General features: G+C 29.2%; 52 protein-coding genes. 43 read left to right on the forward strand and 9 right to left on the reverse strand.

Annotated features, from left to right (window positions below; genetic code table 11):
- Nucleotides 1-190 precede the first annotated feature (190 nt).
- A complete protein-coding gene (locus tag KGF50_RS04680; RefSeq protein WP_227847017.1) occupies nucleotides 191-931 on the reverse strand; it encodes an ATP-binding protein in 741 nt (246 codons plus the stop codon).
- Nucleotides 932-1,055: 124 nt separating this feature from the next.
- On the opposite strand from KGF50_RS04680, the gene KGF50_RS04685 reads away from it, so the two are divergent.
- From KGF50_RS04685 to KGF50_RS04710, 6 genes are all read left to right on the forward strand, one after another.
- Complete coding sequence (locus KGF50_RS04685) at nucleotides 1,056-1,772, forward strand: M15 family metallopeptidase (protein ID WP_227847018.1); 717 nt, start codon at nucleotides 1,056-1,058, stop codon at nucleotides 1,770-1,772.
- Between the two features lie 133 nt (nucleotides 1,773-1,905).
- The gene (locus KGF50_RS04690; protein ID WP_227847020.1) at nucleotides 1,906-2,598 is read left to right on the forward strand and encodes a response regulator transcription factor; all 693 of its coding nucleotides are present in this window, start codon (nucleotides 1,906-1,908) and stop codon (nucleotides 2,596-2,598) included.
- A 139-nt stretch (nucleotides 2,599-2,737) separates the two neighbouring features.
- A complete protein-coding gene (locus KGF50_RS04695; protein WP_413926789.1) occupies nucleotides 2,738-3,772 on the forward strand; it encodes a sensor histidine kinase in 1,035 nt (344 codons plus the stop codon).
- Nucleotides 3,773-4,052: 280 nt separating this feature from the next.
- Complete coding sequence (locus KGF50_RS04700; protein WP_227847023.1) at nucleotides 4,053-4,508, forward strand: S-ribosylhomocysteine lyase; 456 nt, start codon at nucleotides 4,053-4,055, stop codon at nucleotides 4,506-4,508.
- 1 nt (nucleotide 4,509) lies between these two features.
- On the forward strand, nucleotides 4,510-5,223 hold the full coding sequence (locus tag KGF50_RS04705) for a vitamin B12 dependent-methionine synthase activation domain-containing protein (RefSeq protein ID WP_413926790.1): 714 nt from the start codon (nucleotides 4,510-4,512) through the stop codon (nucleotides 5,221-5,223).
- Nucleotides 5,195-7,576, forward strand: a complete 2,382-nt coding sequence (locus KGF50_RS04710; protein ID WP_227847029.1) for a homocysteine S-methyltransferase family protein — start codon at nucleotides 5,195-5,197, stop codon at nucleotides 7,574-7,576. Before KGF50_RS04705 ends, KGF50_RS04710 begins: the two co-directional genes overlap by 29 nt.
- A gap of 204 nt (nucleotides 7,577-7,780) precedes the next feature.
- On the opposite strand, the gene KGF50_RS04715 is transcribed toward KGF50_RS04710, so the two are convergent.
- Nucleotides 7,781-9,010 (reverse strand): aminopeptidase, encoded by a 1,230-nt coding sequence (locus KGF50_RS04715; protein ID WP_227847030.1) that lies wholly within the window; start codon nucleotides 9,008-9,010, stop codon nucleotides 7,781-7,783.
- Nucleotides 9,011-9,379: 369 nt separating this feature from the next.
- On the opposite strand from KGF50_RS04715, the gene KGF50_RS04720 reads away from it, so the two are divergent.
- The 7 genes from KGF50_RS04720 to carB (KGF50_RS04750) all read left to right on the forward strand — a co-directional run bounded on the left by KGF50_RS04720 (nucleotide 9,380) and on the right by carB (KGF50_RS04750) (nucleotide 21,073).
- Nucleotides 9,380-10,297 (forward strand): nitroreductase family protein, encoded by a 918-nt coding sequence (locus KGF50_RS04720; protein WP_227847031.1) that lies wholly within the window; start codon nucleotides 9,380-9,382, stop codon nucleotides 10,295-10,297.
- 23 nt (nucleotides 10,298-10,320) lie between these two features.
- Nucleotides 10,321-10,956: a DUF1847 domain-containing protein gene (locus KGF50_RS04725; RefSeq protein ID WP_227847032.1), complete on the forward strand. Its 636-nt coding sequence runs from the start codon at nucleotides 10,321-10,323 to the stop codon at nucleotides 10,954-10,956.
- Nucleotides 10,957-11,336: 380 nt separating this feature from the next.
- Nucleotides 11,337-12,053, forward strand: coding sequence for an orotidine-5'-phosphate decarboxylase (gene pyrF, locus KGF50_RS04730; RefSeq protein ID WP_227847033.1), 717 nt, complete (start codon nucleotides 11,337-11,339; stop codon nucleotides 12,051-12,053).
- 25 nt (nucleotides 12,054-12,078) lie between these two features.
- On the forward strand, nucleotides 12,079-13,122 hold the full coding sequence (carA, locus tag KGF50_RS04735) for a glutamine-hydrolyzing carbamoyl-phosphate synthase small subunit (RefSeq protein ID WP_227847034.1): 1,044 nt from the start codon (nucleotides 12,079-12,081) through the stop codon (nucleotides 13,120-13,122).
- Between the two features lie 52 nt (nucleotides 13,123-13,174).
- Nucleotides 13,175-16,381: a carbamoyl-phosphate synthase large subunit gene (gene carB / locus KGF50_RS04740; protein ID WP_227847035.1), complete on the forward strand. Its 3,207-nt coding sequence runs from the start codon at nucleotides 13,175-13,177 to the stop codon at nucleotides 16,379-16,381.
- A gap of 257 nt (nucleotides 16,382-16,638) precedes the next feature.
- A complete protein-coding gene (gene carA, locus KGF50_RS04745) occupies nucleotides 16,639-17,688 on the forward strand; it encodes a glutamine-hydrolyzing carbamoyl-phosphate synthase small subunit (protein WP_227847036.1) in 1,050 nt (349 codons plus the stop codon).
- 178 nt (nucleotides 17,689-17,866) lie between these two features.
- Entirely contained in the window at nucleotides 17,867-21,073 is a 3,207-nt protein-coding gene (gene carB, locus KGF50_RS04750; protein ID WP_227847037.1) for a carbamoyl-phosphate synthase large subunit, read from the forward strand.
- A 131-nt stretch (nucleotides 21,074-21,204) separates the two neighbouring features.
- On the opposite strand, the gene KGF50_RS04755 is transcribed toward carB (KGF50_RS04750), so the two are convergent.
- The 6 genes from KGF50_RS04755 to KGF50_RS04780 form a co-directional block, all read right to left on the reverse strand.
- Nucleotides 21,205-21,582 carry a DNA polymerase III subunit delta gene (locus KGF50_RS04755; RefSeq protein ID WP_227847038.1) on the reverse strand — a complete coding sequence of 126 codons (378 nt, stop codon included), beginning with the start codon at nucleotides 21,580-21,582 and terminating at the stop codon, nucleotides 21,205-21,207.
- An 83-nt stretch (nucleotides 21,583-21,665) separates the two neighbouring features.
- A complete protein-coding gene (locus KGF50_RS04760) occupies nucleotides 21,666-22,115 on the reverse strand; it encodes a permease prefix domain 1-containing protein (RefSeq protein WP_227847039.1) in 450 nt (149 codons plus the stop codon).
- Nucleotides 22,116-22,119: 4 nt separating this feature from the next.
- Nucleotides 22,120-22,449: a PadR family transcriptional regulator gene (locus KGF50_RS04765; RefSeq protein WP_227828652.1), complete on the reverse strand. Its 330-nt coding sequence runs from the start codon at nucleotides 22,447-22,449 to the stop codon at nucleotides 22,120-22,122.
- A 176-nt stretch (nucleotides 22,450-22,625) separates the two neighbouring features.
- On the reverse strand, nucleotides 22,626-23,483 hold the full coding sequence (locus KGF50_RS04770) for a MerR family transcriptional regulator (RefSeq protein WP_227847040.1): 858 nt from the start codon (nucleotides 23,481-23,483) through the stop codon (nucleotides 22,626-22,628).
- 20 nt (nucleotides 23,484-23,503) lie between these two features.
- Nucleotides 23,504-24,169 carry an RluA family pseudouridine synthase gene (locus tag KGF50_RS04775; RefSeq protein ID WP_227847041.1) on the reverse strand — a complete coding sequence of 222 codons (666 nt, stop codon included), beginning with the start codon at nucleotides 24,167-24,169 and terminating at the stop codon, nucleotides 23,504-23,506.
- Nucleotides 24,169-25,041, reverse strand: a complete 873-nt coding sequence (locus KGF50_RS04780) for a class I SAM-dependent methyltransferase (protein ID WP_227847042.1) — start codon at nucleotides 25,039-25,041, stop codon at nucleotides 24,169-24,171. Before KGF50_RS04780 ends, KGF50_RS04775 begins: the two co-directional genes overlap by 1 nt.
- A 168-nt stretch (nucleotides 25,042-25,209) precedes the next feature.
- Here KGF50_RS04780 and KGF50_RS04785 point away from each other — a divergent pair, with 168 nt between their 5' ends.
- A complete protein-coding gene (locus KGF50_RS04785) occupies nucleotides 25,210-25,953 on the forward strand; it encodes an RsiV family protein (RefSeq protein ID WP_227847043.1) in 744 nt (247 codons plus the stop codon).
- Nucleotides 25,954-26,178: 225 nt separating this feature from the next.
- On the opposite strand, the gene KGF50_RS04790 is transcribed toward KGF50_RS04785, so the two are convergent.
- Nucleotides 26,179-26,406, reverse strand: coding sequence for a single-stranded DNA-binding protein (locus KGF50_RS04790; RefSeq protein WP_227847044.1), 228 nt, complete (start codon nucleotides 26,404-26,406; stop codon nucleotides 26,179-26,181).
- Nucleotides 26,407-26,607: 201 nt separating this feature from the next.
- On the opposite strand from KGF50_RS04790, the gene KGF50_RS04795 reads away from it, so the two are divergent.
- From KGF50_RS04795 to KGF50_RS04935, 29 genes are all read left to right on the forward strand, one after another.
- Nucleotides 26,608-27,177 (forward strand): recombinase family protein, encoded by a 570-nt coding sequence (locus tag KGF50_RS04795; protein ID WP_227847065.1) that lies wholly within the window; start codon nucleotides 26,608-26,610, stop codon nucleotides 27,175-27,177.
- A gap of 566 nt (nucleotides 27,178-27,743) precedes the next feature.
- Nucleotides 27,744-28,898 (forward strand): trans-sulfuration enzyme family protein, encoded by a 1,155-nt coding sequence (locus KGF50_RS04800; RefSeq protein ID WP_227437567.1) that lies wholly within the window; start codon nucleotides 27,744-27,746, stop codon nucleotides 28,896-28,898.
- Between the two features lie 48 nt (nucleotides 28,899-28,946).
- Nucleotides 28,947-30,200: an MFS transporter gene (locus KGF50_RS04805; RefSeq protein WP_227842928.1), complete on the forward strand. Its 1,254-nt coding sequence runs from the start codon at nucleotides 28,947-28,949 to the stop codon at nucleotides 30,198-30,200.
- Between the two features lie 213 nt (nucleotides 30,201-30,413).
- Entirely contained in the window at nucleotides 30,414-31,808 is a 1,395-nt protein-coding gene (locus tag KGF50_RS04810; protein WP_227847045.1) for a sodium:solute symporter family protein, read from the forward strand.
- Nucleotides 31,809-31,824: 16 nt separating this feature from the next.
- Nucleotides 31,825-32,067, forward strand: coding sequence for a hypothetical protein (locus KGF50_RS04815; RefSeq protein WP_227847046.1), 243 nt, complete (start codon nucleotides 31,825-31,827; stop codon nucleotides 32,065-32,067).
- Nucleotides 32,068-32,071: 4 nt separating this feature from the next.
- Nucleotides 32,072-32,602 carry a hypothetical protein gene (locus tag KGF50_RS04820; RefSeq protein WP_227847047.1) on the forward strand — a complete coding sequence of 177 codons (531 nt, stop codon included), beginning with the start codon at nucleotides 32,072-32,074 and terminating at the stop codon, nucleotides 32,600-32,602.
- 160 nt (nucleotides 32,603-32,762) lie between these two features.
- Nucleotides 32,763-33,473 (forward strand): UPF0489 family protein, encoded by a 711-nt coding sequence (locus tag KGF50_RS04825; RefSeq protein WP_227847048.1) that lies wholly within the window; start codon nucleotides 32,763-32,765, stop codon nucleotides 33,471-33,473.
- A gap of 117 nt (nucleotides 33,474-33,590) precedes the next feature.
- Nucleotides 33,591-34,088, forward strand: coding sequence for an SEC-C metal-binding domain-containing protein (locus KGF50_RS04830; RefSeq protein WP_227847049.1), 498 nt, complete (start codon nucleotides 33,591-33,593; stop codon nucleotides 34,086-34,088).
- 9 nt (nucleotides 34,089-34,097) lie between these two features.
- The gene (locus KGF50_RS04835; RefSeq protein ID WP_227437552.1) at nucleotides 34,098-34,259 is read left to right on the forward strand and encodes a hypothetical protein; all 162 of its coding nucleotides are present in this window, start codon (nucleotides 34,098-34,100) and stop codon (nucleotides 34,257-34,259) included.
- A gap of 109 nt (nucleotides 34,260-34,368) precedes the next feature.
- Nucleotides 34,369-35,307 carry a dipeptidase gene (locus KGF50_RS04840; protein WP_227847050.1) on the forward strand — a complete coding sequence of 313 codons (939 nt, stop codon included), beginning with the start codon at nucleotides 34,369-34,371 and terminating at the stop codon, nucleotides 35,305-35,307.
- A gap of 83 nt (nucleotides 35,308-35,390) precedes the next feature.
- On the forward strand, nucleotides 35,391-36,251 hold the full coding sequence (gene yabG, locus KGF50_RS04845; RefSeq protein WP_227839242.1) for a sporulation peptidase YabG: 861 nt from the start codon (nucleotides 35,391-35,393) through the stop codon (nucleotides 36,249-36,251).
- Nucleotides 36,252-36,398: 147 nt separating this feature from the next.
- Complete coding sequence (locus tag KGF50_RS04850) at nucleotides 36,399-36,665, forward strand: Veg family protein (protein ID WP_009892135.1); 267 nt, start codon at nucleotides 36,399-36,401, stop codon at nucleotides 36,663-36,665.
- A gap of 92 nt (nucleotides 36,666-36,757) precedes the next feature.
- Nucleotides 36,758-38,308: a DUF3794 and LysM peptidoglycan-binding domain-containing protein gene (locus KGF50_RS04855; protein ID WP_227847051.1), complete on the forward strand. Its 1,551-nt coding sequence runs from the start codon at nucleotides 36,758-36,760 to the stop codon at nucleotides 38,306-38,308.
- Nucleotides 38,309-38,425: 117 nt separating this feature from the next.
- Nucleotides 38,426-39,316: a 4-(cytidine 5'-diphospho)-2-C-methyl-D-erythritol kinase gene (gene ispE / locus KGF50_RS04860; protein WP_227847052.1), complete on the forward strand. Its 891-nt coding sequence runs from the start codon at nucleotides 38,426-38,428 to the stop codon at nucleotides 39,314-39,316.
- Nucleotides 39,300-39,980, forward strand: a complete 681-nt coding sequence (locus tag KGF50_RS04865; RefSeq protein ID WP_227437541.1) for a GntR family transcriptional regulator — start codon at nucleotides 39,300-39,302, stop codon at nucleotides 39,978-39,980. The genes ispE and KGF50_RS04865 overlap by 17 nt, the downstream gene beginning before the upstream one ends.
- Before the next feature lie 135 nt (nucleotides 39,981-40,115).
- Nucleotides 40,116-40,775, forward strand: coding sequence for a stage II sporulation protein R (gene spoIIR, locus KGF50_RS04870; protein ID WP_227847053.1), 660 nt, complete (start codon nucleotides 40,116-40,118; stop codon nucleotides 40,773-40,775).
- Between the two features lie 31 nt (nucleotides 40,776-40,806).
- Nucleotides 40,807-41,313: a cell wall hydrolase gene (locus KGF50_RS04875; RefSeq protein ID WP_227847054.1), complete on the forward strand. Its 507-nt coding sequence runs from the start codon at nucleotides 40,807-40,809 to the stop codon at nucleotides 41,311-41,313.
- 201 nt (nucleotides 41,314-41,514) lie between these two features.
- A complete protein-coding gene (gene murI, locus KGF50_RS04880) occupies nucleotides 41,515-42,321 on the forward strand; it encodes a glutamate racemase (protein WP_227847055.1) in 807 nt (268 codons plus the stop codon).
- A gap of 17 nt (nucleotides 42,322-42,338) precedes the next feature.
- The gene (locus KGF50_RS04885; RefSeq protein ID WP_413926791.1) at nucleotides 42,339-42,767 is read left to right on the forward strand and encodes a DUF1934 domain-containing protein; all 429 of its coding nucleotides are present in this window, start codon (nucleotides 42,339-42,341) and stop codon (nucleotides 42,765-42,767) included.
- Between the two features lie 182 nt (nucleotides 42,768-42,949).
- A complete protein-coding gene (gene tilS / locus KGF50_RS04890; RefSeq protein WP_227847057.1) occupies nucleotides 42,950-44,338 on the forward strand; it encodes a tRNA lysidine(34) synthetase TilS in 1,389 nt (462 codons plus the stop codon).
- Nucleotides 44,339-44,371: 33 nt separating this feature from the next.
- The gene (ftsH, locus tag KGF50_RS04895; RefSeq protein ID WP_227847058.1) at nucleotides 44,372-46,342 is read left to right on the forward strand and encodes an ATP-dependent zinc metalloprotease FtsH; all 1,971 of its coding nucleotides are present in this window, start codon (nucleotides 44,372-44,374) and stop codon (nucleotides 46,340-46,342) included.
- A 317-nt stretch (nucleotides 46,343-46,659) separates the two neighbouring features.
- Nucleotides 46,660-47,637: a biotin--[acetyl-CoA-carboxylase] ligase gene (locus KGF50_RS04900; RefSeq protein WP_227847059.1), complete on the forward strand. Its 978-nt coding sequence runs from the start codon at nucleotides 46,660-46,662 to the stop codon at nucleotides 47,635-47,637.
- A complete protein-coding gene (locus tag KGF50_RS04905) occupies nucleotides 47,630-48,589 on the forward strand; it encodes a P1 family peptidase (protein ID WP_227847060.1) in 960 nt (319 codons plus the stop codon). Before KGF50_RS04900 ends, KGF50_RS04905 begins: the two co-directional genes overlap by 8 nt.
- Nucleotides 48,590-48,785: 196 nt before the next feature.
- Complete coding sequence (locus KGF50_RS04910; protein WP_227847061.1) at nucleotides 48,786-49,376, forward strand: ECF transporter S component; 591 nt, start codon at nucleotides 48,786-48,788, stop codon at nucleotides 49,374-49,376.
- Between the two features lie 18 nt (nucleotides 49,377-49,394).
- On the forward strand, nucleotides 49,395-50,165 hold the full coding sequence (locus KGF50_RS04915) for a type III pantothenate kinase (RefSeq protein WP_227847062.1): 771 nt from the start codon (nucleotides 49,395-49,397) through the stop codon (nucleotides 50,163-50,165).
- 136 nt (nucleotides 50,166-50,301) lie between these two features.
- Complete coding sequence (gene dusB / locus KGF50_RS04920; protein WP_227847063.1) at nucleotides 50,302-51,270, forward strand: tRNA dihydrouridine synthase DusB; 969 nt, start codon at nucleotides 50,302-50,304, stop codon at nucleotides 51,268-51,270.
- A gap of 108 nt (nucleotides 51,271-51,378) precedes the next feature.
- Nucleotides 51,379-51,858: a transcription elongation factor GreA gene (gene greA / locus KGF50_RS04925; RefSeq protein WP_227828676.1), complete on the forward strand. Its 480-nt coding sequence runs from the start codon at nucleotides 51,379-51,381 to the stop codon at nucleotides 51,856-51,858.
- Between the two features lie 14 nt (nucleotides 51,859-51,872).
- Nucleotides 51,873-53,405 carry a lysine--tRNA ligase gene (lysS, locus tag KGF50_RS04930; RefSeq protein WP_227847064.1) on the forward strand — a complete coding sequence of 511 codons (1,533 nt, stop codon included), beginning with the start codon at nucleotides 51,873-51,875 and terminating at the stop codon, nucleotides 53,403-53,405.
- Nucleotides 53,406-53,713: 308 nt separating this feature from the next.
- Nucleotides 53,714-53,908, forward strand: a complete 195-nt coding sequence (locus KGF50_RS04935; RefSeq protein ID WP_227483267.1) for a hypothetical protein — start codon at nucleotides 53,714-53,716, stop codon at nucleotides 53,906-53,908.
- Nucleotides 53,909-54,212: the final 304 nt, after the last annotated feature.

Raw genomic sequence — 54,212 nt, forward strand, 5'->3', positions numbered from 1 at the left:
ATCAATAATAATATTAATAACTATTAAAATATAGATATAAAAAATAATAAAAATATAAAAAATTATAATATAGCAAGATTGTGTCAGTTATAGATAGAGAGTATTTATAATTAATGCAATCTTGCATTTCTTTATATAAATATATTAATTTTTATACAATGTATGAAAGTAATTTAATACTATATTTAAATTACTTTAAATAAATATTTTTTATCTTTTCCTTATCCCATATAAAAAGTTTTTCTGAATTATTTAAAGCACCAAATACATTCCTTTTAAAATCTGGCATTTCTTTATTTAAATTAGCAATAAGATTTTTTATGTATTCTCTCCTAGTATGACCATTTGCAGGACATGGATTTGCTATGATAGGATAGTTACACTCCTTTGAAATCTTCTTAGTCATATATTCTTCTATGTAAATCATAGGTCTTATAACAGTTAAATCTTGTCTATCTAAATATGTCTTTGGCGAAAAACAATTAACTCTTCCTTCATAAAACATAGACATTAAAAATGTTTCAATAGCATCATCCTTGTGATGTCCAAGAGCTACTTTATTACATCCAAGCTTCTTTGCATTGTCATTTAGAGCACCTCTTCTTAAATTAGCACATAGTGCACAAGGATTTTTTTCTTTTCTTATATCAAATACGATTTCTTTTATATTAGTTTGAAATTCATAAAAAGGTACATTTATTTCCTCACATAATTTATTTAATGGTGAGTTATCAATACCACCAGTATTTAGTGTTACAGCTATTAGTTCAAACTTTTGTGGAGAAAATCTTTGATAATTTTTAAGTATATTAAGTAATGTCAAACTATCTTTTCCACCAGAAAGACCAACTGCAATTTTATCATTTTCTTGTATCATATCAAAGTCTTGTATAGCCTTACGGGCTTTACTAAGAAGTTTTTGCATAGACATTTTTAGCACCATCCTTTATTTAAAAATATAAACTTAAGAATAACTTAAGGTTTATTTATAAAATACTTAAAACTTATACTCTAAAATTAACATTAACAAACATAACAAAGGAGACGATTTAACCATGAAAAAATTAAAATTTATGTTAGCCATTATAGTAGTAGTATTTATAAGTATGTTTATAGCTAAAGACAAAATTCTGAAAAATGAAGAGCCAACTGGAACTGCTCAATTTGCTTCACCACAAGATGTTGAAGCAAATTCTCAGAAAAAAAATCACTCAAATAGTATAGCAGATAATATATTATTGGTAAACAAGACAAATGAACTTAGTAAAGATTATATGCCAAAAGATATTACTAAAGTAAATATAGAGTTTGTTCCAGAAGCTACTGAAGAGGAAAAACAAATGGCAGGAGAACCAGCAAAAGCAGTAGAAGACTTAGTTAGACAAGCTAATGAAGAGGGAATACAGTTTTTAGGGTCTTCAGCATATAGGTCTTATGATACTCAACAAGACACTTATACAAAGAGAGTAAATTCTCAAGGTCAGGAAAAAGCCGATGCATATGTAGCAAAACCTGGACATAGTGAACATCAATCTGGACTATGTATTGACTTGACAAATCCAGAGAGATGGTTTGTTGGAAGTACAAAAGAAGCTATATGGTTGGCAGAAAATGCTCATAAATTTGGATTTATAATAAGATATCCTAAAGGTAAAGAAGATATAACAGGTACAGCTTATGAGCCATGGCATATTAGATATGTGGGTAAGGATGTCGCTGAGGAAATTTATTCAAAAGGATTAACTTTAGAAGAATATTTACAAAACAAATAATAAAACAACATAACATAAATTGTATGATATTACTAAATGTAATATAAATAAATTTGATAGATTAGACTACTTTAAGTATAGTATAATTTTAGATGAGTAAAAACTATATTAAAGTAAGTTGGGATGTGAAAAAGTGAAAGATACAATTCTTGTTGTGGATGATGAAAAGGAAATAAGAGACCTTGTAGAGATATATCTTTTAAATGATGGATATAATGTAATTAAAGCTAAAGATGGACAAGAAGCTTTAGACATTTTAAAAAAAGAAAATATTCATCTGATAGTATTGGATATAATGATGCCAAAGATGGATGGGATAGAAGTTTGTAGAAGAGTTAGAGAAAGTTTAAATATACCAATACTTATGCTGAGTGCAAAATCAGAGGATATGGACAAGATACAAGGAATAATGACAGGTGCAGATGACTATCTAACAAAGCCATTTAATCCACTTGAACTTACTGTGAGAGTAAAAGCATTACTTAGAAGAACATATTATTTTAGTGGAGCTAACAAGGAAAATAAAGATGTCATAGAAGTTGGAGCAGTTTTAATAGACAAAGAAAAACATAGTGTAACAGTAGATGGGAAGGATGTATTTTTGACATCAAGAGAATTTGATATATTGTATTTACTAGCAAATAATAAAGGTAGAGTATATAGTACAGAAGAAATATTTGAAAAAGTGTGGAAAGAGCAATATTATCAATCTAATAATACTGTAATGGTTCATATGAGTAGGATAAGAGATAAAATTGAAAAGTATACAGATGGAGAAAAAATAATTCATACTGTCTGGGGGGTAGGGTACAAAATTGAAAAATAAAAGTGTATTAAATTATATGTTTCGTCCTATAGTAGACTTTATAATAAGTTGTATTATAACCCTAATTATTATGTTAACAAGTGTATATATAATAAAGATATTATATATGAGAACTACTCTATCTACGATTAATTACCTTATGCGTAGTTTAAGGGACATTAGATCTGTTATAGGAGACAGTACATTATATTCAGTTTTATTTCTGACAGCATCAATATCAATTTATTCATTAATGTCATACAAGAGAAATAAAAAACTTGTAAATTTTCTAAAAGATACTGATGACAAAAACAAAAAGCTAGAAATTATTATGGATGCTGTAAACTCAATGGAGGAAGGCAATTTAGAAAAAAGTATAGATATTGAGTATGAGTCAAATGGATTAAGTGATAAAAAAATTGATGAGATTGATGAACTTGCAAATAAAATCAATAGTATAGTTTATCAACTTAGAAATATAACTGTTGAAGAAAGACAAGCTCAACAAACTAAGACGGATTTAATAACAAATGTTTCACATGACTTAAGAACTCCTTTAACCTCAATAATGGGTTATCTGGGATTGATAGAAGATGGTAAGTATAAAGATGAAGTTCAGTTGATGTATTATGTTAATATTGCATATGAGAAATCAAAAAGTTTAAATATACTTATAAATGATTTATTTGAACTTACTAAAATGCAAAATAATACAATAAGATTAAAAAAAATAGACATAAACTTGGTAGAACTATTAAGTCAAATAGTATCTCAACTTGGATTTTATTTTAAAAAAGAATTTATGGTTAGTAGAGTTAATTTCAATGAAGAAAAGTTAATTATAAATGCTGACCCAAATAAATTGGTGAGAGCTTTTGAAAATCTTATAACCAATGCTATGAAATATGGAAAAGAAGGAATTTATGTAGATATAGTAACAGCAAAAAAAGGAAATATGGCGATTGCAAAAGTTATAAATTATGGAGAACCCATTCCAGTATTAGATTTACCAAATATCTTTGATAGATTCTATAGAGTTGAAAAATCAAGAAATAGCAATGATGGAGGTTCTGGATTAGGTCTTGCAATTACAAAAAATATTGTGAATTTACATGGTGGGGAAATTACGGTTTCAAGTAATATACATCAAACTGTATTTGAGGTACAGCTACCAATAATACAAGAAACTGTGTAATAAGATAAAAGTATGATTTAGATGCACAAATATTTATAACATAAAGTGTTTACAAAAATAAAAAAGTAATATATAATTTAAGTCAGTTTAATAAGATACTTATCAAGAATTAGGGGAGAGAGTTAGCTCAGTGATCCTATACCAACCTTTTATTAGGTGGTCCTGCTAACAACGATGAGATGATTGGAAATAATATACTCTTCTTATCAATAGTGGATAGGGGGAGTTTTTTTATAGATTTAAAGTAATAAATTTTTAAGTGATGATGGAGGATTCAAAAATGGAAAAAGTAGAAAGTTTTAAATTAGACCATACAAAAGTTAAAGCTCCTTTTGTGAGAAAGTGCAGTGTGCTTGATGGAGTTAAAGGAGATAAAATAACTAAATTTGACTTGAGATTTTTACAACCAAATGTAGAAAGTTTTGGAACTGCTGCTATGCATGGTTTAGAACATTTATTAGCAACTTATTTAAGAGAGACATTAGATGGTGTGATAGACTTATCCCCAATGGGATGCAGAACAGGATTTTATTTAATATTATGGGGAGATGTAGATGCTAAGACAGTTAAAGATGGTTTAGAAAAGGCATTAAAGAAAGTAATTGAATCTGATAAAATGCCAGCTGCTACAGCTCTAGAATGTGGAAATTATAGAGACTTATCTTTATTTGGAGCAAAAGAATATGCAAAAGATGTTTTAGATAAAGGATTTTCTCTTAATATATATGGAGAATAATTTGATTGAAAGAGAAAGTATAAGCATAAGTCAAAGTGAGGTTTTAAGGTATTTACAATATAAAGGGCAAGAAATAGATAAAGAACTTAAAGAAACTATTGATGAATGTATAGAAACAGCCAAAAACAAGATAAATCCTAGATATATATCTAGGATTTATCCTATCAAAATAAATAAAGATAAGATTGTAGAACTAGAGGGAACAAATTTAACCTTAAAGAGTAAGGACATATATGAACTTCTAAAAGACTGTGATGAATGTGTAATTATGGCAGCGACTTTGGGAATAGAGGTAGAAAAGGAAATAAAAAGATACTCTTACTCAGATTTAACAAAAGGACTAATAATTGATTCATGTGGAACAACAGCGATAGAAGAAGTATGCGATATTGTTCAAAATGATATAGAAAAGGTTTTCTTAGAACAAAACAAATTTATAACTATGCGATATAGCCCAGGATATGGAGACTTACCAATAGAGAAAAATATAGATATATTAAATGTTTTAAATGCTCAAAAACAAATAGGACTCACAATTACATCAAATGGGATTATGATACCAAGAAAATCAGTAGTAGCTATTATAGGCATTTCTAATTTTAAAATAGATAAATCAAAGAAAGAAAAATCGTGTGAAAATTGTAAAAACTACAGAAACTGTACATATAGAAAAGGAGCGAATTCTTGTGGAAATAAGACAATATCTAAAGGATAATATATTAATATTTGATGGTGCAATGGGAACAATGCTTCAACAAAAGGGGTTAAAAATAGGTGAAAATCCAGAAGTATTTGGTCTTCAAAATCCAGAACAACTTATAGAGATACATACATCATATTTAGAGGCAGGCTCAAATGTAATTCTTACAAATACTTTTGGGTGTAATGAACTAAAGTTAGATAATGAATATACAGTAGAAGAAGTTATCAACAATGCCGTTTCAGTGGCTAGAAAAGCTATAGAAAATGTAGATAACACTAAACCTAGATATGTAGCACTAGATATTGGTCCTATAGGAGAAATGCTAGAACCTATGGGAACTTTAAGTTTTGATAGAGCATATGAGATATTTAAAAGACAAGTATTACAGGGTGTTAAATCTGGAGTTGATGTAATAGTAATAGAAACTATGATGGATTTATATGAAGCTAAAGCAGCTGTTTTAGCAGCTAAGGAGAATTCTGATTTACCTGTTTTTTGTACTATGACATTTGATGAGAGTGGGAGAAGTTTTACTGGATGTATGCCAGAAAGTATGGTTGCTACAATAGAAGGGCTGGGAGTTGATGCAATAGGAGTAAACTGTTCATTAGGTCCTAAGCAACTTTTACCAATAGTAAAAAAAATAGTATCAAGAGCTTCAATACCTGTAATGGTTCAAGCAAATGCAGGTTTACCAAATATAGTTGATGGAGAAGCTATATATGACGTTGATGCAAAGGAATTCTTTGAGGGCGTCAAAAAATTTGTTGAAGCTGGTGCAACTATAATAGGCGGATGTTGTGGCACAAATCCAAGTTTTATAAAAGAAATATCTGAAAATATAAGTTCTGTTACAAAGGGAAGTACTGAAAAAATTGATAAGTGTGTAGTTTGCTCACCATCAAAATTTGTAGAAGTAGAATCACCAACAGTTGTTGGAGAAAGATTAAATCCAACAGGTAGAAAATCTTTACAAGAAGCTTTAAAAAATGAAAATTTAGATTATGCAATAAATTTAGGGTTAGAACAAGTAAGTGCTGGGGCACAAATATTAGGTGTGAATGTTGGTTTGCCAGAAATAGATGAAAAGAAATTAATGCCAAAGTTAATAAAAGAGATTCAAGCAGTAGTAGATACACCATTACAAGTTGATTCTTCCGATGTAGAGGCTTTAGAACAAGGTCTTAGATATTATAATGGAAGAACAATTGTAAACTCTGTAAACGGCAAAGAAGAGTCTTTAGAAAGCATATTACCAATAGTTAAAAAGTATGGTGCATGTGTGGTTGGTCTTGCATTAGACGAAAAAGGTATACCTAAAAAAGCTGAGGAAAGATTTGAGATAGCAAAAAAAATAGTTGATAGAGCAGTTTCTTATGGAATAAAACCAAAAGATATATTTATAGATTGTTTATCACTAACTGTTTCAGCTCAACAAGAGGAAGCAATAGAAACTATAAGAGCCATAACAATGGTTAAGACATTAGGGGTAAAAACTATACTAGGGGTTTCAAATATTTCATTTGGACTTCCAAATAGAAAAGCGCTTAATGCCTCTTTTTTAACACTAGCTTTAGGAGCAGGGCTTGACTTAGCAATTATAAATCCAAACGAATATAGTATGATGGAAGCTATCAATTCTTTTAGAATCCTAAATAATACAGATAAAGGATGTATAAATTACATAAATCAATATAGTAATATAAATAATTCAAAACAGCCAGATTCTACTGTTAAAGCTAATAAAGACTTGTCACTAGATGTTTTAGTTGAAAGAGGATTAAAAGAAGAAGCTAAAAATGTAACATTAAATCTTTTAAAAGAGAAGGATGAAAATTATATATTAGACAAAATTTTAATTCCGGCTCTTGATAAAGTAGGAAAGAAATATGATAGTGGAGACATATTTTTACCACAACTGATTCAATCAGCAGAAACAGTAAAAACTGCATTAAATACAATAAAAGAAACCTTACTAAGCAGAAGTAGTGACAATGTATCTAAAGGAAAAATAATAGTTGCTACAGTAAAAGGAGATATTCATGATATTGGAAAAAATATAGTAAAAATAATGCTAGAAAATTATGGATATGAAGTTATAGACTTAGGAAAAGATGTTCCAATTGAGGAAGTAGTAGAAGTTGCTAAAAAAAGAGATATAAAGTTAGTGGGATTAAGTGCACTTATGACTACAACTGTTCAAAGTATGAAAGATACAATTCAAGCATTAAGAGATAATGAAATAAATGCAAAGGTATTTGTAGGTGGTGCTGTTTTGACAGAGGAATATGCTGAGGAAATGGGAGCTGACTATTATTCAAAAGATGCAAAATCTGCTGTTGAGATAGCAAAGTTAAATTTTTAGCATGGAAATTAAAATAAAGGTTTTACTAAATAGGATATTTTATATATAATATAAATATAAGTTTTAGAAACTTATGTCCAAAATAATAGGAATTAATCTATAATAATGAGATTAATTAATATAAAAAAATATTTATCATCAACATTAAAAAGGGCTGGGAAGTCTGGTATAACTTCCGTCAGCCCTTTTTAGTATAAAAACAATTTAAAAAGCCCAATTGCCCTTTTTAAAAATCTGTATATGTTTTCCATCATGAGTTTCTCCGACAATATCCATATCTGAAGAGCCAACCATAAAGTCAACATGTGTTAGACTATCATTTACTCCATACTCATCTAATTCTTCATCTTTCAAATCATTTCCACCATCTAAGCAAGTTTTATAAGCAGAGCCAATTGCAAAGTGGCAAGAAGCATTTTCATCGTATAAAGTATTATAAAAAATAATATTTGTATCAGATATTGGAGAGCTATATGGAACAAGAGCAACCTCTCCTAGATAATGAGAACCCTCATCTGTTTCAATAAGTTTCTTTAATGTTTCTAGTCCCTTTTCAGCAGAGAAATCTACTATTTTACCATCTTTGAAAGTCAAAAAGAAATTATCAATTATATTTCCTCCATAAACAAGGGGTTTAGTACTGTACACAGTTCCATTGACTTTAAACTTGTGTGGCATTCCAAAAATCTCTTCAGTTGGAATGTTAGGATTAAAACTTACTCCATTAGGGTCTTTAGAGGCTCCACTTAACCAAATATGACCTTTTGGTAAATCTAAAGTTAAATCAGTTTTTGAAGATTTATACTTTAAAGTTTTGAAATTATTTTCATTTAAAAAATCCATTTTAGACTTTAGATTTTCATTATGTTCTTTCCATGCTTTTATAGGGTCTTGTCCATCAACTCTTGAACACTTAAATATGGCATCCCATAATTTATCTATTGCTTCATCTTCTGATAAACTTGGAAATACTTTTTTTGCCCAATCTTTTGTTGGTACAGAAACTATACTCCATTTACATTTATCTGTTAGAGTATAAGAACGCCACTCTTTTAAAGCTTTTCCAGAAGCTTTTTGAAAGTTAGCAACTTTTTCAGGGTCAACATCTTTTAATAAGTCAGGGTTTTGAGCATACACTGATAAAAATGCTCCACCTTCTTTAGCTATATCTACATATTGGTCTGCTGTCCATTTTGGAAACTCATGAAATGCTTCATCTGGTGCATATAGATATTTAATAAGAGTACTTTCTTCATCAGACCATTCTATATATACATTTTTAGCCCCACATTTATATGCTTCCTTCAGTGCATTTCTTGCAAAATCAGCACATTCAATTGGTGATTTTATAAGTAAAGTTTGACCTGGTTGTATGTTAACTCCGACCTTAATTGCTAACTCAGCATATTTTTCTAAATTTTTATTGAAATCCATATCTATCCTCCTGTATTTTTAACATTAAACAACTTATAAAATATTATATCATTACTTAGATTTTGGGTCATATTTAAAATATTTATACTTAATAGATTGAGAAATAAAAAATATGTATTTTAATTAAAATAGATTGTTTAAATATATAATTGCAACTAAGACGTTATTTTTTGTTGATAATAGTATTAAAGTAGAAATAAAAATACTTTTTTAGTGAAAAGCTATACAAGAATACCGAAAAAAACTTATAATATAATAATGAGATAGATATTTATAAATGAAATAAAAAATTTTCTGGCAAAGCTTATATATGTTTAAATATAGTAGTTTATATATTATGAACAGAAGATTTCAGTTAGGAGGGCATAAATGGAGCTTTATGAAGCCATTTTTTATAGAAAATCTGTAAGAAATTTTTCCAGTACAAAAATAAAAAAGCCATTAATGGAAGAAATAAAAAGAAGTTGTAAAAATTTAGAATACTTAAATGAAGATTTAAATATTAAAGCACATGTTGTTGATAGAGGTCATATAATACACTTTTTAATGGGTAAAGAGTGTAAAGTAAAAGCACCTCATTATATAGTAGTCACTTCAGATAAAGGAAAAGACTACTTACAAAATATAGGTTTTGCCACTGAAGGTATAGTCTTACGTCTTACAACATTAGGAGTAGCTACCTGTTGGTTGGAGTCAACATTAAAAAGAGAAGATATATTGGAATTTGTAGATATTGGCAATAAAGACCCAAGAGAAGATGAAGAAGACGATTTAGATTATTTAGCTGGAATAAAAACAGAAGAAGAAGATGAAAACAAAATAGAGAATCCATATATAATAATAGCTTTTGGATATCCAGCAAAAAATGAAGATTTATTTAGGACAAGATATGCTAGACCTGATAGAAAACCAGTAAAAGATATCATAAATAAAATAAATAGAAATAGAAAATGGAAAGAAATATTAGAATTTACAAGAAGAGCTCCATCTGTGAAAAACTCTCAACCTTGGTATTTTCATAAAGATGAACGAGGTCTTCATCTATTTGAAAAGAAACCTAGGAAACATTGTGAAGATATGAATAAGGTTAGCTTAGGTGTAGGTTTAAGACACTTTGATATAGCATGTATAAAAAATAAAATAGATGTTTCATATGAAAAACTCCCTATAAAGAATAAAATAGGAAAGTCATATTTTATAACTGTAGTTGAACATGTAAAACCAGAAGAAGAAGAAACTCAAGATGAAAATTTAAGTTTGGAAAAAGAAGAATCACAAAATGAATAAAATTTTGAGAGGGGATAGTAGGTATGTATAAGTGTGGGAAATGTAATCTTAGAGGTTGTTCAAATGGAGATATGGATAAGCTAATGAAGATATGCCCAACTAGGGAAGCCAAGCTACAAGAAAAAGCAAAAAAACTTTATGAAGAAGAAGAAAATAGAAAAATAGCCTATAATGCTGGATTAATTGAAACAGAGGGATACTGTCAATATACTAGGTTAAAAGAGATTATAGAGTTTGCTAAAAAATGTGACTATAAAAAAATTGGTATAGCATTTTGTATTGGTTTAAAAAGAGAAATGCAAACAGTACAAAAGGTATTTGAACATCATGGATTTGAAGTGTTTTCTGTTATATGTAAAAATGGAGCGATTCCTAAGAGTACAGTTGGATTGAAGCCATCTCAAACAATATCAAAATGTGGAGATGAAATAATGTGTAATCCAATAGGGCAAGCTTTATTCCTAAATGAGGCTAAAGTTGACCTTAATATAATTCTTGGATTATGTGTTGGTCATGATACATTAGCCATGAAATATATGGAAGCTCCTATAACAACCCTAATTGTCAAAGATAGAGTAACTGGGCATAATCCAGCTGCTGCTATATATAATGCAGAGTCTTATTTTGAAAAAAAATTGTTTGATAAAGACGAAGAATAATTCAAAGACTTATTGACATAAAAAGCAATTAGTGGTTTAATTATAAAAAAGATGAAACTTTAAAATATCCTTAAGATACATAAAGTTATATAAATAAAGAAAAAATATTATGACTAAATTCCTTAAATTAGTCCAGAGAGACTAAAGGGTTATAGATAGTGTTAATATATAACCTCTAGTAAATCACCTAGAGGTTTTTGATGAGTATAAAATAAAAAATTTAAATATAATAAAGTCTTTTAAACTAGTCCAGAGAGACTGGGAAAGATATCTCATAGCTAATTAATATCAGAGTTATGTATAGATAAAATCCTTGTGCCTCTTTTGGTGTAAGGATTTTTTTATGAGGATTTAGGCTTTATTAAAAAGGAGATGTAAAAATGATAAATGGTAAAGAGAAGCTAATAGTTGCAATTGATACTGACGAATTTGATAAAGCTAAAGAACTAATAGACAAATTAGAAGATAGTGTAGATATATTTAAAGTAGGACTAGAACAATATGTGGCTACAAAAGGAAAGACGATAGACTATTTAAAAGAAAAAGGTAAAAAAATATTTCTAGACCTTAAATTCCATGATATTCCAAATACTATGAAAAGTGCAGTAAGAGCTGCAGTAAGAGATAATGTTTGGTTAATGACAATACATGTATCAGATATGGAAGGTATGAGACAATGTGCACTAGTTGCTAAAGAAGAAGCAGAGAGATTAAATATAGAAAAACCTTTGGTGGTTGGAGTAACAGTTTTAACTTCATTAAGCAACCAAGACTTACAAGATATAGGATGTAATATGACAACAGAAGAATTGGCTATAAAGAGAGCTAAATTAGCAAAAGAATCAGGAATAGATGGAGTTGTTTGCTCAGCTCAAGAAGTAGAAAAGATAGTAGAAGCATGTGGAACTGATTTTATAACAGTTTGCCCAGGGATAAGACCTAAATCAGCAGAAGTTGGAGACCAAAAAAGAGTTGTTACTCCATCAGATGCAATAAAAAGAGGAGCTCATTATCTAGTTGTTGGAAGACCTATAACAAAAGCAGAAAGTCCAAGAGAATCAGCTATTAATATTGTAAAAGAAATAGAAAATGCTTAGATAAAATATTTGGGAGGTAGCTTATATGAAGGGGAAATTAATTTTAGAAGATGGAACAGTATTTGAAGGAAAAGCATTTGGATATTTAAAGGAAGCTGTTGGTGAAGTTGTGTTTAATACTTCAATGGCAGGATATGGTGAATTACTAACAGATGCAACTTATTATGGACAAATAGTGACAATGACATATCCACTTATAGGGAACTATGGAATAAATTTAGAAGATGTTGAATCAAATAAAGTGCAAGTAAAAGGACTTATAGTAAGAGAAAAAAGTGACAACCCAAATAATTTTAGATGTGAAATGGATATAGACACATATCTAAAGCAAAATAAAGTAATTGGACTTGAAGGAATAGATACAAGAGCATTGACTAAAATTATTAGAAATAATGGAACAAAAAGAGGTATTATAACTTTAGAAAATGTATCATTACAAGAAATTCAGTCTAAATTAACAGAGTGTTGCAATAAAGATTCAGTTAAAAGTGTTACAAGAAAAGAAATTGAAAATATTAAAGGGACTGGTACTAAAGTTGTAGTTGTAGACTTTGGTGTTAAAAATAGTATATTAGATTCACTGAAAGCTTGTAACTGCGACATAACAGTAGTACCAGCAATGACTACTTCAGAAGCAATTTTAAATATAAACCCTGACTTGATATTATTATCTAATGGTCCAGGTAATCCAGAAGATATAAATGATATAGTTGAAAATATAAAGAAATTAGTAGGCAAAAAACCACTAGCAGGAATCGGTTTAGGACATCAAATTTTGGCATTAGCATTAGGTGGAAAAACTTCAAAGCTTGCATTTGGACATAGAGGAGGAAATCATCCAGTTAAATGTTTAGAAACAGGAAAAGTATTTATAACTTCTCAAAATCATGGATACAATGTTTCAGAAATGCCAGAAAATACAGAGATAACTCATGTAAATTTAAATGACAATACTATAGAAGGAATGAGACATAAAGAATTACCAATATATAGTGTTCAGTACATTCCAGAATACACAACAAAAGAAGATTTAGATTGTATATTTAATAAATTCTTAGCATTAATATAGATTTAGTATTATTTACAGATAGTAAAAACCATTTAGATAAGGAGAAAAATTTATGCCTAAATTAGATAGTATAAAGAAAACTTTAGTATTAGGGTCAGGACCAATAATAATAGGTCAAGCGGCAGAATTTGACTATTCAGGAACTCAAGCATGTCAATCTTTAAAAGAGGAAGGAATTGAAGTTGTATTAATAAATAGTAATCCAGCTACAATAATGACTGACAAAGAAGTGGCAGATAAAATATATATAGAACCATTAACAATAGAATTTATAGAAAAGATAATAGAAAAAGAAAGACCAGATAGTTTACTTGCAGGTATGGGTGGACAAACAGGATTAAACTTAGCAGTTGAGCTTTATGAAAAAGGCATACTAGATAAATATGGAGTAAAAATAATAGGTACTTCAGTAGAATCTATCAAAAAAGGTGAAGATAGAGATATATTTAGAGATGTAATGAAAGAAATAAATCAACCTGTAATAGTTAGTGATATAGTTACAGAGCTACAAGCAGGTCTTGATTATGCACTTACAATAGGGTATCCAGTAGTTGTAAGACCAGCATACACATTAGGTGGAACTGGTGGAGGTATAGCTGATACTGAGGAAGAATTAAGAGAGATACTTTCACATGGATTGCAATTAAGCCCAGTTGGACAAGTATTAATTGAAAAAAGTATAAAAGGTTGGAAAGAAATAGAATATGAAGTAATAAGAGATTCAAAAGGAAACTGTATAGTTGTATGTAACATGGAAAATATAGACCCAGTTGGAGTTCATACAGGAGATAGTATAGTTGTTGCTCCAACACAAACTCTAAGCAATAAAGAATGTGCGATGCTTAAAAAAGCATCTTTAGATATATTAAATGCAGTAGAAGTTCAAGGTGGATGTAATGTTCAGTTTGCACTAAACCCACATAGTTTTGAGTATGCAGTTATAGAGATAAATCCAAGAGTTAGTAGGTCATCAGCACTAGCATCAAAAGCTACAGGATATCCAATAGCTAAAGTTTCATCAAAAATAGCTTTAGGATATACTTTGGATGAAATAGAAAATGCAGTAACTAAAAAAACTTATGCTTGTTTTGAGCCAACTATAGATTATGTAGTGGCTAAGATACCAAAATGGCCATTTGATAAATTTAAAAAAGCAAATAGAAAATTAGGAACTAAGATGATGGCAACTGGTGAAATAATGAGTATAGGAAGTAACTTTGAAGCTGCTATTCTTAAGGGAATAAGATCACTTGAAACAGGAAAATATTCATTAGTTCATGCACCATCAGAAGAGAGAAGTATTGAAGCGTTAAAGAAAAGAGTTGTAGTACCTGATGATGAAAGATTATTTGACTTAGCTGAAATGATAAGAAGAGGCTATAAAGTAGAAATGATAGAACAAATCACAGGAATAGACAAGTGGTTTATAAATAAATTTAAATGGATAGTTGAACAAGAAGAAAAATTAAAAGTTATGAAGATTGAAGACTTAACTAAAGATTATCTTCTTGAGTTAAAGAAAAAAGGATTCTCTGATAAAGGTATATCTGACTTAATGAAGATAAGTCCAGAAAAATTATATGAATTAAGAAGTCTATATAATATAAAACCAGCATACAAAATGGTCGACACATGTGCAGGAGAAATAGATGCTATATCTCCATATTACTACTCAACTTATGAGCAATATGATGAAGTAGTTGTTAGCGATAAGAAAAAAGTAATAGTGTTAGGCTCTGGACCAATAAGAATAGGTCAAGGTATAGAGTTTGACTATTGTTCAGTTCACTGTGTAAAATCTTTAAGAAAGATGGATATAGAAACTATAATCATAAATAATAATCCTGAAACAGTAAGTACAGATTTTGATACATCAGATAAACTATATTTTGAACCATTAACAGAAGAAGAAGTTTTAAGTATAATTGAAAAAGAAAGACCAGAAGGTGTAATACTACAATTTGGAGGACAAACGGCTATAAAACTAGCTAAGTTCTTACATGAGAAAAATATACCTATATTAGGAACTGATTTTGATGATATAGATGCAGCAGAAGACAGAGAAAAATTTGATGATTTACTAGAAAAACTAGACATAAACAGACCAAAAGGAAAAGGTGTATGGTCACTTAATGAAGGTATTGAAGTTGCTAATGAATTAGGTTATCCAGTATTAGTTAGACCATCTTATGTACTTGGCGGTCAAGGTATGGAAATAACTTACAATGAAGAAAAATTATCTCAATACCTACAGGATGCATTTGATAGAGACCATAAAAATCCAGTACTTATAGATAAATATCTAACTGGTAGAGAAATAGAAGTAGATGCTATATGTGATAAAGAAGATATATTAATACCTGGAATAATGGAACATTTAGAAAGAGCTGGAGTTCACTCTGGAGATAGTACTACAATGTATCCAAGCCAAAATATATCTGACAAGATAAAGGAAAAGATAGTAGAATATACTAAAAAAATAGCTTTAGACCTTAATGTACTTGGTATGGTTAATATACAATTTATAGAATTCCAAAATGAATTATATATAATTGAGGTTAACCCTAGAGCTAGTAGAACAGTTCCATATATAAGTAAAGTGAGTGGAGTACCAATAGTTGACTTAGCTACAAAATGTATGTTAGGAGCTAAATTAAAGGATTTAGGATATGGTACAGGGGTTTATAAGGAGCCTAAATTAGTATCAGTAAAAGTGCCAGTATTCTCAATGTCTAAGTTAGCTAAAGTTGAAGTAAGTCTTGGACCTGAAATGAAATCTACTGGAGAGGTTCTAGGTGTAGGAGAAAACCTAGAAGAAGCCTTATATAAAGGATTCTTAGCCGCAGGTAGACACATGTCTGATGAAAGAGGAGTAGTGCTTGCTACTGTTAATAATAACGATAAAGATGAGTTTATAGCTATAGCAAAAGATATGAAAGAGTTAGGATATACTTTCGTTGCCACAGAAGGTACAGCTAAGAGTCTAAGAGAGAATGGAATAGAAGCTGATATAGTAAACAGAGTGGAAGAATCTAGACCAAACATACTAGATGCTATAAGAAATAAACAAGTTGATATAGTAATAAATACACCTACTAAGGGGAATGACTCAACAAGAGATGGATTTAAAATGAGAAGAACAGCTATTGAATTTTCTACTGAAATAATGACATCTTTAGATACATTAAAAGCCTTAGTAGAGGTTAAGAAAAAACATCTAAACAAAGATAAGTTAAAAGTTTACAATATAGCTGAATAGAAGTTAAGTTGATTGTATAGTTTAAGAATTTAATCATTAAATTAAAAAGAAGAAGTTATTTTTTCTATGAGTTTTTACTTTTGAGATAACTTCTTTTTTTTAAGAAATTTGTAGTATAATAGAAAAAGATAAAAAATAAATGTAAATAAGTATAAAACTAGAATGTAAAAGTGAAAAATATATATAGATATTTAAAAGATTATATTTAGTTAATGTTCTTTAGTTTGTCTAAAGAGAATTATAGGAGGTACTGTAATATGAAAGCAAGGTTAATATTAGAAGATGGGACAGTTTTTATAGGAAAAGCATTTGGATATTTAGAAGAAAGTGTAGGAGAAGTAGTATTTAACACTTCAATGATAGGATATGGTGAAGTTTTAACAGACCCTTCTTACTACGGTCAAATAGTTACTATGACTTATCCTCTTATAGGAAATTATGGTATAAATTTATCATCAGCAGAATCTGAAAAAGTGCAAGTGAAAGGATTTATAGTAAGAGAAAAAAGTGATTCTCCAAGTAATTTTAGATGTGAAATTGATATAGACCAATATTTAAAGCAAAATAAAGTGATAGGACTAGAAGGAATAGATACAAGAGCTTTAACTAAGATACTTAGAAATAATGGAACTATGAAAGGGATAATTACATTAGAAGACAGTAAGTTAGAAGATGTTAAACATAAATTAGATAAGTTTTCAAATACAGAAGCAGTTAGAACAGTTACAAGAAAAGAAGTAGAGCATATAGAAGGAAATGGTCCAAAAGTAGCTGTTATGGATTTTGGAGTTAAAAGAAATATCTTAAGATCATTTATAGCTCGTGGATGCGATGTAACAATATTTCCAGCTACAACATCTCCAGAAGATGTATTAAGTATAAATCCTGATTTAATATTTTTATCAAATGGACCTGGAGACCCAGAGGATTTAGAAGATGTTATAGAAAATATAAAAGCTCTAATTGGTAAAAAACCTATAGTTGGAATATGCTTAGGGCATCAACTTTTAGCCTTAGCTCTTGGAGGAAAAACTGCTAAACTTAAATTTGGACATAGAGGTGGAAATCATCCAGTTAAAGATTTAGAAGAAGGAAAAGTATTTATAACTTCTCAAAATCATGGATATTATGTTTCAGAAGTTCCTGAACAAATGAAAGTGACACATATAAATTTAAACGATAATACTGTTGAAGGAATGAGACATGAGAAGCTAGATGTATACAGTGTTCAATACCACCCTGAAGCTTGTCCAGGGCCAAAAGATAATGACTATATTTTCGATAAGTTTTTAGAGTTCGTAAAATAAATAATATCAGTGTATATAACTAAAAATAAGACTAACTTAAATCAATAAAAGTATTGGTTTAATTAATATAGATATAATAAATAAACTCAAATTTAAGATGAAATAAAGTAATTAAAATTGATTGTATAGATTATGAAGATAGAAACTGTGAAAATTGTTTAGATAAGGAGAAAGAGTTATGCCTAAATTAGATAGTATAAAGAAAACTTTAGTATTAGGGTCAGGGCCAATAATAATAGGTCAAGCAGCAGAATTTGACTATTCAGGAACACAGGCCTGCCAAGCATTAAAAGAAGAGGGAATAGAAGTTGTATTAGTAAACAGTAATCCAGCTACAATAATGACTGATAAAGAAATTGCAGATAAAATATATATAGAACCATTAACAATAGAATTTATAGAAAAGATAATAGAAAAAGAAAGACCAGATAGTTTACTTGCAGGTATGGGAGGTCAAACAGGACTAAACTTGGCTGTAGAATTACATGATGCTGGTATCTTAGATAAATATAATGTAAAAGTTATAGGTACATCTATAATGTCTATAAAAAAGGGTGAGGATAGAGATTTATTTAGAGAAGTAATGAAAGAAATAAATCAACCTGTAATAGTTAGTGATATAGTTACAAATTTAGAAGCGGGTCTTGAATTTGCAAGCAAAATAGGATATCCAGTGGTTGTAAGACCAGCATATACATTAGGTGGAACTGGTGGAGGTATAGCTGATACTGAGGAAGAATTAAGAGAGATACTTTCACATGGATTGCAATTAAGTCCAGTAGGTCAAGTTCTTCTTGAAAAGAGTATAAAAGGTTGGAAAGAAATAGAATATGAAGTAATGAGAGATGGGAATGGAAACTGCATAACTGTATGTAACATGGAGAATGTAGACCCAGTTGGAGTTCATACAGGAGATAGTATAGTTGTTGCTCCAAGTCAAACTTTAAGTGATGAAGAATACCAACTACTTAGAAAAGCATCAATAGATATAATAAATGCAATAGAAGTTCAAGGTGGATGTAATGTTCAAATAGCTTTAAATCCACATAGCTTAGAATATGCAATAATAGAAATAAATCCAAGAGTTAGTAGATCATCAGCACTAGCATCAAAAGCTACAGGATATCCAATAGCAAAAGTGGCAGCTAAAATAGCCCTAGGATATACTTTGGATGAAATAGAAAATGCAGTAACTAAAAAAACTTATGCTTGCTTTGAGCCGACATTAGATTATGTGGTAGTAAAAATACCAAAGTGGCCATTTGATAAATTTAAAAAAGCAAATAGAAAATTAGGAACTAAGATGATGGCAACTGGTGAAATAATGAGTATAGGAAGTAACTTTGAAGCGGCTATTCTTAAGGGAATAAGATCACTTGAAACAGGAAAATATTCATTAGTTCATGCACCATCAGAAGGTAGAACATTAGAAGAGTTAAAGGCTAGAGTTGTAGTACCTGATGATGAAAGATTATTTGACTTAGCTGAAATGATAAGAAGAGGCTATAAAGTAGAAATGATAGAAGAAATCACTGGTGTTGATAAGTGGTTTATAAATAAATTTAAATGGATAGTTGAGCAAGAAGAAAAATTAAAAGGTCTTAAAATAGAAGATTTAGATAAGGAATACTTACATGAATTAAAGAAAAAAGGATTCTCTGATAAAGGGATATCTGACTTAATGAAGATAAGTCCAGAAAAATTATATGAATTAAGATGTCTCTATAATATACAACCAGTTTACAAAATGGTTGATACATGTGGAGGAGAATTTGAGGCTCTATCTCCATATTACTACTCAACTTATGAGCAATATGATGAAGTAGTTGTGAGTGATAAGAGAAAAGTGGTAGTATTGGGTTCTGGACCAATAAGAATAGGTCAAGGTATAGAGTTTGACTATTGTTCAGTTCACTGTGTAAAATCTTTAAGAAAAATGGGTATAGAAACTATAATTGTAAACAATAACCCTGAAACAGTAAGTACAGATTTTGATACATCAGATAAATTATATTTTGAACCATTAACAGAAGAAGAAGTTTTAAACATAATTGAAAAAGAAAAACCAGAAGGTGTAATACTACAATTTGGAGGACAAACAGCTATAAAACTAGCTAAGTTCTTACATGAGAAAAAAATACCTATATTAGGAACTGATTTTGAAGATATAGATGCAGCAGAAGACAGAGAAAAATTTGACGACTTATTAGAGAGATTAGATATAAATAGACCAAAAGGAAAAGGCGTATGGACAACTAATGAAGGTATTGAAGTTGCTAATGAATTAGGTTATCCAGTATTAGTTAGACCATCTTATGTACTTGGTGGTCAAGGTATGGAAATAACTTATAACGAAGAGAAATTAACTCAGTATTTAGACGATGCTTTTGCTAGAGACCATAAAAATCCAGTACTTATAGATAAATATCTAACTGGTAGAGAAATAGAAGTAGATGCTATATGTGATAAAGAAGAGATATTAATACCTGGAATAATGGAACATTTAGAAAGAGCTGGAGTTCACTCTGGAGATAGTACGACAATGTATCCAAGTCAGAATATATCTGATAAGATAAAGGAAAAGATAGTAGAATATACTAAAAAAATAGCTTTAGACCTTAATGTACTTGGTATGGTTAATATACAATTTATAGAATTTCAAAATGAATTATATATAATTGAGGTTAATCCTAGAGCCAGTAGAACAGTCCCATATATAAGTAAAGTGAGTGGAGTACCAATAGTTGACTTAGCCACTAAGTGTATGTTAGGAGCTAAATTAAAGGATTTAGGATATGGTACAGGGGTTTATAAGGAGCCTAAACTAGTATCAGTAAAAGTGCCAGTATTCTCAATGTCTAAATTAGCTAAAGTTGAAGTAAGTCTTGGACCTGAAATGAAATCTACAGGAGAAGTTTTAGGTGTAGGAGAAAACCTAGAAGAAGCCTTATATAAAGGATTCTTAGCTGCAGGTAGACATATGTCTGATGAAAGAGGAGTAGTGCTTGCTACTGTTAATAATAACGATAAAGATGAGTTTATAGAAATAGCAAAAGATATGAAAGAGTTAGGATATACTTTTGTTGCCACAGAAGGTACAGCGAAGAGTCTAAGAGAGAATGGAATAGAAGCTGATATAGTGAACAGAGTTGAAGAGCCTAGACCAAACATACTAGATGCTATAAGAAATAAACAAGTTGATATAGTAATAAATACACCTACTAAAGGTAATGACTCAACAAGAGATGGATTTAAAATGAGAAGAACAGCTATTGAATTCTCTACTGAAATAATGACATCTTTAGACACATTAAAAGCTTTAGTAGAAGTTAAGAAAAAGCATATAAATAAAGATAAATTAAAAGTTTATAATATAGCAGAATAAAAAAATAAACTAATATTTAGATTAATTAAAGGCGTTAGTTCGTAGGAGCTTTCGCCTTTAATTAATAATATATAGTTATTTTTTTATGTGAACTAAAATAAATATTAATCTTAATACTATCAGTTTTCTCTTTAATCATTAGATAGAGGATAAGAGTGGTAGTCATGAATTTCTTCATGGATAAGATTTTCATATTTATCATAATAGTATTTAATTGTAACAACTATTTTATCTCCCTTAGATACATTTCTATATAATTTTTTACTTTTAATAGAGTAGACCTCATCTTTATATATGGCACTAACTATAAAAATTTCTGACTCATAATCGAATGTACCCATTACTGGATTATAGTGTTTGGAATCTTCTTTATAACAGAAGCTTTCAACAGTCATTATATAAGTTTCAAATGAAATCCACTTAGTATCTTTAAATAAATTTACTTTCTCATTAATATATGAAACTCCTGGCGTATCAAGAATTTTTTCTAATAACACTTTTTTCCCCATATACAAAAACTCCTTTCATAGTACTTATTAATATCGTAGTACTTACCTATATAAATAAAACAAAAATATATTTATTAGTGTGACTACATGACATAATCATTTTCTATTTCTTTCTTTAATCTATTAATTATAATGCTTAAAATTATTAATATAACCATTGCAATTATCAAAGCTACAATCAACCAAGGTGGAACTATGTGCCCAAAGCCTCTATTGGCTGTAAATGCAGCAGCTGCAACGAGCCATCCAAATAAATTTAAAAATAAGAGTCTTGAATTTGATAATCTTCGTAATAAAACTTTTTTAGGTTCTATTTTTTGTTTAAATATTGAACGTAATTCCACTGACATCTCACCACCACCATCAAATCGCTCGATTGACTTATTTTGTGCTTCATCTATGTTATATCCCTTTTCAATAAATTCATCTGCAGATGTTGTTAGATGTTCTCTTAGCTCTTCTTTTAAATCTTGAATTTCTTTGTTATTTTCGTTCTTATATAGTGTTTCTAAATACTCTTCTATTATTTTCATAAATCTAATCCCCCTTCTTTAGAAATTTGTTCATAATACCCTGTATAAAGTCCCACTCTTGAATTTTTATTTCTAAGTTATCTTTTCCATCATCTGTTATATTGTAATACTTTCTCCTGCTTCCTACGCCTTGGTCATTTCCCCAATAAGATTTTATCAAGCCCTTAGATTCTAATCTTTTAAGAGACACATAGAGTGTACTTTCTTTTAATTCAAATGTAGTTTCATCTCTAACTACTTTTGCTATTTCATATCCATATGAATCTCCTTTGTTTAGTATTGATAATATTAAAGTATCAATATGACCTTTAAGCACTTCTTTATTTAAGTCCATAAATTCACCTACTTTATTATATCATATACCTCGTATTATAAGGTATATAGATATATAATAAAACATTTCATATTATTTTCCAAGTGTAAACTATAAAATTTTAATTATTATTTAAAAAAGGGCATTCCATTTATGATCTAAAAATCATTTGGAAACGCCCTTTTTATAAGAACTGATTATACTAGACATCTTAAATCAATTTCTCTCTTTTTAACCTGTATCTGAATTTCGGTTAGAAGTTCCTCTTCATTGTTTGTAGATAGAGGGTCTATTATAGGTATCTCATATATATAATTTTCAATAGGTATCCTTTTATAATCAACATAATCAACTAACTTTTTAAAAGCAGTATAATTTTCTCTGTAAGAACCTTTATATGTCATACAAATAAAATCACCAGCTGAAATTTCAGATATATATTTTTGAGACTTAGCATCAAATAAATCTCTCTCAACATTTACAAAGCTATTTTCGTAGATAACTTTATCTTCTTTTAAGAATTTATCTATAGATACAAGACCACTTACTCCACCATAAAACACAGAGATATTATCTTCTAGTATATTTGCTATTTGTCTTCTGGAAAGCTCCATAGTTTCTTCATTACTTAAACCTTCTTCATATTCTATGGATAAAATACTTCTTCTTGGAATGTGCTTTCTCACTATTTTACCTACTTCATCTACTTTCATACCTTTTTCCATTGTTTCTTTTTTTGTACTTAATACTTTTTTTATAAGTTCTAATTCTTTAATTTTTTCATCCACTATATTAATCTTATTGGTTAATAGTTTTAGAATTTCTTCATTGTTTTCATCTAGCTTTTCTTTGATTTCTTTTAATGGCATACCTAGATACTTTAAGTATTTTATAATATCCAATTGTGAAAATTGGTCAATTGAGTAATATCTGTAATTGCTTTCTTGATCAACATGAACAGGTTTAAATAAATCTATTTGGTCATAGTATCTTAGTGTTTGTATGCTTATTTTATGAAGCTTTGACATTTCACCTATTGAAAACTTTTTACTCATATAATCACCTCATTTGAGATTTAGAATATATTCCATGGATATTTATCAGGTGGAGTACATATAAATTCCATTTTTTCCTTTGTTGTTGGATGGCAAATTTCTATTTTATTAGACCAAAGAGAAATTTGTTGTCCAATTTTATTTACTTCTTGGGCATATCTTTGGTCTCCATATAATGGGTGTTTTCTAGTTGCAAATTGAACTCTTATCTGATGAGAACGGCCAGTTTTTAAGTTTACTTGAACTAAGCTTAGATTTTCTTTAAAACCCAATACTTTATAACTAAGTTCAGCTTCTTTAGCATCTTTATGGTTTTTTTTCACAACACTTACCATGTTTGTCTTTTTATTTTTATATAAAAAATCCTTTAATATGTCTAAATCAGATTTCATTTTACCATGAACAACTGCCATATAGGTTTTTTTGAATGTCTTATTTCTTACTTGTTCAGATAATCTTGAGGCAGCTTTTGATGTTTTGGCAAAAACCATGACTCCACCTACTGGTCTATCCAACCTATGTACCAAACCAATATATACGTTTCCAGGTTTATTGTACTTTGTTTTGATATAGTCTTTTAAAAGATTTACCATGTCCTTATCATTGGTATCATCTCCTTGAGATAATACATTTACAGGTTTCTCTACAACTAATAAATGGTTATCTTCATATATGACTTTTATCATTATTTTTTCTCCCATCTTCCAAATATACCACAAGGAAGTATTTTACCATCCCTAGAAGCTGGTATTCCTAATTCTCCACCATAGATTTCTCCATTGTTTGTCTTTTTTCCTATTGTTGTAGACAGTACATTTTCGAGAACTATTGGAGAGAAGCCTGTTGTGTAAGAATTAATTAGAAAGAATAAAGGATTATCAGATAAAACACCCATACATAAATCCACAAAGCTATATAATTTTTCTTCTATTTGCCATACTTCTCCTTTAGGGCCTCTTCCATAAGAAGGTGGGTCCATTATTATTGCATCATATTTCTTACCTCTTCTTATTTCTCTTTCAACAAACTTTACAACATCATCTACTATAAATCTTACTGTTTGATTTTTAAGTCCTGATAACTCTATATTTTCTTTTGCCCAGTTGACCATACCTTTTGCAGCATCAACATGGCACACTTCTGCACCAGCAGATGCACACGCTACAGTAGCTCCTCCTGTATATGCAAAAAGATTTAATACTTTTATAGGTCTGTCAGCTTTTTTTATTTTGTCCATCATCCAGTCCCAATTGGCTGCTTGTTCTGGGAATAATCCAGTATGTTTAAATCCAGTTGGTTTAATGTGGAATTTTAAGTTTTTGTAATTTATAGCCCATTGTTCTGGATATCTTTTTTTGTGTTCCCATTGACCTCCACCTTTATTACTTCTATGATAATGTCCATGAGGGTTTTTCCATAGAGCCCATTCAGACTCCATTGGCCATACAACCTGTGGGTCTGGTCTTCTAAGTACATACTTACCCCAACGCTCTAATTTTTCTCCATTTCCCATATCTATAAGTTCATAATCTTTCCATTTATCTGCTAATAATAACATATCTTTCCTCCTATAAAATAACTCTCAATCCTATGTATTATACCACAAAATCAGTCATTTTTTGCTGTTTTAGATACTTTCTATTCTTTACATTTATTGTTAACATTATTACTCTTTTAAACATATTATATAGTATCTGATTTTTTTAATAAGAGGAGGAGAGTTTTAATGGAAAATTATCAAGCTACAAATACTTGTACATATAACATATTGTATGTGCAATTTAATGAAGACTTTGGCAGAAGCAAGTACTTTTCATATGATGTAAAATATCCTATTCTTTACAATATTAGAAATCAATCCACCTATGTAAATCCGCCTATTTTAAACAACATAAATTCTGCTGTAAAAATGACTGTAAATAATTTTAAGATTGGATTACAAGAAGAAGAACAAGAATATAATAATGCAGCTTCTCAAAATTCACTTCCAAAACAAAGTTACTGGGTTTCTACTAATTATGCAGTTACTTTTAGTAAAAACTATGTACTAAGTATGATATTAAGCCTTATGGGATTTGCGAATAATTCTGGACCTAAGTACAATACATTAAATAATTACAATATAGACTTAACAAATGGAAAAGAACTTTTACTAGGTGATATTTTTAGAAATGGAGTTGACTATATAAATATAATAACTGATTATATAAAATCTGAAATTAGTGAAAACAAAGAAATGTATTACTCTAATGTAGAATTAGTTATACCTGAAGATCAGGCATTTTATATTACAGATGATGGGATTGTTATCTATTTTGGTGTAGATGAAATAGCACCAGAAACCTTTGGAATTCCTAAATTTAAGATAAGATTTTCTGATTTTGGAAATTTTATAAACCAACGATTCTATTGTATTTCTCCAGATATATACATCCAATCAAGAGGAAGAGCCAAGCATTTTATGGTATAAAAATATAGATAATTCTGAGCCCTATTTTGGTATATCTAGATTTATGCTGGAGTAGGGTTAAGATTTATCTATCTTAAAAACATAATTTAAACAGTACTATTTGTATATGTTAGTTATATAGACTCAGACCTACTGATAAACATTTATATAGTACAATTAATTTGTATTAAAAGTTTTAACTTTTGACTCAACAAGAAGATTATATTATTATATATATTTAAGTTGCTATTTTTTTTTATACATTTGCTGATAAGCAGAATTTTTATTGATTACTTCTACCTTTAAATTGGGATTACTTACTACCTCATACAAAAAAAGTTTTCCTAATTTTAACCTGATGTTCATCTCCAACCTGTTCCATTCATAGCCTTTGAACAATTCTTTTAATAAAAAAACTTCTCCGCAATTGATGTTTTTTAACTCATCTATTGCATCATTTAACAGACTATTCATATTATTTCCTCCAATTTGTATAATTTCACTAATTTCATTATATTGTTAATTTTTGACATAGTCAAACAAATTATAAAGGAATTATAATGGTGTCAAAAGTTAACAGTATTGACACCAAAAAATCGTTTTAGTAAAATGTATAAATACAAGTAGATACAGATATCTACAAATTTCTGCATTAAATTTTTACGTTAGGAAGTGATTATTATTATATATGGATATTGCCGTGTCAGTACAAAGAATCAGACAGATAACAACAGTTTGTATCAACAACAGCAAGAGATATTAAGCAAGTATAACAATGCCCAAATAATAAAAGAAACTTATACAGGTACTACTACAAATAGACCTAAATTTGAAAAAATCATATCTTCTTTAAAAAAGGGAGATTTACTTGTTGCAACTAAACTTGATAGACTGGCTAGAAGTACATCAGAAGGAATACAATTGATAGAGGGTTTGTTTGCTAAAGAAGTTAGTGTCCATATTTTAAATATAGGTCTCCTAGAAAATACTTCAATGGGGAAATTCTTTTTAACTACATTACTTGCAGTTGCAGAACTTGAAAGAAATATGATAATAGAACGAACTCAGTTGGGAAAAGAATTTGCTAGAAAGAAAAAAGATTTTAAGGATGGTAGGCCAAAGAAATATAGTAATCAGCAGATACAATACGCATTGGGATTATTAAATTCTAAACCTTATAGAGAGGTTGTGAAGATGACTGGTATCTCTAAAAGCACACTTATTCGTGCGAAGAAATCAATTTAATGAAATTTTACCTATGAAAAATTAGAGGTGTAAATAATTTGGATGATTTGAATATATTTATGCCTCTAATTAATTTTATTTACAGATAAAATAAATAGTAAAACTTTTTTTAAATTATTATATAAAGTTTTATAGAGTATATAATTTTCTTGATGTAGTATATTTTATTACAGATATTAAATTATAGTAGTGTATAATTACTGTAGACTTTTGATGAGAAAATAACAATGAAAGAATTTATACAGAGTACAAAAAATAGATGTTTTATGTCTTGAATCAAATTTAATATAAAAAGAGATATGTCTTAAAACAAGCCTATTTTAAGACATATCTCTTTTTATGTTAAATTTTTTAAACATTGTAAAAAAAATATCAAAAACATATTGACTCTATAGTTACTATAGAGTTTATAATTAAAACTGTAAAAAAGCAAAATAAGTGTCATATTTTTAGAAATTATAACAAATATAAAAGTATACTTAAAAAGTTTGTATTAATTAAAGCTGAATTGGTGAAATTTGGCAGGGAAAACGTTGTATAAATAGGTCAAAACGGGAGGAATTAAAATGAGTAATAATATTAATCAAGATTTGGAGACAAAAATAATACATTGGGGACATAGTGCAGATCCAACAACAGGTGCATTAGCTACTCCAATATGTCAAACAGCAACATTTGCTGCAAAGACAGTAGAGCATTTTGAAGAGTTATGTATGACATGGGGGTATGTATATACAAGAGAGTGTAATCCTACACTTACAGAGTTAGAGGCTAAATTAGCTATGCTTGAAAATGCAGAAAGTGCTATATCTAGTACATCAGGTATGGGAGCAATAACATCTACTATATTAGCATTAGTAAAAAGTGGAGACCATATAGTTAGTTCTGATGGAATATTCTCACATACTAAATTATTTATGTCTGAGTTGTTAGCTAAATTTGGTGTTGAAGTTACATTTGTAGATGCAGTAAACCCACAAAATGTAAAAGATGCAATGAAATCAAATACTAAGATTGTTTATATAGAAAGTCCACTAAATCCATCCTTAGATTTAGTAGATATAAAAACAATAGCAGAAATCGCTCATGAAAATAAGAGTTTAGCTATTGTCGACAGTACTTTTGGTACTCCAATTATACAAAGACCAATAGATTTAGGTGCAGACTTAGTAATACATAGTCTTACTAAATTTATAAATGGACATGGAGATACTTTAGGGGGAGCAGTAGCAGGTTCAAAGGAATTAATAGATTTAGTGAGATGGCCAAGTTTATGTTGTTTTACAGGAGCATCTTTACCACCAATGAGTGCATGGATGATTTTAAGAGGTATGAAAACGTTAGATATGAGAATGAAAAAACACTGTGAAAATGGATTGGCAGTAGCAGAGTTTTTAGAGCAAGAAGAAAATGTAGAGTTGGTAAAATATCCAGCACTAAAAACTCATCCTCAGTATGAGCTTTGCAAAACTCAAATGAATGGTTTAGGTGGAGGAGTAGTTTCATTTAAACTTAAAGATGGAATAAATGGATTAACAAGAGACCAAGCTAGTAGAAAATTAATGAATTCTTTAGAACTTGCAACAATAGCAACAAGTTTAGGAGAAGAACATACATTAGTTCAAATGAATGGAGAAAATCTAATAAGAATAGCAGTAGGATTAGAGTCTGCAAATGATATAATAAATGACTTTAAACAAGCTATAGAAAAATTAAAATAAAGTTATATAAATGAAACTAGAAAATTAAAATCTTAAGGAGAAAAAATCATGGAAAACAAAAATAATGTTAAGAGATTTTTGGTAATATTCATATTGGCTTTTGGAACAACAGCCATGTATAGTTTACCATATATGAAGTCATCATTTTATGATCCAATGCAACAAGCATTAGCATTGAGTCATACGCAAATAGGGAACTTATTGAGTTTATATGGATTAGTAGGAATGGTATCTTATTTTATAGGTGGATGGTTTGCTGATAGATTTTCAGTTAGAAAACTGATAACTTTTTCTTTAATTGCTTCAGGAGCATTAGGGTTTTACTTCTCAACATTTCCATCATACAACATGATTCTTTTAATATTTGTATTATGGGGATTTACAACAATATTAACATTCTTCTCAGCTTCTGTTAAGGTTGTTAGAATGCAAGGTAGTGAATCAGAACAAGGAAGAATATTTGGATTTTATGAAGGGTTATCAGGGGTATCAGGTACGTTAATTTCTTTTATAGGTCTTTATTTCTTTGGAAAATTTGCTGAAATAACTATTGGATTTAAATATGTAGTATGGTTATATTCTGCAGCATCTATAATATGTGGTATACTTTTATTTTTCTTAGTAGAAGAAAAGAAAGACACTGGAGCATCAGATGAAGGATTAAGTATTAAATCATTACTAAAAGTAGTTACAATGCCAAAAGCTTGGCTGATTGGTCTTATAATATTTTCAACTTATTTAGTATTTTCAAGTTTAACTTATTTGAGCCCATACTTATCAGAAGTTTATGTAATGCCAATGACTTTAGTTTCAGCTTTATCAATAATCAGAACTTATGTTATAAAAATGGGAGCATCTCCTATTGCAGGTGTTATAACAGATAAAGTTGGTTCATCTATAAGAGTAATGTTTGTAGGGTTTATATTAATGACAATAAGTACAGCAGCTTACTTGGTAATACCTAAGAGTGCAGGACTTATATGGATAGCTGTAATAAATATGATAATACTAAGTGTAATCTTATTTGGATTTAGAGGTATATACTTTGCATCTGTTTCAGAGTCTAATATATCTTTAGAAACTACAGGGGCAGTAGTTGGATTCGCTTCATTCATAGGATTTTCTCCAGATGCATTTTACTATACAGTTGCAGGTAATTGGTTAGATAAATATGGACAAACAGGATATACGTATATATTTATTTTATCTGTAGTGTGTGCAGTTATAGGTATATTTGCCACTTATGCTTTAAATAAAATAAATAAGAAAGAAAATAAAAACTTGAATAATAAAATTGCTTAAATACTTATAATTATTTATATAACTCTACCTATTTTTAAAAATGGGTAGAGTTGTTCATGTTTAAAATAAGAAATAGCTTTAGTCTAGATGTTTCATAATTATAAAATAAATTTATAACATGTAGTATAAAGTAAGTTTAATTAAAAAATGACAGTAACTATTTAAATATTAAAATAGAAAATTAAGACAATAATAAGAATATGGAGAGTAGATATGTTAGCATTATGGGAAAATGGAATTATAATTATATTTGCATTTCTATTGTTAGGGATAGGATATTATTTTTCTAGAAATGTAAAAGATATGGAAAGTTATTACCTAGGAAATCGAAGTTTACCATGGTCTTTGATAGTAGGTACTTTGGTTGCCTCTTGGTATGGTGGAGTTGGTACAGTTGGTAGTGTAGAGTATGCAGCTATATATGGAATATCTGCATGGGCAGTATGGTCAATAGCTGCACATATTGGAAGAATGCCTTTGGCATTGTGGGTTGGACCAAGAATTCATATAAGAACTAATATAACAGTTCCTGATTTGTTAGAAAGTTTTTACGGAAAGCAAGTTGCTATAATTGGAGCAGTTTTAATGTTTATATATTGTGCACAACTTGGAGAAATAACAGCTATGGGGACTATAGGTAATGTAGCTTGGGGAATCGATAAACAACTAATAGGGTTTATAATGGTAGTTGTAGTAGTTATATTAACAGTTCTTGGTGGTCTTATGGGAGTTGCCATTACAGATATGGTATTGTTTTTTTGTATGGTATTTGGTTTAACTATGGTTATGCCAGGCCAATTTGACCAGATAGGTGGTTTTCAAGGTCTTACAGAAGCACTTAAAGATGCACCTCAGCTAATGCATCCTACAAAAGGGATGTCAGCAATGAAAGCATTGATGTTAATAGTTTATTCATTTGGAGCTTATTCAGACCCAACTTTCTATCAAAGATTTTCAGCAGCAGATTCTCCAAAAGTTGGAAGGAGAGCCCTGTTGACTTGTTTTTCTCTGTGGATATGTTTTGACATGGTGTTAACTATGACAGGTCTTATAGTTAGAGCTACTTATCCAGAAATGGCTCCAGCAGCTGGGTATATAACTTTAGTTTTAAATACATTGCCAGAAGGTATAAGAGTAATATTTATAATCGGAATTTTAGGTTCAATAATATCAACACTAGATAGTTATTATCTAGCAGCTGGAGCCACTTTAGCAAATGATATATATGGAAGAATTACTAAAAAGGAATTATCTCAAAAGCAATTAGTTAAATTTACTAGAATAGGTGTATGTTTAGCAGCAGTTATGGGACTTAGTGTTGCGTTTAGATTTGAAAATGTATATGATGCATGTATATTTGTAGGAAGTATTTGGATGGGTTCAGCATTTGTACCTATAGTAGGAGGACTTCTTGGTAATGGAAGAAGAACATCTATGGGAGGTATTTTGGGAATGATTGTAGGTGGAGTAACTTTTGGTTATTTTAAAATGTTTCCAGTTCAAAGTTTTGAATTAGAGCCTCTTGTTATAGCTATTCCACTTTCATTTATTGCATGGACAATAGGAAATAGAATAGGCGAAAATTTAAATACACAAAATAATCTATAAAAAAGGAGTAGTTATTATGTCTAAATTGGTCTCTAAAGTGAAAAAAGATTTGGAAATAAAATGGCTTGGTATAGATGGTTTTTTAGTACTATTATACTTTTTAATAACAGGATTTATATTTTATGGTATAGTAACCAGAAATGATATTATAGTTGGAAAGATAATCCCATATGGAGTTATGATAGCAGTAGTTATAATATTTTTTGATTATCTATATAGAGTATTCAAAATGACAAGAAAAAAAGAGGAAAAGGAATGATTTTATGGATATAAGAGCATTGCCTATAAAAATTACAAAAGATGAAGCTATAAATATAGCAAAGAATGGAAATAAATCCTTATTAAGTAGACTGATATTAAAAAATAAAGAAGTTCACGAAGTTAGACTTCATTATATAGAGTTTAAAGTAGTTACACTTAAAATTCATAAAAATAAATCTACCTTCATGAAAAAAAAACAAGCTAGTAATATAAATGAATTAAATATTTTAGTAAATGGCTCTACAGGTGCTGGTAGTATAGTACAAGAATTACCAGTATCTGAAATTGTAAAAAATGTAGATAATGACATCATACAATATAGTGATAAGGATGAGAGAAGGGTAAAAGCAAAGGCAAATAAAATGGCTATAAGATTAAGTCACAGGTTTATGGGGGGTATACCAGAAATTGAGATAGTTAAAATTGAAAGTATCTTTAGACCATACTGGGTAGTATTCTTTGGAAAAGTGGAATTAAACACAAGAGTAAGTTACTTGCCAATTGAAGCAGATGGTTTTGTTATAGGAATGTAGGACATTTTATATAAATATATTTTGCACTTATTGTATAATACATATTGAGAGAAGATATAATATTTAGCTATATACAAAGTAGCTTCTATATTAGATAACTTAATTTATAATAAGTGATTTTAATGTATATAGATTATAATAATGGAGGGAATTAATTCTTATGACAAGCTATAAATATACAGGATTTTATATAGAAAAGCCAACAGGAAATAATGTGTTTTCATATGAAGAAAGAGAAAATAAGAGTATATATGTTCCAAAACTAATAAGTGGAACATTGGATGATGTGAAATTAGGGAATGAAGTAGTATTTAATGAAATTGATGAAAATAAAGAGATAAAAGCAAAAGGATTGGAAAATATGGTCGAATATGTCCTGGGAAATAAAAGAATATATGTTTTTGATAATCATAACCATGCATTTTATTTTTGGATAAAATCTATGATGGCAAATGAATTCACAAGAGGATGTAAACTAGTACATGTAGATCAGCATAAGGATACTAGAGAGCCTAAAAACTACAATGTAGATATAAATAATCTGGAGGATGTATTTAGGTATACGAATGAGGTTCTAAATGTAGGAAGTTTTATAAAACCAGCATTAAGACATAGTATATTTTCTGAATTAATAATAATAGATAGCTCATATGGCTTTGATTTAGATATAGAACCAGAATTTGTTCTTGATATAGACTTAGATATATTTTCAGAGGATATGAACTATATACCATTTGATTTTAAACTAGAAAAGATAAAAAATCTAATTAAAAAGGCTAAAGTTGTAACAATTGCTACTAGTCCTTACTTTATAAACCAAGAGTATGCTATAAAAGTATTAAAAGAATTGTTTAATTATGATATAATGTAAGAGTTAACTTTGAATAGAATATGGTATAATCAAAAAGAAGAAACTTCCAATCTAACTAAAAGATTTTATACTATAAAAAAACTAAAAAAATATAGATATACTTAGGAGGAAAAAAGTATGAGTTTATATACTGAATGGAGAAATTTAAGTGATAACCACGAAAATCAAGAAACAGAGGTAAAATTCTGGGAAGAATATTTAAAAGTTGAAGCTGGAATATACAATGAAATATTAAATAATAAAATGGATGTTGTAGAAGGTAAAGTAAGTGAATTAGCTGCGAAATTTGGAACTACTAATGAATTTTTCATGGGATTCATAGATGGAATAAGTGAAAGTTTAAAAGAAGACATAGTTTTAGAAGATGTAGAAGCTGATAAAGAAGTTTCTATAAAAATAGATTGGGAAAAATTATATAACAATATGGTAACTGTTGAGGCTCATTGGCTATATAATTTACAAGGTTGGGAAGATATATTACCAGCAGACCAAAGAAAAGAAATAATAAAAGCATACAAAAAATCTAAGACAGTAGTTAAAGAAACAAAAATAGGAAGAAATGATTTATGCCCATGTGGAAGTGGTAAAAAATATAAGAAATGTTGTGGAAAGTAAGGTAATCTTATGTTTATTTTAAGATTTGCAGATGATGATGACAATTTATCAGTTAAAGATTTTACATCTTTAACTGATTTAAAAAAATATATTAGTGAAAATAGTATAGATAAAACATGGCATCAAATTGAAGAAGTTAAAAAAGTAATACCTAATCTAAAAGAGGAATAAAACTAAGTAACATTAAAAAGAATATTAAAAAATAGTTGTCAATAGTTGTCTATAAGGACAACTATTTCTATTTTTAGATATAAATATAAAATATACAGGGGGTATAAATATGAAATTTATTGATTTGCATTGTGATACCATAGCAAAATTAATGGAAAATGTAGAAACAAGTGAACTTAAAACTAACAAATATTCTGTTGATATAGACAGGTTGAAAAAAGGGGATTCATTGGCTCAAACATTTGCTCTTTTTGTTGATACTGAAGAAGTAAAACATCCTTTTGATTACTGTATGAGTATGGCAGATAAATTTCATAAAGAAATGAAAAAAAATAGTGATGTAATAGCTCTAGCTACTAACTATGAAGAAATTATGAAAAATCAATCAGAGAATAAACTTACAGCACTTTTATCTATAGAGGAAGGGGCAGTACTTGAAGGTAGAATAGAAAACTTAAAGAAGTTTTATGATTTAGGTGTTAGAATGATGACAATAAGTTGGAACCATGCGAATGAGTTAAGTTTTCCCCATAATAAAATAGAGTATAGAGAAAAGGGCCTTACAGATTTTGGTAGAGAAGTTGTACATAAGATGAACGAACTAGGTATGCTAGTTGATGTTTCTCATATTTCAGATGGTGGATTTTATGAAATTGCAAAAATATCCTCTAAACCAATAATAGCTACACATTCAAATTCAAGAGCAATGATGAATCATACTAGAAACCTAACTGATGATATGATCAAAGTGTTGGCTAATAAAGGTGGGGTTACAGGAATAAACTTCTTCCACTTGTTTTTAAGCGATAAAAGCGAAAGTAAGCTTGAAGATATGGTTAGACATATAAAACATATTGTAAATGTTGGAGGAATTGATGTTGTAGCTTTAGGCTCAGATTTCGATGGAATAGATTCAAAAGTTGAGATTGAAGATATATCTCAAATGGGTAAATTATATGAACCTCTAAAAAAAGAAGGATTTAGTGAAGATGAAATAGAAAAAATATACTATAAAAACGCTTTAAGAGTAATAAAAGAAGTGTTATAAGAAATGTTTTTTTGACATTAGGAAACAAAGTTTTATATCGAACATAGTATAAACTAAGATAAAAATTTATTGGAGGTTTAACTATGAAGGTAGGAGACATTGTAGCTAGAAAGTCACATAACAAAGATATTGTATTTAAAATAGTCTCTTTTGGTGTAGATGAAAATAATGAAAAAATAGCTATACTAAAAGGAATTGCATTTAGAGTAATAGCAGATGCTTATATTGATGACCTTGAATTAGTAAAAGCACCTGATATAAAAGATATATTAATAGATAAAAATGTAGAAAATTTATTATATAAGTCAGTAAGAAAGGCTAAAGAGAGACAGAAAAAGATGACAAGGGCAGTTCCAAAACTTCAATTAAATTCTAACACATATGGGATGCCTGGAAAAGTATTACAAATAGATGGAGATAAAGAGTATTTAAAAATTTGTTTGGATGTATATGCTCAACTTGGAATACCTGCAGTAGGAGTAGCAGTTTCAGAGCAAAATCAGCATAAAGAAGTAAGAGCATTACTAGAAAAATATAATCCGGATATACTAGTAATTACAGGACATGATGCAATGACAATAAAAAGAGGGGATATAGAAGATATGAATAACTATAGAAACTCTTTAAATTTTATGAAAACAGTTAAAGAAGCACGTAAATGGCAACCAAATTTGGATAATCTTGTAATATTTGCAGGTGCATGTCAGTCAAATTATGAAAAAATAATAAACGCAGGAGCGAATTATGCAAGTTCCCCTGGTAGAATAATGATACATGCTTTAGACCCTGTTTTTGTAGTAGAAAAAATTGCGTGTTCAAGAATTGATGTAGTAGTACCTATTGATGAGGTCATAGAGCAGACTATTACAGGTGTTAAGGGTATTGGAGGCTCTGAAACAAGAGGGAAATTTAGATGGGCAATGCCAAAAACAATATTGCATTAACAAAAATTAACATAATTATACTGTATATATTCAAAAATAGTATTGACATTTTTGCAAAAAATATATAAAATAATTAGTTTAAACGTTTGACAAAAATGTTTATATGTGATATTATGTAAACATATAAACGTTAAAGAAGGTGATATTGTGGCTACTGTTCAAACTCTAGATAAGATAAGAGTAAGCTTAGAAAGACATATAGGAAAGAAAATATTGTTGAAAGCTAATAAAGGAAGAAAGCAGATTATTACAAAAGAGGGTATACTAGAAAAAGTTTATCCAAGCGTGTTTGTTATAAAATTAGATGATGAAAGTAATGGATATCCTAGGGTATCTTATAGTTACTCAGATTTATTAACATCTAATGTAAAGTTGCAAGTTTTTAGAGATCAAGATAAATTACAAATAAGTTAAAATTATACCTATTAAAAATAGGTGTAATTTTTTTTTTGTTCCTTAAATATAAATATAGTGTGATATTTTTATAATACTTAAGGAGGTAGACTATGGAATTAATTAAAGATGTAATTAAAATTGACAATAGAATAGACTTTGGGAAATTTCAAACATTTATTGAGGCGGAAGCAGTAGTGCCAGACAAGAAACTAGATGTATATGAGATTGTAAAGACTGAGGGTTACATATCACTTAAAAAAATTGAGATAGCAGATGGAAAGATACTTTGTAGAGGAAGTTTTAATTACAACGTAATTTACATCGCAGACGATAAAAACACTGTTTCTAATGTAGATGGAAAAGTGGATATAAACGAAGTAATAGAAAAAGACAATGTTATGCAAGATATGGAATACATGTTATTTTCAGAAGTAGAGCATATGGACTGTACTATAATGAATGAGAGAAAGATTAAAGTAGGAGCTCTTATGAATATAAGAGGAAGTTTATTTGAAAAACAAAGATTAGATATTGTAAAGGATGTAGCACAAGTAGAAGGCATACAAAAGCATAGAAAGGAAATTTGTTTTCAAGATATAGTGGGAATAGAAAAAGCAGAAAGTTCTATAAGAGACACTATAACTATAAATACAGAAGAAATTCAATCTATAATAAGCTTAAATCCTTGTGTTAAAGTAAAAGAAAGTAGAGTAACTGATAATAAGGTTATTATTGGTGGAGTATTAGAAATAAATCCATTGGCTTGTACATATGAGGGTGAGCTTGTAGAGTTAGATAGAGTGGGTATAGAGTTTACTCAGTTTGTAGAAGTCCCTGGAGTGAGTGATGGTATGACTGAGGAAGTATTATTGTCCATGTCAGACTTTAATCATATCTTTAAACAAAATAGTGAAAGTAATACAGGGCTATTAGAAATAGATTGTATGGCTTGTTGTAAGGTAAAAGTTACAGATGAAGTGACAAGAGAGGTATTACAAGATGCATACTCTCCTCAAAAGATAATAAAATTTGACCATAAACCTATTCAATTAAATAAGACTTTAAGAAATAGTGAAGAAACATTTATGGTTAGAGAAGGAATAAGAAATGATAATGATGATATACAAATAAAAGACATTGTAAGCGTTTGTCCAACTATGTCTATAGAAAATAGCTACATTGAAGGAAATAAAAGTATTATACAAGGGATTATAAAAGTTGAAATTTTATTTGTTCCAGTTGAAGGGCTAAAGTTAGTTTATAAAATTAGTGAAGAAATTCCATTTGAGCATGATATAGAGATGGATAATTTAACTGATACAGCATCTGTTTTTAATACAGCATGTATTGATAAAATTGAAGTTGATTTAAATAGAGACCAAATAGATTTGGTTATAAAAATCAAAAGATTTACTGAAGCATTAGATAAAAAGGCAGAAAGCTTTATTGTTAAAGGTGAAGATCAAGGTGTATATGATTTATCTAAAGCCCCAAGTATAATTGTATATATATGTAAAGAAGGAGATACTTTCTGGAATATTGCAAAAAAATACAATACAACAGAAAATGAAATTGCAGAACTTAATGATATAAAACTTGACGAAGCAATTAAGCCTGGTAAGTGTCTTATTTTAGAAAAAAAAGTCGTATTAGTAGATTAATATTAAAAAATTTAAAGTAATTAAGTATAATAGGGTATTATAATACCCTATTATTTTATTTTTTGTAGTATAATATTATTGTTAGTGATGCATTATTCTTTAAACAAGGAGGATAGAATGGATTTTATAAAACTAAAGAGCAGGGCAAAAATAAATTTATCCATTGATGTCTTAGGAAAAAGGCAAGACGGTTATCATTTTGTTGAAATGATAATGCAAACGATAGATTTATACGATATAGTAAAAATAAAAGGATTAGATAAGGATGAAATAAAGGTAAAAAGCACTAGTTTAGATATTCCTTTAGATGAAGATAATATTGTTTATAAAGCTGCCAAAATACTTAAGAATAAATTTAATATAAAAAAAGGTGTAGAAGTATTCATAGAAAAAAATATTCCTGTAGCAGCAGGGATGGCTGGAGGAAGTTCCAATGCCGCCGCAGTATTAGTAGGATTAAATGAATTATGGAAACTTGAGTTATCAGAAGATGAATTAAAAGAAATAGGCTTTGATTTAGGAGCAGATGTTCCATTTTGTATATCAGGAAAGCCTGCTTTAGCTCAAGGTGTGGGAGAAAAACTAACAGATATTAAAGGTTTACCATGTGATATAAGCATTTTAATATGTAAACCAGAATTATTTGTTTCTACAAAAGAAGTTTATCAAGGATTAGACTTGAATAATATTAAAAAAAGACCTAATAATAAATATTTGATGGAGTGTTTAAATTTAGAAGATATAAGAGCTGTATCAGAAAATATGATAAATGTTCTTGAAAATGTTACTATAAGTAAACATGAAGAAATAAATAATATAAAGCAAGTTATGATGGAAAATAATGCTTTAGGTTCTATGATGAGTGGAAGTGGTCCTACAGTTTTTGGATTATTTAAAAGTAGAGAAGATGCTCTAATTGGAAAAAAAGAATTATTAAAAAAATATAAACAGGTATATGTTGTTAACAGCAGTCAAAAAGGGGTTGAAATTTGTGGAGAATTTAACTAAACTGAACTTGGATAATTACAAGCCATTAAGAGATGTAGTCTTCGAAAATTTAAGAGAGGCAATCTTAGAAGGGAAATTAAAGCCTGGTCAAAGGCTGATGGAAGTACAACTAGCAGAACAATTAGGAGTAAGCAGAACTCCAGTAAGAGAGGCAATAAGAAAGCTTGAATTAGAAGGTTTAGTTGTTATGTTACCTAGAAAAGGTGCATATGTAGCTAATATGTCATTAAAGGATCTTCTAGATGTATTAGAAGTAAGAGCAAGCTTAGAAGGTTTAGCAGCATCTCTTGCTGCTGAAAGAATTGGTGATGATGATATAAAAAAACTTAAGGATATATCAGAAGCGTTAAAAAAAAGCATTTTAGAATCAGATTTAGATGCACTATTGAAACAAGATGTAGAATTTCATGAATGTATATTTAAAGCAACAAACAATAAAAAATTAATCCAATTGATAAACTCCTTATGGGAACAAGTGTATAGGTTTAGAGTTACTTATATGTCTGATTACGACTCATCGCTTAATATTGTTGAAGAACATAGATTTTTACTTGATGCCATAATCAAAGGTGATAGTGAGTTGTCTAAGAAATATGCTACAGAGCATATAGAAAAAGCAGAGCAATTTATGATAGATAAGGCTATGATGAATAAAGACTTATAAAATAAAAAAACTACTTTGAAATGGTTAGAATCATTTCAAAGTAGTTTTTTTATTGATATTGAAAAATATTATGAATAAATTAAATTTAATTGGACATAATTGATGATATAAATTTATCTTGAGGGGGATTTTTCAATGAGAAAAATTAAAGTTAGATTGGGAATATTAATATTAAGTCTTATATCAGTCATATCAATAATGACGATAGTAATAAATGGTGAAGTAAAAAAAGTTGATAATATATCAAAAGACTATAAAGATAAATTAATAAGATTTCATGTTATAGCAAATAGTAATACAGATGAAGATCAAGAACTTAAATTAAAAGTTAGGGATGAAGTAATAAAATATTTACAACCAAAGCTACAAAACTCAAAAAGTATAGAGGAAAGTGAAGCTATTATAAAAAAAGAATATAGTACTTTGGAAGAAATAAGTAAAAATATTATTCTTGAAAATGGATATAATTACAGTGTAAAGGTAGGTATACAATATAGTAACTTTCCTACAAAGCAATATTCTAATATAGTTCTTCCAGCAGGTGAATATAAAGCATTAAAAATTATAATTGGAAAAGGTGAAGGAAAAAACTGGTGGTGTGTTATGTTTCCTCCATTATGTTTTGTTGATGAGTCTAATGGAGTTATAGATAAATCTACAGATGATAAGTTAAAAGAAGTTTTAACTGACAAGGAATATAAGTTAATAAAACAAGACACACCAAAGAAAACAAGCAGAGTAAAAATCAAATTTAAAGTAATTGAAGTAGTAAAGGATTTAGAAGAAAAATTTTAAAAAAATAAAATTATAAGGAGTGGTTTTAATCATGGACAGGTGGAGTAAACTGATAGCTATATTGCTAGCTTTAACCTATATATTTATACCTATTAAAGAGGTATTTGCAGATGAGCCAACAGAGACAGTTAAGAAAGTAAATAAACAAGAACAAAATGTAGCAAAGAAGGAAGTAATAAATTTATCTGATAATGATTTAATGTTATTGTCTAAATTGGTTGCAGGTGAAGCTAGAGGAGAAAGCTATGAGGGACAGGTTGCTGTAGCAGCTGTAGTAATAAACAGAGTATTGGACCCTAGATTTCCAGATTCAATAGAGGAAGTTATATATCAGAAAAATGCTTTCTCAGTTGTGCTTGATGGTTCAATAAACAGGACACCAACAGATTCAGCATGTAAAGCAGCTAAAGAAGCTCTTTATGGAACTGACCCAACACATAAAGCAGTATATTTCTGGAATCCAGAAATAGCCACTTGCAAATGGATAAATAGACTAAATCCATACCTGAGAATAGGGAATCATGTGTTTGCAAAATAAATTTAAATTTTTGAGTACTGAAAGGAGTTGTCTTTTTCTAGAAATTATTTTCTAATTTGAGATAGCTCCTTTATTTTTTGTTTAAAATAAACTATAATAATCATTTAGGTAATAATATATTAACTGTGAATATAAAAATAAATTTTAGCGATAAATAAGATGTTGTTAAACACAAAAATGTAAAGTAGGTGTTGTATAAAAATGAGCAATAGACCAATAGGAGTTTTTGATTCGGGATTAGGCGGATTGACGGTTTTGAAAGAAATAATGAAGATATTACCAAATGAGGATATAATATATTTTGGAGATACTGCTAGAATACCATATGGTTCGAGATCTAAGGAGACTATAATTAAATATACTTTTCAAGCTATAAATTTTTTGAAAACTAAAGATGTAAAAGCTATAGTTATAGCTTGCAATACTGCTACTGCGAGAAGTTTAAAAGAGGCTCAAGAAAAATATGATATACCAATAATAGGTGTTATAGAAGCAGGAGCTAGAACAGCTGTAAGCTCTACTAAAAACAAGATTGTAGGTATAATTGGAACAGAAGGAACTATAAGTTCAAAGGCATATAATTTAGAAATATCTAAAATAGATAAAAATATAGAAATTGTTAATAAAGCATGCCCTTTATTTGTACCAATTGTTGAAGAAGGATGGGCAAATACAGAAGTAGCTAAATTAACAGCAAAGATATATCTACAAGAATTAAAAGATAAGAATATAGATTCTTTAGTATTAGGATGTACTCATTATCCTATTTTAAAGAGAACAATAGGTGAAGAAGTTGGAGAATACATAAAATTGGTTAATCCAGCTAAAGAGACAGCTAAAGATTTGAAAAAGATTTTAGAAGGACGAAACATTATAAATAGCACAGAAGCTCATGGAATTTATCAATATTATGTATCAGATATACATGAAAAATTTTCAGATATAGCGAAAGAATTTTTAAAGAAAAAAATTGATAAAATTCAAAAAGTGGAAATACAAAAATATTAGTTTATATGAAGAAGTCTATGGAGGAAAAATCGTTGAGTGTAAAAATAAGTATAAATACTAGACAATATGATGAAAAAGGAAATATGGACACCATAGAGATGACTACTTTTGGTAAAATTTTTTATAAAAATGATGGAATATATGTTATTTACAAGGAAAAAGAAGAAAATATAGAAATAACTAATACTATAAAAATACTTAAAAATGAAGTTAGTATTAAAAAGTTTGGTTCTATTAATTCAACCATGATGTTTAAATGTGGAGAAAGCAGTACTACAAAATATGTAACCCCACAAGGTACCTTATTAATTGATATTGACACAAGAGAATTGGATATAAATATACAAGAAGGGGAACACATAAAATTGAAAATAGACTATAATATAAAGATACAAGATTTATTTTTAGGTAGAAACAAAATAGATATATACATAGATATTAAATAATAACTATAGCTATTTTCCAGAAATTTTATAAAGGTAGTGAAAAAACTACCTTTTATTTAATTTATTTGGTATTATTATATTTATATTAAACTTTAATTTCTTAAAATTGATACAAGGGTTTAGCGTTTTTTTATAGAAAGTATACTTAAAAGTGAATAAAACTAAGTGTAAGAGGGATAAATATGATATTTGATAAGGTACTAAGTACTATAAATAAACATAATTTAATACAAAAAGGCGATAAAATAGTTTTAGGTCTTTCTGGAGGACCTGATTCAGTTTGTTTATTGCATGTACTAAATAGATTAAAAAAAGATTTTAATATAGAAATATATGCAGCACATTTAAATCATCAAATAAGAGGAATAGAAGCTCAAAAAGATGCATTATATGTATCTAAGCTTTGTGAGGATATGGGAATTGTATTCTTTGTAAAGTCTATTAATGTACCAAAATATTGTGAAAATGAGGGGTTATCATTAGAAGAAGGAGCAAGGAAACTAAGATATGAGATGTTTTATGAAATTAAGGATAAGATTAAAGCTAACAAAATAGCTATAGGTCATAATCTCAATGACCAAGCTGAGACTGTCATGATGCGTATCATGAGAGGAACAGGTCTTAAAGGGTTAAAAGGAATTGATTATATTAGAGACAACTGTATAATTAGACCAATCTTGGATGTAGAGAGAAGAGATATAGAGGAATATTGTAAAGCTTATAATTTAAATCCTAGAATAGATAAAACAAATCTAGAAAACATATACACTAGAAATAAAATAAGGTTAGACCTTTTACCATATATGAAGGATAATTTTAATTCAAATGTAATAGAATCTATAGTGAGGATGAGCAATAGCTTAAAAAGTGATAACGATTATATTGAGAAAGAGGCAGAAGCTAAATTTAGAGAAGTTTCAAATATAAAAGAAAAGAGCTTTGTAGAGATAAATTTAGAAGATTTTATTTGCTTACATGATGCCATCAAAGTTAGGGTTCTTAGAAATTCTATAAAACATATACTAGGAGATACTAATTTTGTTGATCAAAGACATATAGAGGACATAATGTCTTTAGAAAGTGATTCGAAAGTAAATAAAATGATAACTCTTCCGAGAAATATATTTGTTTATAGAAAAAAAGACAGTATAATATTAACCAATGAGGAAATTGTTACTGAGGAAATTGAATTTTATTACAATATACCTAGTAATGGGTTTATAAAAATAAAAGAATTAAAACAAATTATTGAGACCCAAGTAATGAGTATAGATAGGTATAAGAGTATGAAATTAGACAATTCATCTAAAGGGTTTGATTTTAATAAGGTAAAAGGGGGTATAGTAATAAGGAGCAGAAGGCAAGGTGATAAGATAAAACTTGCTGTGGGAAGTAAAAAAGTGAAGGATTTATTCATAGATTTAAAAATCCCAAGAGAAGAAAGATGTAAAATTCCTATAATCACAGATAGTGAAGGGATAATATGTGTTGGAGATTATAAAATCAGTGAGAATTATAAAATTGATGAAAGCACAAAAGAAGTATTAAAAATTAATTTTAACAAATTATAGGGCAAAGCAATGTATGAAAGGAGGGCTTCTATATTGAATAAGTTGCTAAAAGGGGCAGGTTTTTATCTACTTGTTTTTATAATTATAGTAGGTATAGTTCAATTCTCAGGTAAGCCTACAGAAAAAATAAAAGATTTAAAATTTTCCCAAGTATATAGGGAATTAACAGATGAGAATATATCAAGATTGTACTTTGTAAATCAGACTTCTGTAGAAGGTACTATAAAAGATACGAATACAAAGTTTAAATCATATGTTCCAACAGAAATAATGGGAGATAAACTTGCAGATGAAGTGTTAGATCAAGCTAAGGCTGGAAAATTAACATTTGGTGGTGAAGCTAAACCATCTACACCTTGGTTTGTTGAGATGCTACCTACGTTACTATTAATATTCTTTATGGTAATTCTTTGGTTTGTATTTATGAATCAGTCTCAAGGTGGAGGCGGAAAGGTTATGAGCTTTGGTAAGTCAAAGGCTAAGGTTCATAAGGATGATGAAAAGACTAGAGTTACGTTTAAAGATGTAGCTGGGTTGGATGAAGAAAAAGAAGATTTACAAGAAGTAGTAGACTTCTTGAAAAATCCTAAGAAATATATTGAATTAGGGGCAAGGATACCAAAAGGAATGCTTATGGTAGGACCTCCTGGAACTGGTAAAACATATCTATCAAGAGCAGTTGCTGGAGAAGCAGGAGTGCCATTTTTCAGTATAAGTGGTTCTGATTTCGTTGAGATGTTTGTTGGGGTTGGGGCTTCAAGAGTAAGAGACTTATTTGAGCAAGCTAAAAAAAGTGCTCCAGCTATAATATTTATAGACGAAATCGATGCAGTTGGTAGAAAAAGAGGAGCAGGTCTTGGTGGAGGCCATGATGAAAGAGAGCAAACTCTTAATCAACTTCTAGTTGAAATGGATGGATTTGGAGTAAATCAAGGTATAATAATCATGGCAGCGACAAATAGACCAGATATACTTGACCCAGCTTTACTTAGACCAGGAAGATTTGACAGACAAGTAGTTGTTGGTACACCAGATGTAAAAGGTAGAGAAGCTATATTTAAAGTTCACTCTAGAAATAAACCACTAAGTGATGATGTTAAAATGGATGTATTAGCTAGAAGAACACCAGGATTTACTCCTGCTGATATAGAAAACTTAATGAATGAAGCTGCAATACTAACAGCTAGAAAAAGAGAAAAGAAAATTAAGATGGAAACTATAGAAGAAGCTATAACAAAGGTTATAGCAGGTGTAGCTAAGAAATCAAGAGTAATAAGTGAAAAAGAAAGAAAACTTACAGCATATCATGAAGGAGGGCATGCAGTTTGTGCTCATATACTTGAGGAAGTAAGTCCTGTTCATCAAGTTACAATAGTACCAAGAGGAAGAGCAGGAGGATTTACAATGCAGCTTCCTGTTGAAGATAAGTTCTATGCTACTAAAAATGAGATGAAAGAAAACATAGTAGTTTTACTTGGAGGTAGAGTAGCAGAAGAGTTAGTTCTAAAAGATGTATCTACAGGAGCATCAAATGACTTAGAAAGAGTTACAGCTACTGCAAGAAGTATGGTAACAAAATATGGAATGAGTTCTAAACTTGGTCCAATGTCATTTGACAGTGATGATGAAGTATTTTTAGGTAATAGTTTCTCAAGTAAGAGAAATTATTCTGAAGAAGTTGCTTTTGAAATAGACCAAGAAACAAAACGTATAGTTGATGGTGCATATGATAAGACAAGAAGTATATTACAAGAAAACATGGATAGACTGGAGTATGTAGCACAAGCCTTACTTATCTATGAAACTTTAGATGCAGCTCAGTTTATAAAAGCATTTAATAAAGAATTACCATTAAATGATATTGAAAATGCAATTACAGAGGAAAATTCTCCTAAAGAAACTGAAGAGCAATTAACTATAAATCTAGAAAAAGATAGAGAAGAAAGAAACAATGTTGTTGATATAAATAAAAATCAAGAAAATAAATCTGAAGAAGATAAATAATTTTAAAATATTGGTTATTTTAAGAGCATTATCTATTAAGGATTAAATATTAAGACTGAAAGCATAATATTAAATTGATAAACAAAGTATATTTGCATATATCAATTTAATTAATACTTTCAGTTTTTTTGTGATTTTATCAAAGATTAGGTAAAATATTAAATTATGGAAATCAATGGTATGGGTATATAAGTTTACTTATGATAATATATTAAAAAGGAAATTTAAAATTAGTAGTATTAAAAATATATTAATAATGTATAATTACTTATTAGAAGAAAATAAGTCATGAAATCATGTCATATTAGAGGTGAAGTATGCGAGAGAAGATAATAGAAATTATATTAAATAATAAATCTGAGTTTATTTCGGGTGAAGAGTTGTCAAAGCAATTAGGTGTGTCACGTGCAGCTATATGGAAACATATGAAAGCTCTAAAGGAAGAGGGATATAATATAGAATCTGTAAATAAAAAAGGTTATAGATTAACAGAAAATCCAACTGATTTATTAAGTCCACAGAACATCTACTATAAATTAAATACAGAGTTTATTGGTAAGAATATTGAGCATCTTGATACTGTAGATTCAACCAATGAATACGCAAAAAGAGTGGCTGTGAACAGTATAGATGGAACTGTGATTTTAAGTGAACATCAAGATATGGGAAAAGGACGATTAGGAAGAACTTGGGATTCCAAACCTCATGAAGGGATTTGGATGAGTATTATTCTAAAACCAGATATGGAACCATTTAAAGCCCCATTTATAACTTTAATAGCAGGAGCAAGTGTAACACAAGCTTTAAATAATTTAGGGGCAAAGACTTTAATAAAATGGCCCAATGATGTTATTTTAAATGGAAAAAAAATATGTGGGATACTAACAGAATTGTCTGCTGAGATTGAAAGAACGAATTATGTTGTTCTTGGTATTGGAATAAATGTTAAAATAATGGACTTTGAGCCAGAAATAGCTGAAAAAGCTACCTCATTGTATAAAGAAGGATACAAATTGTCTAGAGTAGATATTGTCAGAAATGTATTGGCTGAATTTGAAAAGCTATATTTAGATTATATTGTAAATAACTCAAAAGAAGAAACTTTAAAAATATGTAGAGATTATTCTGCAATTATAGATAAGAATATATATGTACTAAAAGGAAATGATAAAGAATTAGTTAAATGCTTAGATATAAATGAAGATGGTAACTTAGTGGTTCAAAGTAGTGATGGAAATGTAAAAGAAATTGTTTCGGGTGAAGTTTCTATAAGAGGAGAAAAGGGATATGTATGATAATATTTTAGATATAGAAGGTTTAAAGGTTGGGCAAGTTGAGGATAGAAGAAGGTTAACTGGATGTACGGTAGTGATTTGTGAAGAAGGTGCAACTTGTGGCGTTGATGTAAGGGGCTCAGCTCCAGGAACTAGAGAAACCGATTTATTAGACCCTGTAAATATGGTTCAAAAAGTTCATGCTGTGGTTTTAGCAGGAGGTTCTGCATATGGTCTTGAATCTACTTGTGGAGTAAGTAGGTACTTAGAAGAAAGAGGAATTGGTTTTGATGTTGGAGTTGGCAAAGTTCCTATAGTTGTGGGAGCAGTTTTATTTGATTTAGGAGTAGGAGATTTTAAGTGTAGACCAGATATACAAATGGGTTATAAAGCTTGTGAAGTAGCAAATACAACTGTTTTAAATCAGGGGAATTATGGAGCAGGATGTGGAGCCACTGTTGGAAAGATAAGAGGGCAAGAATATGCTATGAAAGGTGGAATAGGAAGTTATTCTATAAAACTTGATAATGGTTTGATTGTATCTGCATTGATTGCTGTAAATGCTCTTGGAGATGTTTATGAGGATGGTAAGGTTATAGCAGGTGCTTTAAATGATAAAAAAACAGAAACAATTGATACATACAAATTGATGAAACAAGGAGCAAGTAAAGGCGGATTTAGTATAGATAATACTACAATTGGAGTTATAGCGACGAATGCTAAGTTAACTAAGGCTGAATGTAAAAAAATATCTCAAATGGGTCATGATGGGTATGCAAAAGCTATTTTTCCTATCCATACACCTCATGATGGAGATACAATATTCACAATGTCAAAAGGTGAAATAGAAGCAGATATAACGTTATTAGGTTCATTAGCTGTAGAGGCTGTGGAAAAAAGCATAATAAATGCAGTAAAAAAAGCTGATAGTGTAAAAAATATAATAGCATATAAAGACATAGTGAAAAAATGAGAAATATGATGAAATTAGCATATTTTTCTTGTCAAATTGTTGACAATGGCAACTCATCTTGATAAAATTATTCTTGTTAGAGCGGGCATCCTGAAAGTAGTAGCCTGACTCATAATGATAAGAAACAAGAGTAAGGAAAATCAAAAAATTAAGTAGTCCGGCATCGTTAGTGAGCTGGAACGGAGGTGTATTTTTTATGATGAACACAAGTGCATCAGTAAGAAAAGTAAATGTAAGAAAGATGACTATAATAGGAGTACTATCAGCTATTTCTATTATGCTATCTATGACTCCATTGGGATTTATTCCGGTTGGACCTACAAAAGCAACTATAATGCATATACCAGTTATTATTGGAGCTATTATGGAAGGACCAATAGTTGGGGCAGCAATAGGCTTTATATTTGGAGTATCAAGTCTTTTAAATGCTATAATAAACCCAACAGTAACATCTTTTGTTTTTATAAATCCATTAGTTTCAATATTGCCAAGAGTTATGATAGGTATATTGGCTTATTATGTATATCAACTAATAATCAAAGCTACAAATAAGGTATACATATCTGGATTAATTACAGGAGCTGTAGGTTCTTTATTAAATACAGCTGGTGTTCTAGGAATGATATATGTCTTATATGCAGACAAGTATCTTCAAGCAATGGGTCAAAATGGTTCAGCAGGAAAGGTTATAATGGCTCTTGCCGCAGCAAATGGAGTACCAGAAGCAATAGTAGGAGCTTTAGTAGTAGCTGCCGTTGCTGCTGTACTTAAGAAAAGCAAAAAATAGAAAGAAGGTTAATGACATATGCTTCTAGTATTTGATGTTGGAAATACTAATATGGTTTTAGGTATATATAAAGGTGACAAGTTAGTTAATTATTGGAGAATTAAAACAGATAAGGAAAAAACATCTGATGAATATGGGATTCTAATAAGTAGCTTATTTGAGTATGATGATGTGGATATAAATGCTATTGATGATGTAATAATATCATCTGTAGTTCCAAACGTGATGCATTCTCTTGAAAATTTTTGTATAAAATACTGTAAAAAGCATCCATTGATAGTAGGTCCAGGCATAAAAACAGGTCTAAATATAAAATATGATAATCCAAAACAAGTTGGAGCAGACAGGATAGTCAATGCTGTAGCAGGCATAGAAAAATATGGAGCACCAAGTATACTTGTAGATTTTGGAACAGCAACTACATTTTGTGCTATTTCTGAAAAAGGTGAATACTTAGGGGGTACAATAGCACCAGGAATAAAAATATCTAGTGAGGCATTATTCCAAAGTGCATCTAAATTACCTAGAGTAGAATTAGCAAAACCAGGTATGACTATTTGTAAAAGTACTGTATCGGCTATGCAATCTGGCATAATTTATGGATATGTAGGTTTAGTTGATAAAATAATAAATATGATGAAAAAAGAATTAAATCGTGATGATGTTAAGGTTATAGCCACAGGTGGACTAGCTAAACTAATTGCTTCAGAAACAAAAAGTATAGATTATGTAGATGGTTTTTTAACGCTAGAAGGATTGAGAATAATATATGAAAAAAACCAAGAATAATTAATACAGGGAATTGGATTATATATCCAATTCCCTTTTTATGATAGTTTTTTAGTGTTATGTGGTATATTATAATGAGGCAATGCAGATTTAGAAGTAAAATCACAAAAACAAAGAAAAAAATAGGAGAAAAACGATGAAAGTAGGAAATTTAGAATTAAAAAATAAAGTTTTTCTGTCACCTATGGCAGGGGTAACAGACCTTCCATTTAGATTAATTTGTAAAGAACAAGAATGTGGACTTTTATATACAGAAATGATAAATGGTAAGGCACTTTGCTATGATGATGAAAATACTAAAAAAATGCTTAAGATAGAAAAAGAAGAACATCCTGTAGCTGTTCAGATATTTGGTTCTGAACCAGATTTTATGGGAAGAGCAGCAGAAATAATGAATGAATATCCAAATGAAATTCTTGATATAAATATGGGATGTCCAGCTCCAAAAGTAGTTAAAAATGGGGATGGTTCAGCACTTATGAAAAATCCTAAACTTGCAGAGCAGGTATTAAAGGCGGTAGTGAAGAATTCAAAGAAACCAGTTACTTTAAAAATAAGAAAAGGGTGGGATGACAATAGTGTAAATGCTGTTGAGATAGCAAAGATGGCAGAAGCTTGTGGAATAAGTGCTTTAGCAATACATGGAAGAACGAGAGAGCAATATTACACAGGCAAAGCAGATTGGGATATAATTGCAGATATTAAGAAAAATTTAAATATACCTGTTATAGGAAATGGTGATGTATTTACAATAGAAGATTCAATAAATATGTTAGACAAAACGGGTTGTGATGCTATAATGATAGGTAGGGGTGCTCAGGGTAACCCATGGATATTTAAAAGAATAAACCATTATATGAATACAGGCGAGATTTTACCAGAGCCAACTCTTAACGAAAAAATAAGTACTGCCATTAAACATTTAAAGCTTGCAGTAGAAGAACATGGAGAGTATGTAGCTGTAAGGGAAATGAGAAAACACATCGCTTGGTATTTAAAAGGTCTTAGAAACTCTGCAAGACTGAGAGATGAAATTAATAAAATAGAAGACTATCAAGAAGTTGTGTCGAAATTGGAGTACTATATGCAAGACTCCTTGACATAAAAATAATAGTGACTTATAATATAGCGCATAAATTAAAAAAAGATTATAAAAATTTTAAAATATAATTAGGAAAATTCCTAAGAAATTTGTGAAGGAGTTGTATTTATAATGGAAGAGAATAAAGAGTTTTTATTGACACAAGAAGGATACGATAAATTAGAAGAAGAATTAGAGAATTTAAAGGTTGTAAAGAGAAAAGAAGTTGCAGAGAGAATAAAGGTTGCTATATCTTTTGGTGATTTATCTGAAAATGCTGAGTATGATGAAGCTAAAAAGGAACAGGCACAAGTTGAAGAAAGAATCTTAAAATTAGAAAATATGGTTAGAAAAGCTGTTATCATAGATGAAAGCAAAATAGACCTTAATGTTGTTACAATAGGTTCAATAGTTAAAGTTAAAGATTTAGAATTTGATGAAGATGTTGAATATACTATAGTTGGTTCAACAGAAGCAGACCCATATGATGGTAAAATATCAAACGAATCTCCTGTAGGAAAAGCGCTTTTAGGAAGAGCTGCTAAAGAGGTTGTAGAAGTGCAAGTACCTGATGGAGTTGCTAAGTTTGAAATATTAGAAATAAGAAGATAATATGGAGGAAAAAAATGAAAAATAATCAACAAAGCAATGAAGAAGCACAAATTCAAGAAGACCTTAGTGAAGTACTTCAAGTAAGAAGAGATAAACTAAAAAAATTACAAGAGTCAGGTAGAGACCCTTTCAAAGAAAGTAGATATGATAGAACTCATTATTCTATGGAAATAAAAGATAACTTTGAAGCTCTTGAAGGTCAAACTACAAAAGTAGCAGGACGTATAATGAGCAAGAGAATACAAGGTAAAGCTGGTTTTATAGACATTCAAGACCAAGAAGGAAGAATTCAATCTTATGTAAGATTAGATGCTATAGGGGAAGAAGAATATAGTGTATTTTCAACATATGATATTGGAGATATAGTTGGTATTGAAGGGGAAATATTTAGAACTAAAAGGGGAGAAATATCTGTAAAGGCTAAATCTGTAGTATTATTATGCAAATCTTTACAAGTTCTACCAGAGAAATATCATGGATTAAAAGATCAAGAATTAAGATATAGACAAAGATATGTTGATTTAATAGTAAACCCAGAAGTAAAAAATGCTTTTTTAATTAGAACGAAAGCATTAAAAGCATTGAGAGCATATTTAGATGACAGAGGATTTTTAGAAGTTGAGACTCCAATATTAAATACTATAGCTGGTGGAGCAAATGCTAGACCTTTCATAACTAACCATAACACTTTACATATACCAATGTATTTAAGAATAGCAAACGAATTATACTTAAAGAGACTTATTGTTGGTGGATTTGATAAAGTTTATGAAATGGGAAGAATGTTTAGAAATGAAGGAATGGATTTAAAACATAATCCTGAATATACAGCTATAGAATTATATCAAGCATATGCAGACTACACTGATATGATGGAAATAACAGAAAATGTTGTTGCACATATGGCTGAAGTTGCTACAGGAAGCATGATAATCGACTATCAAGGAACAGAAATAAACTTTACACCTCCTTGGAAGAGAATGACTATGGAAGATTGTGTGAAGGAATATTCTGGTGTAGATTTTTCTACAATAAATACAGATGAAGAAGCGTTAGAAGTTGCTAGAGAAAAAGGAATAGAAATAAAACCTGGAATGAGAAGAGGGGAAGTAATAAATGCTTTCTTTGAAGAGTTTGGAGAAGATAAATTAATCCAACCAACATTTATAACACATCATCCAGTTGAAGTATCTCCATTATCTAAGAGAAATGTTGAAGACCCAAGAAGAACTGATAGATTTGAAGCATTTGCTAATAAGTGGGAATTAGCTAATGCATTTTCTGAGCTTAATGACCCTATTGACCAAAAAGGAAGATTTATGGACCAATTGAGAAAAAGAGAATTAGGCGATGATGAAGCTTTTGAAATGGATGATGACTTCTTAAAAGCATTAGAAGTAGGTTTACCTCCTACAGGTGGACTAGGAATAGGTATAGATAGAGTTATTATGCTATTAACTAATTCTCCATCTATAAGAGACGTATTATTATTCCCAACTATGAAACCTATTGATAATAATCAAAATAAAGAAGAAGAAGAAAAATAAAAAATACGAGCATTCTACTAAGTTTTAAATAGAATAGAGCTATTAAATTATCAATAAATAGCTTTATTCTATTTAAAATGTCAATGTAGAATGCTTTTTATATATTCTAAAAAATTTTTCATGTATTTAATTTATAAATTACCAACAAACGTTACAAATTGATATTAGTTTTTGTTGATTGAAACTTTATATTTAGAAAATATGATTGAAAGTAATTTATTATGAAAATATTGAAAGTAATTTTGGGGAAGGAAAAAGGAATAATTTTTGAGAATACTATATATAAAAAATTATTGGGGGAATGTGTGATGTTTCAAGTAATTGATTTTTTATGTTTAGTTTGTATTGGATTTTTAGTTCTTGATGTTATGGTGTATTTTTGTAAGGATGCAATGGATATATTTGAAAGTACAACTAAGGTTAATAAAGTTAAGAGTATAAATGTTTGGGCAGATAGAGTCAGAGCTAACTCATATTCTTACGAAAATAAAATTGCAAAATAGGAAAAACTGTATATGCATGTGTTACTTGTAATATCAAGGGTTATATCTGTTAGTTTTAGTTAAAAGTATTAAAAAAAACAAAGAGTTATAACCTTTTTTAAAATAAAAAACAAAAAAAGTATTGACGAATTATTTTTAAGGTGATATAGTATTACTTGTCCTTAAGAAAAGGGCAAACATGAAAAATGAAAAATGAACTTTGAAAATTAAACAGTAGGTTAATTTATAAAACAAGAAACAAACCATAAAGCCAGATATTTTGATAACAATAGTATCTGAGCCTGATAAACTTTTATTTGAGAGT

The sequence above is a fragment of the Clostridioides sp. ZZV15-6598 genome, assembly GCF_020657705.1.
Lineage (GTDB): Bacteria > Bacillota > Clostridia > Peptostreptococcales > Peptostreptococcaceae > Clostridioides > Clostridioides difficile_F.

Coding starts and splice junctions, on each gene's coding strand:
- KGF50_RS04680 (WP_227847017.1), bottom strand. CDS start 931: ATGTCTATGCAAAAACTTCTTAGTAAAGCCCGTAAGGCTATACAAGAC.
- KGF50_RS04685 (WP_227847018.1), top strand. CDS start 1,056: ATGAAAAAATTAAAATTTATGTTAGCCATTATAGTAGTAGTATTTATA.
- KGF50_RS04695 (WP_413926789.1), top strand. CDS start 2,738: ATGCGTAGTTTAAGGGACATTAGATCTGTTATAGGAGACAGTACATTA.
- KGF50_RS04700 (WP_227847023.1), top strand. CDS start 4,053: ATGGAAAAAGTAGAAAGTTTTAAATTAGACCATACAAAAGTTAAAGCT.
- KGF50_RS04715 (WP_227847030.1), bottom strand. CDS start 9,010: ATGGATTTCAATAAAAATTTAGAAAAATATGCTGAGTTAGCAATTAAG.
- KGF50_RS04720 (WP_227847031.1), top strand. CDS start 9,380: ATGGAGCTTTATGAAGCCATTTTTTATAGAAAATCTGTAAGAAATTTT.
- KGF50_RS04725 (WP_227847032.1), top strand. CDS start 10,321: ATGTATAAGTGTGGGAAATGTAATCTTAGAGGTTGTTCAAATGGAGAT.
- pyrF (WP_227847033.1), top strand. CDS start 11,337: ATGATAAATGGTAAAGAGAAGCTAATAGTTGCAATTGATACTGACGAA.
- carA (WP_227847034.1), top strand. CDS start 12,079: ATGAAGGGGAAATTAATTTTAGAAGATGGAACAGTATTTGAAGGAAAA.
- carB (WP_227847035.1), top strand. CDS start 13,175: ATGCCTAAATTAGATAGTATAAAGAAAACTTTAGTATTAGGGTCAGGA.
- carA (WP_227847036.1), top strand. CDS start 16,639: ATGAAAGCAAGGTTAATATTAGAAGATGGGACAGTTTTTATAGGAAAA.
- carB (WP_227847037.1), top strand. CDS start 17,867: ATGCCTAAATTAGATAGTATAAAGAAAACTTTAGTATTAGGGTCAGGG.
- KGF50_RS04755 (WP_227847038.1), bottom strand. CDS start 21,582: ATGGGGAAAAAAGTGTTATTAGAAAAAATTCTTGATACGCCAGGAGTT.
- KGF50_RS04760 (WP_227847039.1), bottom strand. CDS start 22,115: ATGAAAATAATAGAAGAGTATTTAGAAACACTATATAAGAACGAAAAT.
- KGF50_RS04765 (WP_227828652.1), bottom strand. CDS start 22,449: ATGGACTTAAATAAAGAAGTGCTTAAAGGTCATATTGATACTTTAATA.
- KGF50_RS04770 (WP_227847040.1), bottom strand. CDS start 23,483: ATGAGTAAAAAGTTTTCAATAGGTGAAATGTCAAAGCTTCATAAAATA.
- KGF50_RS04775 (WP_227847041.1), bottom strand. CDS start 24,169: ATGATAAAAGTCATATATGAAGATAACCATTTATTAGTTGTAGAGAAA.
- KGF50_RS04780 (WP_227847042.1), bottom strand. CDS start 25,041: ATGTTATTATTAGCAGATAAATGGAAAGATTATGAACTTATAGATATG.
- KGF50_RS04785 (WP_227847043.1), top strand. CDS start 25,210: ATGGAAAATTATCAAGCTACAAATACTTGTACATATAACATATTGTAT.
- KGF50_RS04790 (WP_227847044.1), bottom strand. CDS start 26,406: ATGAATAGTCTGTTAAATGATGCAATAGATGAGTTAAAAAACATCAAT.
- KGF50_RS04800 (WP_227437567.1), top strand. CDS start 27,744: ATGAGTAATAATATTAATCAAGATTTGGAGACAAAAATAATACATTGG.
- KGF50_RS04805 (WP_227842928.1), top strand. CDS start 28,947: ATGGAAAACAAAAATAATGTTAAGAGATTTTTGGTAATATTCATATTG.
- KGF50_RS04810 (WP_227847045.1), top strand. CDS start 30,414: ATGTTAGCATTATGGGAAAATGGAATTATAATTATATTTGCATTTCTA.
- KGF50_RS04815 (WP_227847046.1), top strand. CDS start 31,825: ATGTCTAAATTGGTCTCTAAAGTGAAAAAAGATTTGGAAATAAAATGG.
- KGF50_RS04820 (WP_227847047.1), top strand. CDS start 32,072: ATGGATATAAGAGCATTGCCTATAAAAATTACAAAAGATGAAGCTATA.
- KGF50_RS04825 (WP_227847048.1), top strand. CDS start 32,763: ATGACAAGCTATAAATATACAGGATTTTATATAGAAAAGCCAACAGGA.
- KGF50_RS04830 (WP_227847049.1), top strand. CDS start 33,591: ATGAGTTTATATACTGAATGGAGAAATTTAAGTGATAACCACGAAAAT.
- KGF50_RS04835 (WP_227437552.1), top strand. CDS start 34,098: ATGTTTATTTTAAGATTTGCAGATGATGATGACAATTTATCAGTTAAA.
- KGF50_RS04840 (WP_227847050.1), top strand. CDS start 34,369: ATGAAATTTATTGATTTGCATTGTGATACCATAGCAAAATTAATGGAA.
- yabG (WP_227839242.1), top strand. CDS start 35,391: ATGAAGGTAGGAGACATTGTAGCTAGAAAGTCACATAACAAAGATATT.
- KGF50_RS04855 (WP_227847051.1), top strand. CDS start 36,758: ATGGAATTAATTAAAGATGTAATTAAAATTGACAATAGAATAGACTTT.
- ispE (WP_227847052.1), top strand. CDS start 38,426: ATGGATTTTATAAAACTAAAGAGCAGGGCAAAAATAAATTTATCCATT.
- spoIIR (WP_227847053.1), top strand. CDS start 40,116: ATGAGAAAAATTAAAGTTAGATTGGGAATATTAATATTAAGTCTTATA.
- KGF50_RS04875 (WP_227847054.1), top strand. CDS start 40,807: ATGGACAGGTGGAGTAAACTGATAGCTATATTGCTAGCTTTAACCTAT.
- murI (WP_227847055.1), top strand. CDS start 41,515: ATGAGCAATAGACCAATAGGAGTTTTTGATTCGGGATTAGGCGGATTG.
- KGF50_RS04885 (WP_413926791.1), top strand. CDS start 42,339: ATGGAGGAAAAATCGTTGAGTGTAAAAATAAGTATAAATACTAGACAA.
- tilS (WP_227847057.1), top strand. CDS start 42,950: ATGATATTTGATAAGGTACTAAGTACTATAAATAAACATAATTTAATA.
- KGF50_RS04900 (WP_227847059.1), top strand. CDS start 46,660: ATGCGAGAGAAGATAATAGAAATTATATTAAATAATAAATCTGAGTTT.
- KGF50_RS04905 (WP_227847060.1), top strand. CDS start 47,630: ATGTATGATAATATTTTAGATATAGAAGGTTTAAAGGTTGGGCAAGTT.
- KGF50_RS04910 (WP_227847061.1), top strand. CDS start 48,786: ATGATGAACACAAGTGCATCAGTAAGAAAAGTAAATGTAAGAAAGATG.
- KGF50_RS04915 (WP_227847062.1), top strand. CDS start 49,395: ATGCTTCTAGTATTTGATGTTGGAAATACTAATATGGTTTTAGGTATA.
- dusB (WP_227847063.1), top strand. CDS start 50,302: ATGAAAGTAGGAAATTTAGAATTAAAAAATAAAGTTTTTCTGTCACCT.
- greA (WP_227828676.1), top strand. CDS start 51,379: ATGGAAGAGAATAAAGAGTTTTTATTGACACAAGAAGGATACGATAAA.
- lysS (WP_227847064.1), top strand. CDS start 51,873: ATGAAAAATAATCAACAAAGCAATGAAGAAGCACAAATTCAAGAAGAC.
- KGF50_RS04935 (WP_227483267.1), top strand. CDS start 53,714: ATGTTTCAAGTAATTGATTTTTTATGTTTAGTTTGTATTGGATTTTTA.